59 protein-coding genes and 1 other annotated feature (1 of these 60 running past the window's edge) are annotated in these 57,671 nt (G+C 33.3%); of the genes, 50 read left to right on the top strand and 9 right to left on the bottom strand.

From position 1 onward, the window contains the following. From ruvA to yajC, 6 genes are all read left to right on the top strand, one after another. Positions 1-407, top strand: partial view of a Holliday junction branch migration protein RuvA gene (gene ruvA, locus ACFVRR_RS20840; RefSeq protein WP_387332335.1) — the 3' portion only. It extends 211 nt beyond the left edge of the window; the window shows 407 of its 618 coding nt (coding positions 212-618); its start codon lies beyond the left edge, outside the window; it ends in the stop codon at positions 405-407. A gap of 5 nt (positions 408-412) precedes the next feature. Beyond that, positions 413-1,414: a Holliday junction branch migration DNA helicase RuvB gene (gene ruvB, locus ACFVRR_RS20835; protein ID WP_387332333.1), complete on the top strand. Its 1,002-nt coding sequence runs from the start codon at positions 413-415 to the stop codon at positions 1,412-1,414. Further along, complete coding sequence (locus tag ACFVRR_RS20830; RefSeq protein ID WP_056472616.1) at positions 1,411-1,608, top strand: DUF2905 domain-containing protein; 198 nt, start codon at positions 1,411-1,413, stop codon at positions 1,606-1,608. The genes ruvB and ACFVRR_RS20830 overlap by 4 nt, the downstream gene beginning before the upstream one ends. 86 nt (positions 1,609-1,694) lie before the next feature. Further along, positions 1,695-2,723 carry a tRNA preQ1(34) S-adenosylmethionine ribosyltransferase-isomerase QueA gene (gene queA, locus ACFVRR_RS20825; protein ID WP_387332331.1) on the top strand — a complete coding sequence of 343 codons (1,029 nt, stop codon included), beginning with the start codon at positions 1,695-1,697 and terminating at the stop codon, positions 2,721-2,723. Between the two features lie 20 nt (positions 2,724-2,743). Then, on the top strand, positions 2,744-3,883 hold the full coding sequence (gene tgt, locus ACFVRR_RS20820) for a tRNA guanosine(34) transglycosylase Tgt (protein ID WP_097978898.1): 1,140 nt from the start codon (positions 2,744-2,746) through the stop codon (positions 3,881-3,883). 27 nt (positions 3,884-3,910) lie between these two features. Further along, positions 3,911-4,183, top strand: a complete 273-nt coding sequence (yajC, locus tag ACFVRR_RS20815) for a preprotein translocase subunit YajC (protein WP_387332328.1) — start codon at positions 3,911-3,913, stop codon at positions 4,181-4,183. A 121-nt stretch (positions 4,184-4,304) separates the two neighbouring features. Here yajC and ACFVRR_RS20810 read toward each other — a convergent pair whose 3' ends face one another. Further along, complete coding sequence (locus ACFVRR_RS20810) at positions 4,305-4,688, bottom strand: TIGR04086 family membrane protein (protein ID WP_069035161.1); 384 nt, start codon at positions 4,686-4,688, stop codon at positions 4,305-4,307. 223 nt (positions 4,689-4,911) lie between these two features. Between ACFVRR_RS20810 and ACFVRR_RS20805 the strand changes: the two genes are divergently transcribed. After that, positions 4,912-5,562, top strand: a complete 651-nt coding sequence (locus tag ACFVRR_RS20805) for a DUF421 domain-containing protein (protein WP_387332326.1) — start codon at positions 4,912-4,914, stop codon at positions 5,560-5,562. Positions 5,563-6,133: 571 nt separating this feature from the next. Here ACFVRR_RS20805 and spoVB read toward each other — a convergent pair. Then, a complete protein-coding gene (gene spoVB / locus ACFVRR_RS20800) occupies positions 6,134-7,690 on the bottom strand; it encodes a stage V sporulation protein B (RefSeq protein WP_097978428.1) in 1,557 nt (518 codons plus the stop codon). A 157-nt stretch (positions 7,691-7,847) separates the two neighbouring features. On the opposite strand from spoVB, the gene ACFVRR_RS20795 reads away from it, so the two are divergent. From ACFVRR_RS20795 to ACFVRR_RS20735, 13 genes are all read left to right on the top strand, one after another. Next, positions 7,848-8,126: a post-transcriptional regulator gene (locus ACFVRR_RS20795; RefSeq protein ID WP_387332324.1), complete on the top strand. Its 279-nt coding sequence runs from the start codon at positions 7,848-7,850 to the stop codon at positions 8,124-8,126. Positions 8,127-8,228: 102 nt separating this feature from the next. Beyond that, positions 8,229-10,466: a protein translocase subunit SecDF gene (gene secDF, locus ACFVRR_RS20790; RefSeq protein ID WP_387332322.1), complete on the top strand. Its 2,238-nt coding sequence runs from the start codon at positions 8,229-8,231 to the stop codon at positions 10,464-10,466. 330 nt (positions 10,467-10,796) lie between these two features. Continuing rightward, complete coding sequence (locus ACFVRR_RS20785; RefSeq protein ID WP_097978431.1) at positions 10,797-11,708, top strand: cation diffusion facilitator family transporter; 912 nt, start codon at positions 10,797-10,799, stop codon at positions 11,706-11,708. A 39-nt stretch (positions 11,709-11,747) separates the two neighbouring features. After that, entirely contained in the window at positions 11,748-14,099 is a 2,352-nt protein-coding gene (gene recJ, locus ACFVRR_RS20780) for a single-stranded-DNA-specific exonuclease RecJ (RefSeq protein ID WP_387332319.1), read from the top strand. Continuing rightward, the gene (locus ACFVRR_RS20775) at positions 14,099-14,611 is read left to right on the top strand and encodes an adenine phosphoribosyltransferase (RefSeq protein WP_387332317.1); all 513 of its coding nucleotides are present in this window, start codon (positions 14,099-14,101) and stop codon (positions 14,609-14,611) included. Before recJ ends, ACFVRR_RS20775 begins: the two co-directional genes overlap by 1 nt. Positions 14,612-14,773: 162 nt before the next feature. Continuing rightward, on the top strand, positions 14,774-16,969 hold the full coding sequence (locus ACFVRR_RS20770) for a RelA/SpoT family protein (RefSeq protein ID WP_097978433.1): 2,196 nt from the start codon (positions 14,774-14,776) through the stop codon (positions 16,967-16,969). Positions 16,970-16,984: 15 nt separating this feature from the next. After that, positions 16,985-17,425 carry a D-aminoacyl-tRNA deacylase gene (gene dtd / locus ACFVRR_RS20765; protein ID WP_097978434.1) on the top strand — a complete coding sequence of 147 codons (441 nt, stop codon included), beginning with the start codon at positions 16,985-16,987 and terminating at the stop codon, positions 17,423-17,425. Between the two features lie 131 nt (positions 17,426-17,556). Then, entirely contained in the window at positions 17,557-17,736 is a 180-nt protein-coding gene (locus tag ACFVRR_RS20760; protein WP_387332315.1) for a hypothetical protein, read from the top strand. Positions 17,737-18,190: 454 nt separating this feature from the next. After that, entirely contained in the window at positions 18,191-18,364 is a 174-nt protein-coding gene (locus tag ACFVRR_RS20755; RefSeq protein WP_088013656.1) for a hypothetical protein, read from the top strand. A 71-nt stretch (positions 18,365-18,435) separates the two neighbouring features. Beyond that, positions 18,436-18,663: a binding site (T-box leader), on the top strand. A gap of 66 nt (positions 18,664-18,729) precedes the next feature. After that, positions 18,730-19,995 (top strand): histidine--tRNA ligase, encoded by a 1,266-nt coding sequence (gene hisS, locus ACFVRR_RS20750; RefSeq protein ID WP_098233129.1) that lies wholly within the window; start codon positions 18,730-18,732, stop codon positions 19,993-19,995. 19 nt (positions 19,996-20,014) lie between these two features. After that, the gene (gene aspS / locus ACFVRR_RS20745; RefSeq protein ID WP_387332312.1) at positions 20,015-21,784 is read left to right on the top strand and encodes an aspartate--tRNA ligase; all 1,770 of its coding nucleotides are present in this window, start codon (positions 20,015-20,017) and stop codon (positions 21,782-21,784) included. Positions 21,785-21,949: 165 nt separating this feature from the next. After that, positions 21,950-22,717, top strand: coding sequence for a tRNA threonylcarbamoyladenosine dehydratase (locus ACFVRR_RS20740; protein ID WP_097978438.1), 768 nt, complete (start codon positions 21,950-21,952; stop codon positions 22,715-22,717). Positions 22,718-22,808: 91 nt separating this feature from the next. After that, positions 22,809-23,057, top strand: a complete 249-nt coding sequence (locus tag ACFVRR_RS20735) for a hypothetical protein (protein ID WP_097978439.1) — start codon at positions 22,809-22,811, stop codon at positions 23,055-23,057. Positions 23,058-23,226: 169 nt separating this feature from the next. On the opposite strand, the gene ACFVRR_RS20730 is transcribed toward ACFVRR_RS20735, so the two are convergent. Then, positions 23,227-23,445, bottom strand: coding sequence for a hypothetical protein (locus ACFVRR_RS20730; RefSeq protein WP_387332309.1), 219 nt, complete (start codon positions 23,443-23,445; stop codon positions 23,227-23,229). 99 nt (positions 23,446-23,544) lie between these two features. Beyond that, the gene (locus ACFVRR_RS20725) at positions 23,545-23,976 is read right to left on the bottom strand and encodes an SANT/Myb-like DNA-binding domain-containing protein (protein ID WP_387332307.1); all 432 of its coding nucleotides are present in this window, start codon (positions 23,974-23,976) and stop codon (positions 23,545-23,547) included. A 138-nt stretch (positions 23,977-24,114) separates the two neighbouring features. On the opposite strand from ACFVRR_RS20725, the gene ACFVRR_RS20720 reads away from it, so the two are divergent. Next, positions 24,115-25,404 (top strand): replication-associated recombination protein A, encoded by a 1,290-nt coding sequence (locus ACFVRR_RS20720; RefSeq protein ID WP_387332305.1) that lies wholly within the window; start codon positions 24,115-24,117, stop codon positions 25,402-25,404. A gap of 44 nt (positions 25,405-25,448) precedes the next feature. On the opposite strand, the gene ACFVRR_RS20715 is transcribed toward ACFVRR_RS20720, so the two are convergent. Further along, positions 25,449-26,081 carry a DUF2306 domain-containing protein gene (locus tag ACFVRR_RS20715; RefSeq protein WP_387332303.1) on the bottom strand — a complete coding sequence of 211 codons (633 nt, stop codon included), beginning with the start codon at positions 26,079-26,081 and terminating at the stop codon, positions 25,449-25,451. A gap of 127 nt (positions 26,082-26,208) precedes the next feature. Next, positions 26,209-27,969, bottom strand: a complete 1,761-nt coding sequence (locus ACFVRR_RS20710) for a hypothetical protein (protein WP_387332301.1) — start codon at positions 27,967-27,969, stop codon at positions 26,209-26,211. A 308-nt stretch (positions 27,970-28,277) separates the two neighbouring features. On the opposite strand from ACFVRR_RS20710, the gene ACFVRR_RS20705 reads away from it, so the two are divergent. From ACFVRR_RS20705 to mtnN, 24 genes are all read left to right on the top strand, one after another. Beyond that, positions 28,278-28,610, top strand: a complete 333-nt coding sequence (locus tag ACFVRR_RS20705; RefSeq protein ID WP_056472677.1) for a DUF4257 domain-containing protein — start codon at positions 28,278-28,280, stop codon at positions 28,608-28,610. Between the two features lie 43 nt (positions 28,611-28,653). Then, positions 28,654-28,866: a hypothetical protein gene (locus tag ACFVRR_RS20700; RefSeq protein WP_056472680.1), complete on the top strand. Its 213-nt coding sequence runs from the start codon at positions 28,654-28,656 to the stop codon at positions 28,864-28,866. 389 nt (positions 28,867-29,255) lie between these two features. Then, positions 29,256-29,672, top strand: a complete 417-nt coding sequence (cymR, locus tag ACFVRR_RS20695; RefSeq protein WP_056472685.1) for a cysteine metabolism transcriptional regulator CymR — start codon at positions 29,256-29,258, stop codon at positions 29,670-29,672. 52 nt (positions 29,673-29,724) lie between these two features. Further along, positions 29,725-30,870, top strand: coding sequence for a cysteine desulfurase family protein (locus ACFVRR_RS20690; protein ID WP_097979029.1), 1,146 nt, complete (start codon positions 29,725-29,727; stop codon positions 30,868-30,870). A gap of 28 nt (positions 30,871-30,898) precedes the next feature. Then, on the top strand, positions 30,899-32,017 hold the full coding sequence (mnmA, locus tag ACFVRR_RS20685) for a tRNA 2-thiouridine(34) synthase MnmA (RefSeq protein ID WP_097979028.1): 1,119 nt from the start codon (positions 30,899-30,901) through the stop codon (positions 32,015-32,017). Between the two features lie 207 nt (positions 32,018-32,224). Further along, positions 32,225-32,884: a tetratricopeptide repeat protein gene (locus ACFVRR_RS20680; RefSeq protein WP_387332297.1), complete on the top strand. Its 660-nt coding sequence runs from the start codon at positions 32,225-32,227 to the stop codon at positions 32,882-32,884. Positions 32,885-32,921: 37 nt separating this feature from the next. Beyond that, the gene (gene recD2, locus ACFVRR_RS20675; RefSeq protein WP_387332295.1) at positions 32,922-35,279 is read left to right on the top strand and encodes an SF1B family DNA helicase RecD2; all 2,358 of its coding nucleotides are present in this window, start codon (positions 32,922-32,924) and stop codon (positions 35,277-35,279) included. Positions 35,280-35,330: 51 nt separating this feature from the next. Then, the gene (locus ACFVRR_RS20670) at positions 35,331-35,579 is read left to right on the top strand and encodes a hypothetical protein (protein ID WP_097979025.1); all 249 of its coding nucleotides are present in this window, start codon (positions 35,331-35,333) and stop codon (positions 35,577-35,579) included. 13 nt (positions 35,580-35,592) lie between these two features. Beyond that, a complete protein-coding gene (locus ACFVRR_RS20665; protein WP_082459514.1) occupies positions 35,593-35,727 on the top strand; it encodes a DUF3918 family protein in 135 nt (44 codons plus the stop codon). Positions 35,728-36,330: 603 nt separating this feature from the next. Beyond that, positions 36,331-36,885 carry a GNAT family N-acetyltransferase gene (locus tag ACFVRR_RS20660; protein ID WP_387332292.1) on the top strand — a complete coding sequence of 185 codons (555 nt, stop codon included), beginning with the start codon at positions 36,331-36,333 and terminating at the stop codon, positions 36,883-36,885. A 39-nt stretch (positions 36,886-36,924) separates the two neighbouring features. Beyond that, positions 36,925-37,992, top strand: coding sequence for an AI-2E family transporter (locus tag ACFVRR_RS20655; RefSeq protein ID WP_387332290.1), 1,068 nt, complete (start codon positions 36,925-36,927; stop codon positions 37,990-37,992). Between the two features lie 356 nt (positions 37,993-38,348). After that, positions 38,349-41,000 carry an alanine--tRNA ligase gene (gene alaS / locus ACFVRR_RS20650; protein ID WP_387332288.1) on the top strand — a complete coding sequence of 884 codons (2,652 nt, stop codon included), beginning with the start codon at positions 38,349-38,351 and terminating at the stop codon, positions 40,998-41,000. Between the two features lie 114 nt (positions 41,001-41,114). Next, positions 41,115-41,381, top strand: coding sequence for an IreB family regulatory phosphoprotein (locus tag ACFVRR_RS20645; RefSeq protein ID WP_056472706.1), 267 nt, complete (start codon positions 41,115-41,117; stop codon positions 41,379-41,381). Between the two features lie 3 nt (positions 41,382-41,384). Then, on the top strand, positions 41,385-41,801 hold the full coding sequence (gene ruvX, locus ACFVRR_RS20640) for a Holliday junction resolvase RuvX (RefSeq protein WP_387332286.1): 417 nt from the start codon (positions 41,385-41,387) through the stop codon (positions 41,799-41,801). Between the two features lie 112 nt (positions 41,802-41,913). Then, positions 41,914-42,204 (top strand): DUF1292 domain-containing protein, encoded by a 291-nt coding sequence (locus ACFVRR_RS20635; RefSeq protein ID WP_248268347.1) that lies wholly within the window; start codon positions 41,914-41,916, stop codon positions 42,202-42,204. 120 nt (positions 42,205-42,324) lie between these two features. Next, positions 42,325-43,419: an endolytic transglycosylase MltG gene (gene mltG, locus ACFVRR_RS20630; protein ID WP_387332283.1), complete on the top strand. Its 1,095-nt coding sequence runs from the start codon at positions 42,325-42,327 to the stop codon at positions 43,417-43,419. Between the two features lie 367 nt (positions 43,420-43,786). Then, positions 43,787-44,446 carry an O-methyltransferase gene (locus ACFVRR_RS20625; protein WP_387332281.1) on the top strand — a complete coding sequence of 220 codons (660 nt, stop codon included), beginning with the start codon at positions 43,787-43,789 and terminating at the stop codon, positions 44,444-44,446. Then, positions 44,439-45,371, top strand: a complete 933-nt coding sequence (locus ACFVRR_RS20620) for a peptidase U32 family protein (RefSeq protein ID WP_387332279.1) — start codon at positions 44,439-44,441, stop codon at positions 45,369-45,371. The genes ACFVRR_RS20625 and ACFVRR_RS20620 overlap by 8 nt, the downstream gene beginning before the upstream one ends. 93 nt (positions 45,372-45,464) lie before the next feature. Then, entirely contained in the window at positions 45,465-46,742 is a 1,278-nt protein-coding gene (locus ACFVRR_RS20615) for a peptidase U32 family protein (RefSeq protein WP_387332277.1), read from the top strand. 20 nt (positions 46,743-46,762) lie between these two features. After that, complete coding sequence (gene udk, locus ACFVRR_RS20610) at positions 46,763-47,398, top strand: uridine kinase (RefSeq protein ID WP_056472723.1); 636 nt, start codon at positions 46,763-46,765, stop codon at positions 47,396-47,398. A gap of 211 nt (positions 47,399-47,609) precedes the next feature. Further along, the gene (gene greA / locus ACFVRR_RS20605) at positions 47,610-48,086 is read left to right on the top strand and encodes a transcription elongation factor GreA (protein ID WP_097979017.1); all 477 of its coding nucleotides are present in this window, start codon (positions 47,610-47,612) and stop codon (positions 48,084-48,086) included. Positions 48,087-48,159: 73 nt separating this feature from the next. Then, positions 48,160-49,920, top strand: coding sequence for a peptidoglycan D,D-transpeptidase FtsI family protein (locus ACFVRR_RS20600; RefSeq protein ID WP_387332275.1), 1,761 nt, complete (start codon positions 48,160-48,162; stop codon positions 49,918-49,920). 67 nt (positions 49,921-49,987) lie between these two features. After that, positions 49,988-50,584 (top strand): YrrS family protein, encoded by a 597-nt coding sequence (locus ACFVRR_RS20595; protein WP_387332273.1) that lies wholly within the window; start codon positions 49,988-49,990, stop codon positions 50,582-50,584. Between the two features lie 201 nt (positions 50,585-50,785). Continuing rightward, a complete protein-coding gene (mtnN, locus tag ACFVRR_RS20590) occupies positions 50,786-51,478 on the top strand; it encodes a 5'-methylthioadenosine/S-adenosylhomocysteine nucleosidase (RefSeq protein WP_097979014.1) in 693 nt (230 codons plus the stop codon). Between the two features lie 187 nt (positions 51,479-51,665). Here mtnN and ACFVRR_RS20585 read toward each other — a convergent pair whose 3' ends face one another. Both ACFVRR_RS20585 and ACFVRR_RS20580 read right to left on the bottom strand, forming a co-directional pair. Further along, positions 51,666-52,415 carry an SDR family oxidoreductase gene (locus tag ACFVRR_RS20585; protein ID WP_387332271.1) on the bottom strand — a complete coding sequence of 250 codons (750 nt, stop codon included), beginning with the start codon at positions 52,413-52,415 and terminating at the stop codon, positions 51,666-51,668. Positions 52,416-52,540: 125 nt separating this feature from the next. Beyond that, entirely contained in the window at positions 52,541-53,176 is a 636-nt protein-coding gene (locus ACFVRR_RS20580) for an FMN-dependent NADH-azoreductase (RefSeq protein ID WP_387332269.1), read from the bottom strand. Between the two features lie 182 nt (positions 53,177-53,358). Between ACFVRR_RS20580 and ACFVRR_RS20575 the strand changes: the two genes are divergently transcribed. The 5 genes from ACFVRR_RS20575 (at position 53,359) to ACFVRR_RS20555 (ending at position 56,528) form a co-directional block, all read left to right on the top strand. Continuing rightward, positions 53,359-53,490, top strand: a complete 132-nt coding sequence (locus ACFVRR_RS20575) for a hypothetical protein (RefSeq protein WP_483867349.1) — start codon at positions 53,359-53,361, stop codon at positions 53,488-53,490. A gap of 167 nt (positions 53,491-53,657) precedes the next feature. Next, positions 53,658-54,377 carry an ABC transporter ATP-binding protein gene (locus ACFVRR_RS20570; protein ID WP_387332267.1) on the top strand — a complete coding sequence of 240 codons (720 nt, stop codon included), beginning with the start codon at positions 53,658-53,660 and terminating at the stop codon, positions 54,375-54,377. Further along, a complete protein-coding gene (locus ACFVRR_RS20565) occupies positions 54,374-55,390 on the top strand; it encodes an ABC transporter permease (RefSeq protein WP_387332265.1) in 1,017 nt (338 codons plus the stop codon). The genes ACFVRR_RS20570 and ACFVRR_RS20565 overlap by 4 nt, the downstream gene beginning before the upstream one ends. A 3-nt stretch (positions 55,391-55,393) precedes the next feature. Further along, positions 55,394-56,038 (top strand): TetR/AcrR family transcriptional regulator, encoded by a 645-nt coding sequence (locus ACFVRR_RS20560; RefSeq protein ID WP_335475512.1) that lies wholly within the window; start codon positions 55,394-55,396, stop codon positions 56,036-56,038. Positions 56,039-56,294: 256 nt separating this feature from the next. Further along, positions 56,295-56,528 (top strand): YrhC family protein, encoded by a 234-nt coding sequence (locus ACFVRR_RS20555; protein WP_176522677.1) that lies wholly within the window; start codon positions 56,295-56,297, stop codon positions 56,526-56,528. A 72-nt stretch (positions 56,529-56,600) separates the two neighbouring features. Here ACFVRR_RS20555 and sigK read toward each other — a convergent pair whose 3' ends face one another. After that, positions 56,601-57,320 carry an RNA polymerase sporulation sigma factor SigK gene (gene sigK, locus ACFVRR_RS20550; protein ID WP_069035122.1) on the bottom strand — a complete coding sequence of 240 codons (720 nt, stop codon included), beginning with the start codon at positions 57,318-57,320 and terminating at the stop codon, positions 56,601-56,603. Between the last annotated feature and the right edge of the window lie 351 nt (positions 57,321-57,671).

Here is a 57,671-nt window from a genome sequence, read left to right as displayed (position 1 = left end):
AAAAATTGTTAAGTGTATCAGGAATCGGTCCTAAAGGTGCCTTGGCAATTGTTGCGACTGGAGAGCCAAATCAAATTGTTCATGCAATAGAAGAAGAGGACGAAGTATTTTTAACAAAGTTTCCTGGTGTTGGTAAAAAGACAGCAAGACAAATGATCCTTGATTTAAAAGGAAAACTTGAAAAAGTCTTTGGAGCAGTACAAGTTGATTTATTTACTGACCTAGATGCTATAGAAGAGAAAGAAAGTGCAGCATCTTCATTAGATGATGCAATTGAAGCTTTAAAAGCATTAGGTTATGCGGAAAAAGAAGTTAAAAAGATCGTACCGTTATTAAAGAATGAAAAACTTTCAACTGATGAATATATTAAAAAAGCACTTCAATTACTATTGCAAGCTAAGAGGTGATGAAAATGGATGACCGAATTTTATCAAGTGAAAGCAGTGGCGAGGAATTTGATCAAGAGCTTTCACTAAGGCCTCAATCATTAAGGGAATATATAGGGCAAGATAAAGTTAAAAAGAATTTGCAAGTTTTTATTGAAGCGGCAAAAATGCGAAATGAGTCTTTAGATCATGTTCTATTATACGGTCCTCCTGGATTAGGTAAAACCACTTTAGCAGCGATTATTGCCAATGAACTAGGTGTTGGATTCAAAACGACTTCAGGACCAGCGATTGAACGTCCTGGAGATCTAGCAGCTATTTTGACTTCACTTCAACCAGGTGATGTATTATTTATTGATGAAATTCACCGACTGCCTCGAACAGTGGAAGAAGTACTTTACCCAGCAATGGAAGACTTTTTCTTTGATATCGTAATTGGCAAGGATGCAACTGCAAGGTCGGTAAGAATTGATTTGCCACCATTTACATTAATAGGTGCAACAACTAGAGCAGGTCTCCTTTCTTCACCACTTAGAGATCGTTTTGGAGTATTAAATCGGTTAGAATTTTATACAGTTGAACAGCTAGCATTGATCGTAAAAAGAACAGCAGAGTTATTTGGAATGGAAATTGAAAATGACGCTGCTTTAGAGTTAGCTAGAAGGTCTCGAGGTACACCCCGAATTGCAAACCGTTTATTACGAAGGGTAAGAGATTTTGCTCAAGTTCAAGGGAGTGGAATTATTACCTTTTCCATTGCTAAAGACTCTTTAATTCAAATGCAGGTAGATGAAGCAGGTCTAGACCATATCGATCATAAATTGTTACTAGCTATTATTGAGCGATTTAAAGGCGGTCCTGTTGGGGTTGATACGATTGCAGCTTCGATCGGTGAAGAGTCACAAACGATTGAAGATGTATATGAGCCATATTTACTTCAAATTGGATTTCTTCAGCGGACTCCTAGGGGACGAATTGTTACTGATTTAACATACAAACATTTCGGGTTGCAGGTGCCGGAGCAATGATTGATTTGTCAAAGATTTTAATTACGTTAGGAATTATCTTATTAGTTGTTGGATTGTTTATTCGATTTGTAGGGAAACTTCCGGGCGATATTTTTATAAAAAAAGGAAATGTATCATTTTACTTTCCGATTGTAACATGTATTATCATAAGTATTTTACTTTCACTTATTTTTTCACTATTTGGGAGAAAATAAATGAGTAGGAATAAATAGAGTTTGGAAAAGGGAATTGTGGGTAACCTCCCTTGTCCTTACTCCTGAAATTTATGAGGTGTATAAAAATGGATGTAAATTTATTTGATTTTGATTTACCTGAAGAATTGATTGCTCAGACTCCTTTGTTGGACCGAGAAGCATCGAGACTTATGGTATTACATAAAGACTCTGGCAATGTAGAGCATAAACAGTTTCCAGATGTGTTAGATTATTTACAAGAGGGAGACTGTTTAGTTTTAAATGAAACAAAAGTCATGCCTGCTAGATTATTTGGTGTGAAAGAAGATACAGGTGCTCAAATTGAAGTATTATTACTTCAACAAGAAGAGCAGGATGTATGGGAAACATTAGTTAAGCCTGCTAAAAGAGTAAAAGAAGGTACAATCATTTTATTTGGAGATGGCAGATTAAAGGCAGAATGTGTAGGTTCTAGTGATCAAGGTGGAAGAAAATTAAAATTCCAATACGATGGAATTTTTTATGAGATCTTAGACCAGCTAGGTGAAATGCCGCTTCCTCCATATATTAAAGAAAAATTAGAAGATAAAGATCGTTATCAGACTGTATTCGCAAAAGAAATTGGTTCAGCGGCGGCACCTACGGCAGGTTTACATTTTACAAAAGAACTCTTAGCTAAAGTTCAAGAAAAAGGTGTAAAGTTAGCATTTATTACATTGCATGTAGGGTTAGGTACATTTAGACCGGTAAGTGTAGAGTCCATTGAAGAACATGATATGCATTCAGAATACTACTATATGTCTGATGAAACGGCTAAACTGTTAAATGAAACGAAATCAAACGGTGGTAGAATCATTACTGTTGGAACAACTTCTACACGAACAGTTGAAACGATTGCTACGGCAAATAACGGTAAGTTTGAAGGGTCTAGTGGTTGGACGTCTATCTTCATTTTCCCAGGATATAAATTTATGGGAATTGACGGGATGATTACGAACTTCCATTTACCAAAATCAACTCTAATTATGCTAATTAGTGCTTTAGCCGGAAGAGAACCAGTTTTATCTGCTTATAAAGAAGCAGTAGATCAAAAATATCGCTTTTTTAGCTTTGGCGATGCAATGTTAATACTTTAAGAATTGAAAGGAATCTAAAAATGACAGCAATTCGTTATGAACATATTAAAACTTGTAAGCAAACAGGTGCGAGATTAGGAATTGTCCATACTCCACATGGTTCATTTGAAACTCCAGCATTTATGCCTGTTGGAACTTTAGCCACTGTTAAAACAATGTCTCCTGAAGATTTAAAAGCAATGGGATCAGGTATTATTTTAAGTAATACTTACCATTTATGGTTAAGACCAGGACATGAGATTATTAAAAAAGCTGGTGGCTTACATAAATTTATGAACTGGGATCGTGCAATCTTAACAGATTCAGGTGGATTCCAAGTATTTAGCTTAAGTCAATTCCGAAAAATAGAAGAAGAAGGCGTACATTTCAGAAATCACTTAAATGGCGATAAATTATTCCTTTCACCTGAAAAGGCGATGGAAATTCAAAATGCATTAGGTTCTGATATCATGATGGCTTTTGATGAGTGTCCACCATACCCTGCTGAGTATGATTACATGAAACGTTCAGTTGAAAGAACAAGTAGATGGGCAGAGCGTTGTTTAAATTCACACCAAAGACCAGAGGATCAAGGATTATTTGGTATTGTACAAGGTGGAGAATACGAAGAACTTCGTAAACAATCCGCAAGAGACTTAGTATCTTTAGATTTCCCAGGTTATGCAATTGGTGGATTATCAGTTGGTGAACCAAAGGATGTAATGAATAGAGTTTTAGAATTTACGACTCCTTTACTACCAACGGATAAACCAAGGTATTTAATGGGGGTAGGTTCTCCTGACTCATTAATTGATGGTGCAATTCGTGGAGTGGATATGTTTGACTGCGTACTTCCAACGCGTATTGCTCGAAATGGTACATGTATGACGAGTGAAGGTCGATTAGTAATTAAGAATGCAAAATATGCAGAGGACTATTCTCCACTTGATCCTAATTGTGATTGTTATGCATGTAAAAACTACACACGAGCATATATCCGTCATTTAATAAGATGCGAAGAGACGTTTGGAATGCGTTTGACTACTTACCATAACTTACATTTTCTGTTACAATTAATGGAACAAGTTCGCCAAGCAATCCGCGAAGACCGTTTAGGTGATTTCCGAGAAGAGTTTTTTGAACAATACGGTTTTAATAAGCCGAACGCTAGGAACTTCTAAAATTTACATATTGAAAGGAAGATTAAGATGGGTAGTGGTTTAATGGGGATTTTACCTCTAATATTAATGTTCATAGTTTTCTACTTCTTACTAATTCGTCCACAACAAAAGCGTCAAAAGCAAACAGCTAATATGCAAGCTGGAATTAGCAAAGGCGATATGGTTGTAACAATCGGTGGATTACACGGTTTAGTTGATGCTGTTAACGAAGAAAATAATACAATTACTTTAAAAACTACTGATGGATCACGTATGGTATTTGAAAAAAGCGCAATTCGTGAAACAAGAACACAAGCTTAATTTTAATTAATTGTATCGTAAGAAACGCTAGTTCCATTTCGGAAACTAGCGTTTTGTTTATTTTGTAAGAAATTTAAATTAGTGTTCTAGACAAAACCCAAAAAAGTTGAGATCAGACTGATTATTTATTATAAGATTTATTACTTGCTGCATTCACTCCAAAAATTGACCCTAACATACAAACACCTAAGAAAATCCCATGATACATTATTTGTTCCTGTGAAAAAGTTCGGTCATAGCCAAGAAACTGTACAAAAAATACAAAAATAGAATACGCCCCACTCGTTAGCAATCCAAGAATCCAACCTTTTTCTTTCCCTTTTGCTCCTGTAACAAAACCACCAATTAACATAACGATAAATGATAAGATAAGAGTTGTTGTTGTGACACTTGCTTCTGTAAGTGAAGTTAGTTTAAGTAATAATGATAAAATCAAACTAATTGACAATACTAATAATAGAATAGTTAAAAAGCCAAAAGAGACAGCTACAGCTGTTTTTTTCATTCATATTCCCCCTTGTACACTCTTTTAATACAAGCATATTCATGAGATGAATTTTTAGAATACTTATAGGGCAATTACAATTAGTAAAATTATGAACAAAATTCTACTATTATTTTCTTTATGGAAAATTAGTTGTATTTTAACTCATATTTACAGATATTAAGTGCTAGCTAAAGAACATGTTTTTTAAAATCAACAAGTTTTGGATGTGAGGGTAAGTAAAATGGAATTAGGTTCTATGACGATTCGTACCATTTTAATTTATTTAATTATTGCATTTTTCTTTCGCTTAATGGGTAAGAGAGAAATAGGAGAGTTAAGTTTATTAGATTTAGTCGTTTATATATTGTTAACTGAAATAGCAGCCATCGGTATCGAAAACCATGATGATCCGATCATAAAAGTGATCTATCCAATGTTTTTAATTGTCGTTATCCAAATAATTTTTTCTTTAATTTCGCTAAAAAGTGTTAAATTTAGAAAAATATTAGATGGACATCCCGTATTAATCATTAGTAAAGGTAAAGTTTTAGAGAAAGAAATGAAAAAACAAAGATACACGTTTGACGACCTATTACTCCAACTTAGAGAGAAGGATATAGGAGACGTACGAGATGTTGATTATGCATTACTAGAGCCTACAGGGAAATTATCAATATTTAAAAAGGAAATAAACGGTGATATAAATTATAGTTCACTCACATTTCCATTAATATTAGATGGTATCGTACAAGAAGATAATTTAAATCAGTATCATAAAGATAAACAATGGTTATTAGAGCAGTTAAAAAAACATGGCTATGATGATTTTAAACAAGTATCTTATTGCAGCTTACGAGGCGGAGAAATATTTTTTGATAAGAAAGACGAATAACGAAGGATAAGTATAAAACGGTTAATGTTTAAAACGTACATTAAGTGAACATTTAATGATTAAATTATCAATTTTGGTGAGAAATTATTGATTTTAAATGTTAATATGTTTGAGCAGTTTTATAATATCAACGAACTCTAGTAATTGTTTATTATTAATAAGTTAAAAATAATTAAGAGTAACTTATAAAAAAACAATTTCAAATGATTATTATAATACGATGATGTTCGACCTTAATTGACCTACAAACTGATTAACAAGCTTTTATGCTACCCTTAGTAAAGGATATTAAATTAGGTTTTTTAGTGTAAACTTTTTTTGATGAAAAAGTTGATTGGAACGAAAGGATGCTCGACTCCTATGGGATTAGCGGGAAGGCTGAGACCCCACAGGCTTGCCGAGGAGGCTCAGGTCTCGCCCCATGGAAAGCGAGCATCCTGTAGTGGAAATCAACATCAATCAACTCCTTTACGAAAATTTGATAACTAGTTTACTAAGTGTTTTTCAACAGAGTGAAACCACAAAGTGTATTATTACTTTGTGGTTATGTTATGATCATTTCTATTGTCAATTATCTTGTAATTAGCTTTTTAAAGAATGGGATTCGGATGATCTCATCTTTCTTAACTAGGTTAAATAATAGAATTAATAAGATATACATTAATGTAACAACAGAAATACTCACTAAGGTTTGTACTAATAATGAAGGTGAAAAAACTACATATTCTTTGATGAATTTTCCGACATAAATACAAATTCCTAAAATGATTAGACAATAAACATAATCCTTAACAAAAATTGAAAAGTTGATGGCCTTTAATACAGTAAAATAGTGAAGAACTGTTATCGTTACAATGCTAATATTCATAGCTAAGGCAACACCGTTAATACCGAACTTTGGATTTGTAGCTAGTAATAAAATACTAGCTATTTTAACGACTGAACCAACAAAGCTATTTATCATAGCTGAATTTGCAAGATTAAGTGCCTGCAATACAGCTTGTAGTGGTCCTTGGAAATAGTAAAAAATAAAGCATGGTGCTAAAAGTAATATAAAATTCGTAGCTTGGTCACTTTTGTACATTAGTGTTAAAATCGGTGAAGCAAAGACGTATAAAATGACTACAGACCAACCACCAGCAATCATTGAGTAGCGTAATGCTTGCTGCAACCTTCTTTCAACAGTTACACGATCTTTTTTGGCCATTGCTTCACTAATCGCTGGCACAAGTGCAGTAGATAGTGCATAAGTAATAAACGCTGGTAAAAGTAATAGAGGTAAAGCGTATCCTGCAAGTAATCCATATTGTTTTGTTGCAACAGCTGCAGTTACCCCTGCAATCGCTAAACTTTGTGAGACAACGATTGGTTCTAAAAACATTGATATTGAACCAATTAAACGACTTCCAGTTGTTGGTAATGCTATGCTTAATAGGTCGCTAAGCGTTTTTCTTCCATCTTTAATATTGTTCTTAAATCCTGATATAAACTTTGCATTTTTTTCTTTCTTAAAAACATAAAGCATATAAATTAACGAAGCTAATTCTCCTAATACAGAAGAGATAATGGCGCCACTAGCGGCAAATTCAACTCCATATGGTAAAAAAGTTTTAGTACAAACTGCAACTAGGACAATTCGAACAACTTGTTCAATAACTTGGGAAAAGGAAGAAGGGCGCATATTCTGTACGCCTTGAAAATATCCGCGTAAAACTGATGAGATTGCGATAATTGGAACAACCGGAGCGATGGCAATTAATGGGTACATAGTCCTTGCATCCGTTAATAAGTTTTTAGCGATGAAAGGGGATAAAAAGATCATTGCAGTAGTAAAAATAATACTTAATATGCCAGTTATTGACATTGAAACAGCTAGAATCTTTTTTATCCGATCTTGTCTATTTTGAGCAACTGCTTCTGCAATTAATTTTGAAATGGCAATTGGTAGGCCGAGCTGTGTTAGCGTCATGACCAAAAATAGTGTTGGTACTGCCATCATAAATAATCCTACGCCTTCTTCACCCATAATTCTTGCTACAACAATACGATTAAAAAATCCTAATATTCTTGTGATGAGCCCTGCAATAAGTAAAAAAAACGTTCCTCTTAAAAACGTTTGCTTTGTCATTACTTTTACCACCTTCTCAAACAGCCTAGAATGATTTACAATTATATATATGCTAGAAATGTAGGCAAGCATGACAAGTTAGTTCAACATCTAGGAAATGAATGTGAAGGTCTAAAATCATTTTTCTAAAAATACAGAAAATTAGGGGGGGAAGAGTATGTCGACTTTTCATCAACAAGCTGCAGAATTTAAACCACAGCTACAGGTAGTAATAGAAAGTAAACTGGATGAATTTAGAATGCTTGGATTCGATACTGTCAGTGGGGATGACTTATGGGTATGCCTCGAAAGAACTTTATGGCGAAAGAAAGAGGATGAACCAAAACTTTTTCAAATGGTAGAAGACATACTCTCATTAACTGTAAACGATTATATGAATTATATTCGAATCGAAGCATTTAAATCACCTACTTGGCAGTTTGGGGAGTCAGTTTAACCATCAATTGACAATAAAAAAATTGCATTTGTATAATATAAGAATGAAAACATACCATTTTTGTACTAGAACTTGAACTAGTTAGAGGAGGAAATTCACAACATGGTGAAGCGTAATAGGATTGTTGCCTTCTTCTTAATTATTGCTGTATTAGCAGCAGTAATCGGCACAACTGTATTTGGTACCGCGAAAAATATTAAACTTGGTCTGGATTTACAGGGCGGGTTTGAGGTACTTTACAAAGTTAAGCCGATTAAGAAAGGCGATAAAATTAACAAAAATGTTTTAGTAAGTACAGCAAAAGCTCTTGAAAAACGTGTAAACGTATTAGGAGTAAGTGAACCAAACATTCAAATCGAAGGAAAAGATCGTATTCGTGTACAATTAGCTGGTGTAAAAGATCAAGCTAAAGCACGTGATATTCTTTCTACGGAAGCGAACTTAACAATTCGTGACGTAAATGATAAGGTTCTTATGACTGGAGCGGATTTAAAAGAAGGCGCTTCAAAGCAAACATTTGACCAAATGGGTAAACCTAGTGTATCAATCACATTTAAGGATGCTTCTAAGGTTAAAGATGTTACAAGTAAAGTGTTAAAAATGGGTGCTCCAAATAATATGATGGTTATTTGGTTAGATTTCAAAGAAGGAGAAGACTCTTTCAAAAAGGAATCTGCAAAAGCAAAGCCTAAATTCTTATCTGCAGCTAGTGTAAATCAAGTATTTACCGACGATTCACTTTCCATTGTTGGTTCTACTTTCACGGTTGAAAGTGCAAAAGAACTTTCAGATTTATTAAATGCAGGGGCTCTTCCAGTACACCTTGAAGAAATGTATTCAACATCAATCGGTGCAAAATTTGGTACAGATGCTCTACATGAAACAATTTTTGCTGGAATTATTGGTGTATCAGTCATTTTCTTATTTATGCTTTATTTCTATCGCTTACCAGGTTTAATCGCAAGCATCATGTTAATGGCTTATACTTACGTAACATTACTTGTATTTGACGGCATGAATGCGGTATTAACACTTCCAGGTATTGCGGCATTAATACTTGGTGTTGGTATTGCGGTTGATAACAATATTATCACTTTTGAGAGATTGAAGGACGAGCTTAAACTAGGAAAATCAGTTGCGTCAGCGTATCGTGCAGGTAATCAGCGTTCATTTGGAACGATTTTTGATGCTAATATTACAACTTTACTTGCTGCTGTAGTATTGTTCTCATTCGGTACAAGCTCAGTAAAAGGATTTGCAACAAGTTTAATTGTTAGTATTTTAGTAAGCTTTTTAACTGCAGTATTCGGTACTCGTTTATTACTTTCTTTATTAGTTCAAAGTCGTTACTTAAATAATAAGAAAACATGGTTTGGTATTAAACAAAGTGAAATTCTTGGTTTAAATCATAACTTAGCACACCCTCCTACAAAATATGATAAAATCGATTTTGTAAGCGTTGGTCGAAAATTTGTTTATTTTTCAATTGTTACTGTAGTAGTTGGGGTTATTTTACTTTCTATTTTCCGATTAAATTTAGGAATTGATTTTGCAAGTGGTACGCGTGTAACATTTGAATCAAAATCAGCAGTTACAAAACAAGTTGTTAATGATGAAATTTCAAAAATGAACTTGAAGCCTGAAAGTATTACTATTTCTACAAATGATGCAAAAACAGGATCAATCGTATTTAAAGGTGTATTAACAAAAGATCAGATTAATAATTTGAAAAAGGATTTTACAGCTAAATTTGGGGTAGAACCAAATGTAAGTACTGTTGATCCAGTTGTTGGTAGAGAATTAGCAGCTAATGCTATTAAAGCATTAATTATCGCATCAGCAGGTATCATTCTTTATGTAACATTACGTTTCCAATTCTCATATGCGATTGCTTCAGTAATTGCCCTACTACATGATGCATTCTTCATTGTTGTAGTATTTAGTATTTTTAGATTAGAAGTAGATATCACTTTCATCGCAGCGGTTCTAACGATTGTTGGTTATTCGATTAATGACTCGATCGTTACATTTGACCGAGTTCGTGAGAATATGAAGCTTAAGAAGAAAATTCGTTCTAGAGAAGAATTGAAACAAGTTGTAAATGAATCAATTCGTCAAACTTTAGGCCGATCTGTTAAAACAGTTCTTACTGTACTTTTAGCAGTACTTGCATTGCTTTTATTCGGAAGTCATGCAATTCTTAACTTCTCACTTGCATTATTAATCGGTTTGGTTGTTGGAACATATTCTTCAATCTTTATCGCTTCACAAATTTGGTTATTTATTAAAGGTCGCCAACTTGATAAAAACCAAGTAATTGATGTTGAAGAAGCTAAATAAACTTTAAAGAATAAAAAAGAGTATAGGCTCATGCTTATACTCTTTTTTTTGTGTATACAAAGACCAAAAAACTTGAGTTTCAGACTGATTGCAAGCGCTTGTCTTTCGAGGCGCGAAGTCTGGTGAGGAGCGGAGTTACCCTAGACGGTAATGAGCACCGCAGACAGGCGAAGCAACGAAGAAAGCGAGCGTTTGTCAACAGTCTGAAATAGGCTCATGCTTATACTCTTTTTTGTATTAAATTCATTATGATTTGAAGATACTAATATAATGTGTTAATAATGATAAGTGTGTTTTTTAGATTTAGAAAAAGGGAAGTAGGTAAAGTATATGGAACAGGAAGAGCGTTATAAGGAAGCCAGGAAAGGGGCTTATATCGGAATATATGGAAATTTACTTCTAGCAATTGTTAAAGCAGTTATAGGATATATTGGAAATAGTAAAGCGTTAATGGCCGATGCAGTACATTCTGCGTCAGATGTGGTCGGTTCGATAGCGGTTTTATTTGGTTTAAGAGCTGCGAAAATGCCTCCAGACGAGGATCATCCTTATGGACATGGTAAAGCTGAATCAATCGCTGCAATTATTGTTGCCGTACTTTTATTTATCGTTGGAATTGAAATAACTAAATCCTCTATAACCGCGTTTTTTAAACCAGTTCATCCACCAGAGTTAATCGCTTTATTAGCAGCTTTTATATCTATATTTTTAAAAGAATGGATGTTTCGCTATAAATATGCTTTAGGGAAAAGGTTAAATAGTGACGCAATCATCGCTAATGCATATGAACATCGCTCTGATGTATACTCATCTGCTGCAGCTATGGTTGGTATTGGTATTGCAATTTTAGGTACTAAATTTAATATGCCAGTACTTTTATATGCAGACCCTGCGGCTGGGCTTATTGTAGCAATTATGATTTTAAAAATGGCTTGGGATATAGGAGCAGAATCAATACATACAACAATGGATCATGTCCTTCATGAAGAAGATATTGAACCATATAAAGAAATCGTTAAAAACGTAGAAGGTGTTAAAGAGATAAATTCTCTCTATGCAAGGGAACATGGCTATTACGTCATAATCGATATAAAAGTCTCAGTAGATCCATATATAACGGTTGAAGAAGGACATAAGATTGGTAAAAATGTTAAAGCAAAGTTGATGGAACAAAAAGATGTGGAAAATGTTTTTGTCCATATTAATCCATATAATGATAAAAATAACTCTTTCATCCAATAAGTTTACTTTAGTATAATAGTACAGTTAGGGGTGAGAGTATTGTTAAAGTCAAAAGCAAGATGGAAACCGAAATTATCGAATCACCAAGAAGAGCAATTATTAAGTAAAGAATTACAGATTTCCCCTCTATTAGCTAAACTACTTGTTACTCGTGGATTTAATACAGTAGATGCAGCAAGTAAGTTTTTATATGAAGATCAAATGAGCTTTCATGACCCGTTTTTATTAGAGGGTATGGATATTGCAATTGACAGAGTATTTCAAGCGATTGAAGAAAATGAAAAAATATTAATTTTTGGCGATTATGATGCAGATGGAGTTAGCAGTACTTCAGTATTGTATTTAACATTAATCGAACTAGAAGCAAAAGTAGATTTTTATATACCTAATCGTTTTACTGAAGGGTATGGTCCAAATAAGAATGCATTTAAATGGGCGAACGAACAAGGTTATTCATTAATCATTACTGTAGATACAGGTATTTCAGCAGCTGAGGAAGTTAATTTTGCAAATGAACTAGGTATGGACGTAATTATTACGGATCATCATGAACCACCAGAGGAATTACCAAATGCTATTGCAATTATTCATCCAAAGCTAAGTCCTAGCTATCCTTTTAAAGAATTAGCAGGTGTAGGAGTTGTGTTTAAATTCGCTTCCGCATTATTAGGTAGGGAGCCAGAGGAATATTTGGAACTAGTTTCGATTGGGACGGTTGCTGATTTAGTACCTTTAGTTGATGAAAATCGTTTAATCGTAAAAAAAGGTGTAAGGCAACTGAAGCAAACAAAGCGTGAAGGACTAAGAGCTCTTTTAGAGATTAGTGGAACTACAACAGATTCAGTTACGGAAGAAACAATTGGATTTGCAATTGGTCCTAGAATTAACGCAGTTGGTAGACTCGGTGATGCTAAGCCTGCAGTAGACTTAGTTTTAGAAAATGATCGAGCACTTGCTAAAAAAAGAGCAGAGCAAATTGAAATTCTAAATAAGGAACGACAAGAATTAGTTTCACGTATGACAGAAGAGGCAATTAAGCAGGTTAACGAACTTGATTCATCTTGTTCAAATAAAGTAATTATTGTTGCAAAAGAAGGTTGGAATGCAGGGGTAGTTGGAATCGTTGCTTCGAAATTAGTTGATCGCTTTTACAAACCAGTAATTGTTCTAAGTATTGATCATGAAAAAGGAATAGCAAAAGGTTCAGCAAGAAGCATTGAAGGGTTTTCTCTATTTGAAAACTTAACAAAATGTAAAGATATTTTACCTCATTTTGGAGGACATACACTTGCTGCTGGTATGACATTGGCAATTGAAGATGTCGAGCTATTAAGACTTCGTTTAAATGAGTATGCAGATCAAATTATGACAGATGAAGATTTTATCCCATTAAAAGAAGTCGATTTAAAATGTCAGGCTAGTGAAGTTTCAATTTCATTTATTAATGAATTAAATATGCTGGCACCATTTGGTATGCATAATCCAAAACCTGTATTAGAAATAAACGAGGTTGATGCTCTAAATATTAAACAAATCGGTAATGGAGGTGCACATCTTAAAGTACAACTAAAAGATGATGTTACATTCCTTGATGCTGTAGGGTTTGGATTTGGACATGTTGCTAATGAAATTGCAACTGGATCAAAAATATCCTGCTTAGGAATGGCTTCTATTAACGAATGGAATGGTAAACGAAAGCCACAGTTAATGATTCATGATATTAAAGTAAATCATTGGCAGTTATTTGACTTAAGAGGTCAAGAGCCACATCGATTAACTTTACCTCATACCGAAGAAAAATTCATATTTTTACATCAATCATCAAATGAATATGAAAATTTAAAGACTAAATATCCTATTTCTACGTTTGTTGCATACGAAGATGTATTAAACTTAGATATTAATATACAAAATAATTATGTAATCCTACTTGATTTACCTAGTTCTGAAAATAATTTGAAAGAAGTTTTTCGAAATGGTTTATCAGAACGGATCTACTTAATTTTTAATCAAGAAGAATTACATTTCTTCTCACCAATTCCGAGTAGAGAAAGTTTTAAAAAATTCTATTCAATCTTAGCAAATACCAATCCATTTGACATGAACATGTATGAAGTGGCATTATGTCGTAAGATGGGATGGAAAAAAGAACAAGTCGATTTTATGACAAAGGTGTTTTTTGATTTAGAATTTGTTACAATAGAGGATGGAAAAATTCGTTTGTTGCCACAAACTGAGAAGAAAGATCTCTCTTTATCTAATACGTATGCAAAAAAATTAGCTAGTATTGAACTAGAACGTTTGTTTTTGTACTCAAAATGTGATGAATTAACTACATTTTTTCAAAATATGAAAAGTCATTTTTCCGAAAATGGGGAGGCACTTATTTAATGAATTTAAAAGATTATATAACGATCGTACCGGACTGGCCAAAAGAAGGCGTACAGTTTAAAGATATTTCATCATTAATGAATGATGGAAAAGCTTATAAGGAAGCAACTGATCAAATCGTAGCTTATGCGAAAGAAAAAGATGTTGATTTAATAGTTGGACCAGAAGCTCGTGGTTTTATCGTTGGTTGTCCAATTTCTTATGCTTTAGAAATTGGTTTTGCACCTGTTCGTAAACCAGGTAAATTACCTCGTGAAGTTATTAGCTACAATTACGATTTAGAATATGGTACAAATACGTTAACAATGCATAAAGATGCTATTAAACCAGGTCAACGTATTCTGATCACTGATGATTTATTAGCTACTGGTGGTACGATTGAAGCTACAATCAAACTAGTTGAAGAATTAGGTGGAATTGTAGTAGGAATTGCTTTCTTAATTGAGCTTTCTTACTTAGAAGGTCGTAAAAAATTAGAAGGCTATGATATATTTACACTAATGACATATTAATTTTTAACATATGATAATGTTATCCAAATAGGGTACTCTGATTAATCAGAGTGCTCTTTTTCTATCAAAGATCTGCAAAAAAAATTGAAATTTGACGACTCCTGCTTTACAAAAAACGAAATTTTCATGATAATAGAAGAAATAATGATTTAAGGTGATTAGATGGCTACTGAGCAAGTTTTGACAGCAGAACAGGTTTTAGAGCAAGCGACCCATTATTTAAAAGAAGATGATGTGGCGTTTATTAAACGTGCTTATGAATATGCTCGTGACGCACATAGTGAGCAATTTCGTAAGTCAGGTGAACCATATATTATACACCCGGTTCAAGTAGCAGGTATCCTTGTTGGCTTGGAGATGGATGCTACAACCATTAGTGCTGGGTTTCTTCATGATGTAGTAGAGGATACTGAAGTATCTAAAGAGGACTTAGAGAACCAATTTGGCAAAGAAGTATCTATGCTTGTAGATGGTGTAACAAAGTTAGGTAAAATCAAGTTTAAATCGAAGGAAGAACAGCAAGCTGAAAATCATCGCAAAATGTTTGTAGCGATGGCACAGGACTTGAGAGTAATATTAATTAAATTAGCCGATCGCCTTCACAATATGAGAACGTTAAAACACTTACCTCAAGAAAAACGTATGCGAATTGCGAATGAAACGTTAGAAATATTTGCACCGCTAGCTCATCGACTAGGGATTAGTAAAGTAAAGTGGGAGCTTGAAGATACGGCATTACGCTATTTAAATCCACAACAATACTATCGAATCGTTAACTTAATGAAGCGAAAAAGAGCAGAGCGCGAGCAATATTTAGAAGAGGTTATAAACGAAATCTCATCTCAACTTGAAGATGTGGAAATAAAAACAGAAATTTCTGGACGTCCTAAGCATATTTATAGCATTTATCATAAAATGGCTAAGCAGAATAAACAATTTAACGAGATCTATGACTTATTAGCCGTACGTGTGATTGTTAATAGTATTAAAGATTGCTACGCTGTTTTAGGCGTTATTCATACATGCTGGAAACCAATGCCAGGCCGTTTTAAAGATTATATTGCAATGCCTAAGGCAAATCTATATCAATCACTTCATACGACTGTAATCGGTCCAAAAGGTGAGCCATTAGAAGTACAAATTCGTACACAAGAAATGCACCAAATTGCTGAATATGGTGTTGCAGCACACTGGGCATATAAAGAAGATAATGCAAATCTTCCTTCACAAAAAACGTTAGAAAATAAATTAAGTTGGTTCCGTGAAATTATCGAATGGCAAGATAATTCTACAAATGCAGAAGAGTTCATGGAATCAGTAAAAATGGACTTATTCTCTGATATGGTTTTTGTATTTACTCCAAAAGGTGATGTTTTTGAATTACCACTAGGATCTGTTCCAATCGATTTTGCTTACCGAATTCACTCTGAAATCGGAAATAAAACAATTGGTTCAAAAGTAAATGGAAAAATGGTACCACTTGATTATAAACTTAAAACTGGTGATATCGTTGAGATTATGACATCGAAGCATTCGTATGGACCTAGCCAAGACTGGTTAAAGGTCGCTCAGTCTTCACATGCTAAAAATAAAATACGTCAATATTTTAAAAAGCAAAGAAGAGAAGAGAATGTTGAAAAAGGCAAGGAATTAGTTGAAAAAGAAATTAAAGCTCTAGAATGTGATTTAAAAGAAGTATTAACGTCTGAAAATTTAAAACGCGTCGCAGAAAAATTTAATTTCTCTAATGCAGAAGATATGTATGCAGCCGTTGGATACAATGGAATTACTGCAACACAGATTGCTCACCGTTTAACAGATAAATTCCGTAAACGTACTGAAATTGAGCTAGAAGACCGATTAAAAGAACTTTCTTCGGATCTTAAAAAAGCTCCATCACGTCGTAAAGATGCTGGTATTTCTGTAAAAGGTGTAGATAATTTATTAATCCGTTTATCAAAATGCTGTAATCCTGTTCCAGGTGATGATATTGTTGGATATATCACAAAAGGTAGAGGAATCTCAGTTCATAGAAGCGATTGTGTAAACATGTTAAATGATAGTGAAGAAGATCGTTTTATTGAAGTTGATTGGGAAGAAAGCCCTACATTTGAACGTGATTATAACGTCGATATAGAAATTTTCGGTTACGATCGTCGTGGTCTTTTAAATGAAGTTCTTTCAGTAGTAAATGAAACAAAAACTAATATCTCTTCAGTAACAGGAAAAAATGATCGAAATAAAATGGCAACTATTACAATGAGTTTGTCTATTCGTAATATAAACCACCTGCAAAAAGTAGTGGATAAGGTTAAACAAATTCCAGACATATACTCTGTGAGACGTATTTTCCACTAATAGGAGGTGCCACTGATGAAAGTATTATTACAGCGCACAAAAGAAGCAAAAGTCGTAGTGGACGGACAAGTAGTTGGTCAAATACCTAAAGGGTTATTATTACTAGTCGGAATAACGCATGAAGACACGATAGAAGATGTGAAATATTGTGCTGACAAAGCAGTTAACCTAAGAATTTTTGAAGATGAACTCGGAAAAATGAATTTATCATTAAATGATGTTGGTGGCCAGATTCTATCCGTTTCTCAATTCACCTTATATGGCGATACGAGAAAAGGAAGACGTCCAAGCTTCACAGATGCAGCTAAACCAGATATCGCAAATGAATTATACGAATATTTTAATTCATATTTACGTGAACAAGGATACGAAGTACAAACAGGCATTTTTGGTGCAGATATGGATGTAACCTTTACAAACTGGGGACCAATTACAATTATGATTGAAAGTAAATAAGCCAATCTTTTACCTCCTTTTCCAAAAGGAGGCATTTTTTTTTGCTAGAAATAATTATTAAAATAATAACTTCTTAGAGCGAATATACTTAATTACACGGTTTTTACAAAGAATTTAGAGGAGGCAACTATATGGACATAATTACAATTGTGTTAATCCTTATCGCTGGTGTAATTTTGTTTACAATCCTCAAAAGTTTCTTTAAAACACTTTTATTTGTTATTTTAATCATCCTAGTTTATTACGGATTAATGTATTTCATTGACGGATCAGTTGAAAGCATTCAATCTAGTTTAAGAATATTTCATTAGACCATGGTGTGTACCATGGTTTTTTTAGTTGAAATGAGAATGTCGGATGTAGTAAATAATAACTGTGATTGGCAAAATAAAACGTGGGATTCAATTAAAACCCAAGAATCGCAAATAACACCCTGGGATCGCAAATAAAAATTGAGAATCGCAATTAAAAATCAGAAATCGCAAATAAAAACTGATACTCACCATTAAACTTAATAGATTTATGAAATTATCAATAAAATCATCAAATTTTACTAATTAAAATCTACTTTCAATTAAATACACATAAATACTACTTAAATTTAATCAAATTCCACCACATTTTGTCTGAATCCAAAGAACTAATTTAAATTGCTTAATCCTCAAAAAACTTGCCTAAGTTTAGTTCACAACAGTATTTTAATTGTTTAATCCATTAATTATTTGGACATCCTATATAACAACATACTTGGAAGGAGACTGCAGCATGAGAATAAATAATCGTAATAGTCTAGGATCAGGTAGAAAAGGTGTCTTGAATATGGATTTTCATGAGTTTCAAAATAGGGGACAAGAATCTAATTCATTAGAGATGGCAAGTGAGTTTGGTTTAACTTTAAGAGAAGTGCGTGATTTGAAAAGACAGTTGGAGCGTTCGTAAAAATTTTTTAACTGTTCTTGACATTTGGTGTATCCGAACGTAAGATATTAAATAACATATTGATACATAGTAACATTCCATAGACGGAGAAAAGTAGGATAGAATCTCTTGTAGAGAGAGGAAATGCCGTGGCTGAGAGCATTTCCACAAGTAGACTATTTGAAAGACACTCCCGAGGCTTTATCCTGAACGATTTCTAGTAAGGATAAACGTAATCGGCGTTAACGATGAAAGTGGGAGAACAGTTTATTGTTCTTCAATTAGGGTGGCACCACGGGCTTTTAACTCTCGTCCCTACTGTTTTTATTTCAGTAGGCACGAGGGTTTTTTGTATTTATAAGGTTTATTATTTAGGAGGATTTAGAATGTCGATTAATATCCCAAGAGGAACTCAGGATCTTTTGCCTGGTACGATTGAAAAATGGCAGTATATTGAAAAGTTTGCACGTGACTTATGCAAACGATATAACTATAACGAAATTCGTACACCAATCTTTGAACATACTGAATTATTCCAACGTGGTGTTGGAGATACAACGGATATTGTTCAAAAAGAAATGTACACATTTACTGATCGTGGAGATCGTCAATTAACATTACGTCCAGAAGGAACTGCGTCAATCGCTCGTTCTTATGTTGAAAATAAAATGTACGGAAATAGCAATCAACCTACTAAGTTGTACTATATCGGTCCTATGTTCCGTTATGAACGTCCACAGGCTGGTCGCTATCGTCAGTTCGTACAATTTGGTATCGAAGCTTTAGGAAGTAATGATCCATCTATCGATGCAGAGGTATTAGCTTTATCAATGGATTTATATCGTGGTCTTGGATTGAAAAATGTTAAGTTAGTTCTTAATAGTTTAGGTGACTTAGAAAGCCGTAAAGCACACCGTGAAGCGCTTGTGAATCATTTTAAACCGGTAGCACATGAGCTATGTAGTGATTGTAATAATCGTTTAGAAACTAATCCATTACGTGTTTTAGATTGTAAAAAGGATCACGATCACCCTTCAATGAAGACAGCTCCATCGATATTAGAATATTTAAATGAAGAATCTATGAACTATTTCAAAGCTGTTCAATCTTACTTAACAGCTATGAAAATTCCGTTTGAGATTGATGCAAATTTAGTACGTGGTTTAGATTATTATAATCACACTGTATTTGAAATCATGTTAGAAGGTAAAGGATTCGGAACAATTTCAACTTTAAGTGGCGGTGGTCGCTATAACGGATTAGTTGAAGAAATCGGTGGTCCTAACACCCCTGGTATTGGTTTCGCATTAAGTATCGAACGTTTAATATTAGCTCTTGAGACAGAAGGAATCGAACTTCCAATTCAACAAGAAATGGATGTATTCCTAATTGGACTTGGAGAAGAAGTGAAAAAAGAAGCGACTGCTATTTTATATCAATTGCGTAAAGCTGGTCTTGTTTGTGAAAAAGATTACCAAGATCGTAAAATAAAAGCGCAATTCAAAGCAGCGGACCGTTATAAAGCAAAATATGTAGCGGTTCTTGGTGAAGAAGAATTATCTCGAGGTGTCATTAATCTAAAAGACCAAGAGACTGGTGTACAAGAAGAAGTTGCATTAGACATCTTTGTAAAATACGTAAGCTCTAAATAAACAAATGGGGGAATTGAAAATGGAACAACGAACGCATTTATGTGGAGAACTAAGAGAATCACATATTGGTCAAAGTGTAACACTTAAAGGATGGGTACAAAAAAGACGTGATTTAGGTGGATTAATTTTTATTGATTTACGTGACCGTTCTGGACTTGTACAAATCGTTTTTAATCCTGAAACTTCAGGTGAAGCTTTAGCTCTAGCTGAAACTGTACGTAATGAATTTATTCTTCACGTTCACGGGAAAGTAGTATCTCGTGGTGAAGGTACAGCTAATACAAATCTTGAAACGGGAGCAATTGAAGTTTCTGTTGAAAAGCTTGAGGTTATTAATAAAGCTAAGAATCCTCCATTTGCAATTGAAAATAAAACGGAAGTAGCAGAAGACCTTCGTTTAAAATATCGTTATTTAGATCTACGTCGTCCAGTTATGTATGACACATTTAAATTACGTTCAAAAATTACAAAATCAATTCGTGATTTCTTAGATGGTGAAGATTTCTTAGAAGTTGAAACGCCAATTTTAACGAAGAGTACACCAGAAGGAGCTCGTGACTATTTAGTTCCTAGCCGAGTACATCCAGGTGAGTTTTATGCTTTACCACAATCACCTCAAATTTTTAAACAATTATTAATGGTTTCAGGATTTGAACGCTATTTCCAAATTGCACGATGCTTCCGTGACGAAGATTTACGTGCTGACCGTCAACCAGAATTTACTCAAATAGACATTGAAACTAGCTTCCTTTCTCAAGAGGAAATAATGGAAATGTCTGAAAGAATGATGGTTAAAATGATGAAGGAAACAAAAGGTGTTGACCTAGTTACTCCACTTCCTCGTATTAGCTATGATGAAGCGATGAATCGCTACGGTTCTGATAAGCCTGATACTCGTTTCGGATTAGAGTTAATTGATGTTTCTTCATTTGCTAAAGAAAGTGGATTTAAAGTATTTACTTCAGCTGTTGAAAACGGTGGCCAAGTAAAATGTTTAAATGTAAAAGGTCAAGCTGCAAATTATTCTCGTAAAGACATCGATGGTCTACAAGAATATGCTGGTCGATATGGAGCAAAAGGTCTTGCTTGGTTAAAACTTGAAGAAGATGGTTTCAAAGGTCCAATCGCTAAATTCTTTAGTGAAGAAGAATTTGCTACATTAAAATTAGCTGTAGAAGCAGAAGCAGGAGACTTAATTTTATTCGTAGCTTCAGATGCTTCAGTAGTTGCAAATAGCTTAGGTGCACTTCGATTAAAACTAGGTAAAGACTTAGATTTAATTGATCAATCTAAATTCAATTTCTTATGGGTTACTGACTGGCCATTACTTGAGTATGATGCAGATTTAAATCGTTATTTTGCTGCTCATCATCCATTCACTTCACCTGTTCGTGAAGATATTGATAAATTAAATACAGATCCAGGTAGTGTAAAAGCTCAAGCTTATGACTTAGTACTAAATGGTTACGAGCTTGGTGGAGGATCAGTTCGTATTTACGAAAGAGACATACAAGAAAAAATGTTCAAATGCTTAGGATTTTCTGAAGAAGAAGCACAAGCGCAATTTGGTTTCTTAATGGAAGCATTTGAATACGGAACTCCACCACATGGCGGAATTGCGCTAGGTTTAGACCGTATTGTTATGTTACTTGCAGGTCGCTCAAATTTACGTGACACAATTGCTTTCCCTAAAACAGCATCAGCAAGTTGCTTATTAACAAATGCACCAAGTCCAGTTTCTTCTGCACAATTAGAAGAATTAGCGTTAAAAACAACTGTAGAAGAGTAAAATAAAAAGGAAGGGTGAAGGAATTAATATTCTTAATCCTTTCCTTTTTCTTGTTGAAGGATTAAGGAAAATTCTGTTTTTCTTTAATTCAAGCTTGAAGTAAATAGCTTGTATCATGTATATTTAAATCATTGTAATCTGATTAAGATAGTGGGAGTTGAATAAATGTTACACCAATTTTCTCGTAATGAGCTTGCTTTTGGTAAAGCAGGTTTAGAGCGATTACAAAACAGTACGGTAGCTATTTTAGGTATTGGAGGCGTTGGCTCATTTTCTGCAGAAGCATTAGCTCGTTCTGGAGTCGGACGTTTAATACTAGTGGATAAAGATGTTATTGATATTACAAACGTGAATAGGCAAATTCATGCATTATTATCAACAGTTGGAGAGCCTAAAGTAGAAATGATGAAGCAACGTATTCTTGAGATTAATCCTGAGTGCGAAGTAATTACACATAGAATGTTTTATACAGAAGAAACATTTGAAAAGTTTTTCGAAATTCCATTAGATTATGTAATTGATGCTTCTGATACAATTACATATAAAATTCATTTAATTAAAGAGTGTCGTCGTCGTGGAATTCCACTTATTTCAAGTATGGGTGCTGCAAATAAGATGGATCCGACTCGATTTAAAATTGCTGATATATCAAAAACAACTCACGATCCTATAGCAAAGGTTATTAGAACTAAACTTCGCAAAGAAGGTATTCAAAAAGGAGTAACAGTTGTATATTCAGATGAAAGTCCTATTGTTATTCGTGAAGATGTACGTAAAGAAATCGTACCAGATGAAAATACAAAAATTCGTAAAGCGAAAATGCCACCATCTTCAAACGCCTTTGTACCATCAGTTGCCGGCTTAATCGCAGCTAGTCATGCAGTTCGTGAATTAATAAAGGATATTGAAATTAAGCGTGTAGGTAAAGAATAACTAATGCTCAAACATTGCTGACTGTAGGAATTAATTTCCTACAGTTTTTTTGTTTATTAATGTAAAAACTACCTTCAATAGGAGGTGTTTGATGTTGAATAGAGCCTTAAAAGTATTTTGTACTTTCGGATTATCATTATCATTATTAACTGCTTGTAACAGTACAAGTGACGTGGAAAAAGATTCAAAACAGCATCATGTAGATAATTTATCCAATCGGATTAATGTTAAGTATAAAAAGAAAAATAATGTTGTCGAGAAAAATGGTAAGGTTGGCAAAGATGGCGTCGTTAACGATATGGAATCGATTGAAATGAATAAACGTAAGCCTAATAAATAAAAAAGACCCCCAAATTATTGGGGGTTTCAGTCTGCCCGAAAACAATCGCTTTCTTCGTTGGCTCATTACCGCGTAAGGGTAACTCCGCTCCTCACCAGGCTTCGCGCCTCGAAAGACAAGCGTTAGAAATCAGCTGATCAGACACATTACCATATAGTGTAAAAGGGGATTACATATTTAAATCCTTCTCATTTTTAGAACTATTTTTACGTCTTCTCACAAATTGGCGTCCAATTAGAGAAATAACTAATAGTCCAACTACAAGAAGTAGAATTTGAAGATAGGATAAGTTAAAGTATTTAGCACCGGTAACAATTAAAAGTGTAGATAACGTACCTTTAATAATAAAAAATATAATTATCCATAAACCGCCTTTTTTCCAATTCATTTCATTATACTCCTTACTATTGCTTGCATTTTGTTACTTCATTATACAATAGTACAAGTGATAATATACTGTGAATGTTTTACATTATTTTGTCCAAATTTATTCTGTTAGATTGATCAATACATTTTGTTTCTTTTGGATTAATGTTTTTAGATTAACAATTTTTTTGTTTAAATTTTCATTTTCAATTTTTAATTTAACTACTCTTTCTTTTAACTGCCTATTTTCCTCCGAAGCTTTATGCTTTTGTTCGAAATTCATTAAGAATTGGATGACCATTTCAATTTTCAGCGAAGGAGGATTTAAAGGATTATTTAATTTGGTAACTTCTTTAGGTTTGCTTAATTCTCTAAATTGATCTTTTGATAGTTTTCGGTATCTAGACGCACATGCTGTTTTTGTCCGATTAATAATATTTGCTACCATTTCAAATGCTTCTTGCTTTGATTTACCTTTGCTTTCGTATTTTTCAACTAGTTCAATTAATGTGTTTTCATCTTCCAGTGACCATTTTGTTTTTGGGGCATTCATTTTTTCACCTTCTTTATTTCAACTATTATTATCTTCACCAAATAAATGATTAGTAAAAAGAAATATTTGCGGGGTGCAGATGAAAAATGTTTCCAATTCAATTACAATAGTAAAAAGAGTTGTAAAGGAGGGAGAAAAATGAGTCATGAACCTCTAGCATACCGAATGAGACCAAGAACGATTGATGAATTAATTGGTCAGGAAAAAATTATCGGAAAAGAATCAGCGTTATATCGATTAATACATAACGGACGAGTTCCTTCAATGTTAATACACGGGGAACCTGGAATAGGTAAAACATCGTTTGCCCATGCAATTGCTGGTACGGTTGATAAACGTTTTGTAACTGTTAATGCGACTACTTCTGGTAAAAAAGAACTTGAGGATATCGTTCATGAGGCGAAAATGTTCGGTGAAATCATTCTATTTGCAGATGAAATTCATCGTTGGTCAAAGCTGCAACAGGATTATTTATTATCATATGTAGAAAGCGGATTTATTACGTTAATTGGGGCAACAACTGAGAATCCATACCACGATGTTAACAGTGCGATACGATCTCGCTGTAACCACATTTTAAAATTAGAACCGCTTTTACCAAAACATATTTATAAATTATTAGATAAAGCCTTGAGAGATGAGGATAGAGGATTAGGAAACTTGCAAATCCAAATTTCAGAGGAACAAATTTTAAAAATTGCTCATGGAGTAAACGGAGATGCAAGATCATCATTAAATATTTTGGAATCAATCGTATACGGTTCAACAAAGGAGTCAGACGGAACGATTGTAGTACAAGATGAAATTATTGATGAATTTCTTCGTTCAAAAGGTTTTAATCATGATAAAAATGGAGACTTTCATTATGACACATTGTCTGGTTTCCAAAAGAGTATTCGTGGAAGTGATGTAAATGCGGCACTATATTATTTGGCAAGGCTCATTGAAGCGGGTGATTTAACTAGCATTATTCGAAGATTATTAGTGATTGCTTATGAGGATATCGGATTAGCTGGCGATCCATGGAAGGTTGTCCTGGCTTGTGAAGCCGCAAAGCAAGTTGGATTCCCTGAAGCAAGAATTATTCTTTCAAATGCAGTAATTGAGCTCTGTTTGTCGTCCAAATCTAATTCTAGTGTCACATCAATTGATCGAGCATTAAATGATGTGAGAAGTGGGCTACATGATGATATCCCAGCACATTTAAAAGATGCGCACTATGCTGGAGCGAAGGATATGGGGCATGGGATAGGTTATATCTATCCGCATGATCATCCTTTAGGTAATTTTGGCGGCTGGGTAAATCAACAATATCTTCCAGATCGATTAGTAAATCAAGTTTACTATAAACCAAAAGAAGCAGGAAACGAAAAACGTTACGGGGCTATTTTTGAAAAACTACAGCAGTTTAAGAAAAATCGTAATTAAGTCATTAATTAAAGAGAAGGTAGATATAAAGCGAAATTGGTCGCTTAATCTACCTTCCTTTTTAATATGATCCACTCAATTATGATTAAATTTATTAATAAACCTACCCATATATTAACATTTAGGGCTTCCTCAACCATTCGTTCTCTTCCACCAGGTATATGCAATCCATTTAGCAAAAAGTAGGCTAATAATATTAATGGTACTAAAACCCTCCCACTAACTGCTACTAATGTGATTCCGAAACTTCGAGTCATCCAGATTTGGTGAGCTATGTAATTTTTCTTCTTTGCGCTATGAATACCTTGAATTGTAGTGAAAATCCAAAGTATAGCTAAAACAAGAAAAGACATTACTTTTGAAAAATTTTCAATATAAAATATTACGATCAATGACAAAATTCCGCTTATAAAAACGCTAGTATAGTATATAGTTCCGATCATTCGATGGATTCTTGGGTAACGAGTTCTAATGTTCTTAACAAACTGTAAGAACCCAGCAATTAAAGCAATAAATGCAAAAAAGATATGTGTAATTAAAGCAGGGTATTGAATTGAAGTTGAACTAATTTGGATACGACTTTTCTCTGGATCAATAAGAAAATAAGGAGCCATAAATGGAACAATGACACAAAGCGAAATAATAAATAAAATCCACCAACTTTTTTTAGAATTCATTAATAAACCTGTCCCCCAATATTTAGTTTGATATAAGTAATTTAGGATAAAAATCTTTAAATAATATCATAACAACCTAATATGAACCGAACATGAATAAAAAAAGTCGAGATTTTAGTCTCGACTTTTAAGCACTAATATCATTTTCAAAATCTTCAATAGTTGGAGAATCAACTAAATGACTAGTTAATAATTTTATCTCGAGGAAAAGTAAATCGGGTTTAATAAAAGTTGAAGGGATTGATAAAATCTCTTCGTCATCTTTATCATAGAAAACAATATAATTAACTTTTCGTTGATATGCTGCCATTTTACCTTCGTTTTTACCCCATTTTCGGAGTTCGATCGTCATCCGGTTTATCTTATGAAGCTCGATCGACTTCAATTCATTACCTTTTTTTAAGGTTAGCTGTCTACTTGTTAAAATTAATTTATATTCTTTTCGAAGTTGAATTGTTGCATACACTTTATATAAGAAAATAATCCATAGTAAAGCAAGTAATAAAAAATAAAAAGGATCGTGATTTCCAAAAGCAGTACCGGTTCTAATAGCAGTTAGAAAGCCTAGAAAATAAGTACCAAAATGCCAGCTTGGCTTTGATTCCAAAATGACTTCTTGACCTAATTTATCGTTTTCTTCTTTATTTAATAATTCAAGTTGGGCTTTATGTTGATCCTCAGTATATTTATCCCATTTTGTAAATGCCGTAATTGTTTCATCGTAAAATCGTGGGCTAGGAATTTGGTCAGAAATATAAGCCCCTACATATGCAGCCATCCAATCATTTTCTTCCCAATTTTCTTGATGACTACGAAATTTAGTTAAATAATAAGTTACTTCTTGTTCATAATAGTTTGAAGTATCATAACGCTTTATAATTTCGATCTCGTCGGGAATCACACCAAAATCTTCATGAGCAATTAAATAAAGAAACAGTCTGTTTTTTACAAAACTATGTTGATGCTCTTCCGTAAATGTGTAGATATTTTTCTTTGAAAATTCATTTAATTTTGTATAAAACCATACGGCAGATTCTATATTATGAGCACAATAATCAAGGATGTCTTTTTCAATTTGTATGCCATGTTCCATCAGTGATATAACAGCATCCACTTTTAGGTAAGGATCTTTATATTCAAGTGCTTCATTTAAATATTCATGCATGTGATCGTCAAAATAATATTGCATTAATTGAAGGCAAATACCCATTTCTGTTCGAACGATGAGATAAGATTCTTTCCAAGCTTGGTATACATATTTTAAATTGTAATCTTGATCATAATTTAAATATGATTCTCGTTTAAGCTTATATAAAACTTTAATTTGTTCGATTATATAATTTTTCTCATCGGATGAAAAAGGTAAAGAGATTGAATTTCTTTTACACAATAGAATCAGATGAAAAATTGAAACTGCAGTTTCTTCATTTTCGATTAAACGTAATAGTTTTTTTACAAGTTCTGGAGCCCAATTTGTCTCTTCGAAAATGAATTGAACATCGATATCAAGAGAGTACCGTTTACTATTTTTTTCAATGATTCGTATATAGGCATCTCTAGCTAACTCTGAGTTCAGACTTATTAATAAATAGAGAGCTTGATGTTTTGCTCGTTCACTATATGCTTCAAAATTCTTTTCGATTGGTGTTATTAATTCTTGGAGTGCAAACTCTGAACAAAATCCAACTAAGTGATAGCTTCCATCATCCCAATCTTCTATTGATTTCGGGAAATTGCTTCCCGCTTCTTCTAATAAATAAATTAATGATTTAATAGAAGCACCTGATCGAAGAGACTTTCTAAGTTGGTCTATGCCTTTTGCACGCTGATATAGATCTTGGTGGTGTAATTGTTTTACTATTTTCTTGAATTTTCTTTGTACAGCCAACTGAAAACCTCCTCTAGCTTCTTTTTAATTCCAATATATCATAATAAGGGTTATGAGAAATAGTTAAATAGTCTTGTAGTGTATTTGTTTAAATAAAAATTCAGGGCTTTTACCTCATTTTTTGTCACAATTGGATAAATTTTACAAAATGGTTTTGATAATTTATTTTTAAGCTTTTATAATAATAAGAACAAGCTGTTCATATTTTATATAGAACTTGTCCAATCCTAGCGATCATTTCGATTAACTTATTCTCGAAACGAAAGTAGGAATTTTTTTTGTACCTAAAAATTAGAAGGAGGATGAACATGGTTAAACTCTATGTCCTGGCGGTTGTCATTGGTGGAGTGACCGGATTTATTTTTCACATCCTGTTTAACAAAGGTACGATTATGCTCCCGGTGAGACGAAAGAAAGGCTTTTATTTAGGTTTTCTTGCAGATATTTTATTTGGAGCAACAGCCGCGACATTATTTGTTTCTTTATTTATACCAGAAAACATGTTAAAAGATATGCGAATGGTAATCGGATACTGTATATTAGCTGGCCTCTCATCTCAAAGCTTTCTTTTAAGCAGGGCACTTAACACTGAACGGGAAAGGGTAAGTTCACTGCATAATATTTCTAAGCAAATTGTGTAGTATTTTCAATAATTTAATTGGCATAAGATGAAGGAGGCATGTAATGAGGCTAGTGCTAACACCCGAAGAGAAAGCAATTTATTTAGATTTATTAGAGGATTTATTAAATGCCGATACTGAATACGAAATTAAAAGTATCGAATTCCAAGTCATAAGCTTTTTAAACAACATAAAAGAATCTAGAAAAAATGTTGAAGATTTCGATGAAAAAGCGGCAGCAGCTCAATTCGTACGTGCTGGTAAATTGAAAAGTTAAGCAAGCAAAAAACGAAAGCAAACAGACTAAAATAGAAAAAAACCCCTAATGTCGTATGGTTAAACTATATAACATTAGGGGTGTTTCTTTTTTGTAGATTTAGAGAAATATTAATCTTTGTCCCCAGTTTTGAGATTACTAGATAATTAGCGAGAATGATGGAGTAAAAATTTTTGAATTTATATAGCGATGAAGTTCAAGTTAGTAAACTTACCTGACTAGTTATTAACATAGATGGATATTGCACTTTTCCAATTGGTTTAGTGCATTTTTTTCATGTCATGTGAATTTATAGGATAAATAGTGTACAATAATTGTATTACTACAGTTTAAAAATAGGATAAATCTGATGAAAATAAGAGATATAGTTTATTGAACGGAGTGAATTAATGAAGATTTCAACTAAGGGAAGATACGGACTGACAGTTATGATTGAATTAGCTAAAAGATATTGTGATAAACCAATTTCACTCAAGAGTATTGCGAAAGCACAAAATCTTTCTGAGCATTATTTAGAACAAATTATTTCGTTATTACGTAATGCAGGATTAGTTAAGAGTATTCGTGGAGCATATGGTGGGTATATTTTAACAAAGGAACCGAATGAAATTTCTGCAGGTGAAGTAATAACTGCACTTGAAGGATCACTATCTCCAATCGAAAATCTTGAAGATGAAAATCCTGCACAAAGAGAGTTGTGGACTCGTGTTCAAAAAGCGATTAATGAAGTTTTAGACCATACAAGTCTTGAGGATTTAGCAAAATTAGAATCTGATGATTTAAATGGGTATATGTTTTATATTTAATTAGTGCGTTCAAAGATAGGTGAACGCTTCATAAAGAAAGGGTTTAATAAAAATGGAACGTATTTATGTAGATCATGCTGCGACTTCTCCAATGCATCCAGAAGTAATTGAAAAGATGGTTGTAGAAATGCAAGAGACTTTTGGAAATCCATCTAGTATTCATTCATTTGGCCGACAAGCTCGTCAAAAGATTGATACTGCACGCATGATTTGTGCAAATAGTATAGGATCAAAAGTTAACGAAATTATTTTTACAAGCGGTGGAACAGAAAGTGATAACCTTGCTGTTTTAGGCGCTGCTTATGCGAATCAAAAATATGGTAAGCACATTATTACCTCTAGCATCGAGCATCATGCTATATTACATACATGCCAAGCTCTTGAAAAGGAAGGCTTTGAGGTAACGTATTTACCTGTTGATCATACAGGTCGTGTGAATGTAGAAGATGTAAAGGCTGCACTGCGTGATGATACAATTTTAGTATCAATTATGATGGTTAATAATGAAATCGGAACTGTTCAACCAATTAAAGAAATTGGTGAACTTCTTAGTGACCATAAAGCTCATTTCCATACAGATGCAGTACAAGCTTACGGCTTAATTCCAATTAATGTTGAAGAACTTGGAGTCGACTTTTTATCCATTTCCTCACATAAAATTAATGGACCTAAAGGTGTAGGTTTTCTTTATGTAAGTGAAAATGCAATTTTTACACAATTACAATATGGTGGACAGCAAGAGCGAAAACGTCGTGCGGGTACAGAAAATGTTCCTGGTATTGTTGGATTAGCTAAAGCAGTAGAAGTAATTCACATCGAAAGAGATGAACGTATAGAAAGCTATTTGCGTTTCCATGAAATTTTAATGAATGTTCTAAAAGAAAATGGAATTCGTTTTGAAAAGAATGGAAATGAGTCATTTTTTGCACCACATGTGTTAAACTTATCATTTGAGGATATTTCAATTGAATCATTTTTGGTAAACCTTGATTTATCAGGCATAGCAGCTTCAAGCGGGTCTGCTTGTACAGCTGGTAGTATAGATCCATCACATGTGTTAGTTGAAATGTTTGGAATAGATTCACCTAAAATACGTTCTTCGGTACGGTTCAGCTTTGGTTATGGAAATACAGACGAACAAATCCGTATAGTCGGAGAACGTGTATCTTCAATTGTAAAACGATTAGTTAAAATATAAATTTTTATAGTGCGAGGGGATATTATTTATGAATAAAAAAGATCCAAAAGACACTCGCGTAGTAGTAGGAATGTCAGGTGGTGTAGATTCGTCTGTAACAGCATACTTATTGAAACAACAAGGATATGATGTCATCGGTATTTTTATGAAAAACTGGGATGACACAGATGAATTTGGCGTATGTACAGCAACTGAGGATTATGAAGATGTAATTGCAGTTTGTAATCAAATAGGAATTCCGTATTATGCAGTGAATTTTGAAAAGCAATATTGGGATAAAGTGTTTACCTATTTCTTAGATGAATATAAAAAAGGTAGAACACCAAACCCAGACGTAATGTGTAATAAAGAAATTAAGTTTAAAGCATTTCTTGAACATGCAATGGAGCTTGGAGCAGATTATGTAGCGACAGGTCATTATGCTGGAGTTGAGTTTCGTGACGATGAATATAAAATGTTACGAGGAATTGATAGCAATAAAGACCAAACTTATTTCCTAAATCAACTTGGTCAAGAACAACTATCGAAAGTTATGTTTCCACTTGGAGGCTATTTAAAGCCAGAAATCCGTAAAATTGCTGAAGAGGCAGATTTAGCGACAGCTAAGAAAAAAGACAGTACTGGAATTTGCTTCATAGGTGAACGTAACTTTAAAGAATTTCTAAGTAATTATTTACCTGCACAACCTGGTGAAATGAGAACGATGAACGGGGAAGTTAAAGGTAAACATGATGGGCTTATGTATTATACAATTGGTCAACGTCATGGACTTGGAATCGGTGGAAATGGAGACCCATGGTTCGTTGTAGGAAAAGACTTGAAAAATAATATTTTATTAGTTGAACAAGGTTTCCATAATGAGTTACTTTATAGTAATGAAGTACTTGCTTCTGATATTAGCTGGACATCAAATAAACCGAAAGAAGGTTCATTTACATGTACTGCTAAATTCCGTTATCGTTCTGAAGATAATGAAGTAACAGTTCACATTTTAGATGATAACTCAGTAAGAATTCTTTGCCACGAAAAAATTCGTGCAATCACTCCAGGACAAGCCGTTGTATTTTACGACGGGACAGACTGTCTAGGTGGAGGAACAATTGATCGTGCTTTTATCGATGGTAATGAATTAACTTATTTAAGATAAATCTATTTACCCCAATCATAATGGTTGGGGTTGTTTTTTTGAATGGAAATACATAATTTATCGTAGAAATTTTGAAGAAACGTTCCTTTGAAATGTATACTATGGTGTGATAGTGTTAAATAGGTATATTAAGTTTCTTAAACTGATTAGTACAGAAAATGGAGTCTATCAAAAATAATTGAAAGAAAATACATAGAGGTGTCATATATGAATAATTTTGAACGTGGAGTAGCAGCCCTACAAGAGGGAAACTTAGAGGATGCAGCTAATTTTTTAACGAAAGAAATTGAAGAAAATCCTTCTAATACATTAGCATATGTAAACTTTGGTCAGCTTTTACTATCAATGGGTGATGTCGAACGAGCTTGTCGTTTTTTTGAAAAGGCTTTAGAAATTGATCCGGAATTGGCTGCAGCGCATTATGCAGTTGGAACAGTATATTTTGAAGATGGAAAGTTTGAATTAGCTAAAAAACATTTTCAACATTGTGTGAAACTTGGCATGAATGATAGTGATGTCCATTTTATGATTGGATTATGCTGTGTTAATAATGGCGAAGATCGTTTTGCACTTCCATTTTTTCAACGAGCGATTGAGCTAGATGATCAAGATGTTGACGCATTATTTCAATATGGCCTTACTTTAGCTAAATTAGAAATGCTAGATGAAGCAAAAATTAATTTAGAAAAAGTTTTACAATTAGATGAACTTCATGCGGATGCACATTATAATCTAGGCATAATTGCGATGTTTAATCATCAGATTACAATTGCGAAAGACCATTTTAATAAAGCGATTAAAAGTCAAGATGATCATATGCTTGCTATGCACGCTTTAAAAGTGATTGAAAATAAAGAAGTAGAATGAAGCTAGTTTAGTTATGTAAGTTCGGGGAGGTGGAGAAATGCAAACCCAAAGTGAAATGGAATTGTTTGTTGATGAGACACCATATATTAAAGGGCATATCACAACAATCATCTTTTATAATGTAGAAAATTTTTATACTGTTGCAAAGGTAAAAGTAGTTGATACAAATTTATCAAATTGTGAACAGGAAATGACTATTACTGGGAATATTCCAAGGATGAATGAAGATGAAACATATACATTTAAAGGGATTGTAAAAGACCATCCGAGGTATGGTAAACAGTTTCAAATTTCATCATTTGAAAAAGAGCTTCCATCTACTAAAAAAGGTGTTATTCAATATTTATCATCAGATTTATTTAAAGGAATTGGAAAGAAAACAGCCGAGAAAATCGTTGATCATTTAGGTGAAGGTGCGATTAATAAAATTTTAGATAATGCAGATAGCCTAGAAGGTGTTCCCGGGCTGGCAAAATCTAAAGCTAAAGAAATTTATGAAACAATTTTATCTCATCAAGGTCTTGAAAAAGTAATCAGCTTTTTAAGTAGCTACGGTATTGGAACGGGTTTATCGATAAAAATTTATAAGACTTATAATGAATCAACTCTTGATGTTATCAGAACAAATCCATTTAAGTTAATTGAAGATGTGGATGGGATTGGGTTTGGAAGAGCAGATGAAATTGGTCGAGCTATCGGTATTACAGGAAATCATCCGGATCGGATACGAGCGGGTTGTATTTATATTTTAGAACATTTATCAATGCAAGAAGGACATGTTTATATAACGCAAGATCAGTTTATTGATGAAACTAGACAATTATTAATGAAACAGGACAAAGAGCTTGTCGAAGCAGTCGACATTTCTCGGGAAATGAAACGATTGGTAGCTGACGGAAAGCTAGTAATGGAAGATGAGAGAATCTATTTATCTGCGCTTTATTACGCTGAGAAAGGCATTGTAAATGCGATCCAAAAATTATTAAGTGATGCTCCAGATTTAGGAGAAATGACTGAAACTAGATTTGCAAAAGAGCTAGAAGACCTCGAATCAAAAATGAATGTAAAATATGCCCCTTCACAGGCACAAGCAATCAAAAAGGCTATGGAGTCAGCTATGATGGTCCTTACAGGTGGACCAGGGACAGGTAAAACGACAGTTATTAAAGGAATTGTTAATCTGTTTTCAACAATCCATGATTTATCATTAGATCAGCATTCTTACCCGAAAGATGATCCATTCCCTTATTTGCTTGCTGCACCTACAGGTAGAGCGGCAAAAAGAATGAGTGAAGCAACTGGATTACCGGCAGTAACAATCCATCGTTTACTCGGTTGGACAAGAGAAGGGGAGTTTAGCCATCATGAGGAAAATCCTTTAAATGGAAAGTTACTAATTATTGATGAGTTTTCAATGGTCGATGTTTGGTTAGGGAATCAATTACTCAAAAGCATTCCAGAAGGATGCCAAGTCATTTTTGTAGGGGATGAGGATCAATTACCTTCTGTTGGCCCAGGTCAAGTCTTAAAGGATTTATTAAACTCTGGCACAGTTCCAACAGTACGATTAAAAGATATTTACCGTCAATCAGAAGATTCTTCGATTATTACGCTTGCACATTATATAAAAGATGGAACAATATCCGAGGATTTATTTGAACAAAGAAAAGATCGTTCATTTATCGGTTGTTCAAGTCAACAAGTTGTTGAAGTCGTCAAAAAAGTGTGTGAAAACGCCAATAAAAAAGGTTTTCCTGTAAGAGATATCCAAGTATTAGCACCGATGTATCGTGGCCCAGCAGGAATTGATGCTCTAAATGAAGGGCTTCAAGAAGTGTTTAACCCCAAAAAAGAAAAGCAACGTGAAATGATTTTTGGTGATACAACTTTTCGGACAGGTGATAAAGTTCTCCAACTCGTAAATGTTCCTGAAAATAATGTTTTTAATGGAGATATGGGTGAAATTGTAAACATTTTTTTCGCCAAAGAAAATGTAGAACAACAAGACATTATAATCGTTTCATTTGATGGTAATGAAGTGACGTATACTAGACCAGACTTTTCTCAATTAACTCTTGCTTATTGTTGTTCAATTCATAAGTCTCAAGGAAGTGAATTTGATATTATTGTGCTTCCGATTGTCAAAAGTTATTATCGAATGCTTCGAAGAAATTTAATTTACACTGCAGTGACAAGAAGCAAAAAGTTCTTAATCATGTGCGGTGAACAAGATGCATTTATTCAAGGCATTGGCAGAACAGATGATGGTCAAAGACAGACTACTCTATGTATGAAACTAAAAGGAATTGAAAATGGAGAAGTACAACTAAACGAGGATTTACCATTTCAGCTTTCAGACGAATTACCAAATCTTTCACCTTATGATTTCATGTAAATGACTAAGAATATATAGTGCAAGACGATTCCTGTACTAACGTATATTTTTATGAAAATTTGGTCACAATGCTTAGAAACATTGCCTTTTTTGGCTAAGGGAGCGAGCGTTGTGATTTGTCCAAATTGTCATAGTAAAGACTTAGGGAAAATAGGTGTAAATCAATATTATTGTTGGGGATGTTATATTGAACTAACAATTAATAAAGGCATAATTTATACCCACCAAGTTGAGGAAGATGGTACGTTAAGTTCGTTGGATGATTTATTTGACGAAGAGGATCGAAAACTTAGTATGTAGGAGTGGGTAATTGATGGCTAGAAAAAGCTCTTTATTAGGTTTAGGTTTAGGTGCAGGTGCACTTGCGATGAAGTTAATGTACGATAACAAATGGCTTACTTCAAAGAATATGAAACGTATGAGAAAGTCATTGAAAAAAATGCTTTAATTTTTTTAAGCACATGTCTATAGAGGCATGTGCTTTTTTACTGTTGAAAAAGAGTTAGACAATAAAATTGTTGGATTGCCTTGATAAGGAAGTCGTGTCCTATTGATTTCCACTACAGGCTGCTCGCTTGCCATGGGGCGAGATTCTTTAGACTCCTCGGCTCCGCCTGTGGGGTCTCAGCCTTCCCGCTAATCCCATAGGAGTCGAGCACCCTTTCGTTCCAATCATGTTCTTTATAAAAAATAATAATCTTAAAAACAATAGATTAGTCAATTGAACGAATGGATTACCCCTAATTAATTAAATTGTAACTTATGATGACGCCTTACACATCTTTATAAATTTTAATCTTAATAGAAGATATCTTAATTTTTATCTTGTATAGAGGCGTTACATTAAAAATCAACGAACTTTATCAGTAAACTTTACTTCTTTACTTAGTTTTCTAATTAACTTATTTAAAACTGTGCTTTGTGCTTTTCAGATTTTTTTATTCAAAGTTTCAGCTAATTCTCAACTTGCTTTCAAATCTAAAAATTTTCCGTTGAAAAAATATTCAATCTCTTTTATTATTTATAAAAACATGGAAAAGAGATGGTAAATATGGGAGTGGGAGTTAAGCTTGTTAAGAATGATTTAAAATATGCTGAGCAGGTTTTTAAGTTATCATCAGATCCAGGTGTGAAAGATATATTAGGAATAAAAGTAGAACTTATTGATGATACAATTCGATTTATTAGCAATATTGTTCAGCAGGAATCAGAAGGTAAGGTAATTAATCGGATAATTTTGAATGAGCAAGATGAGGTTGTCGGTATAACTAGTTTAAAGCATATAGACCGAGGAGATGGAATTTGCCATATCGGTACTTGGATAGGAGTTCCATTTTGGGGGCAAGGGTATAATGAAGCTTCAAAAGTTGAAATCTTAAAAATTGCTTTTAACGAGTTGAAGATGGACTATGTTTTTGCTGGAGCAAAAGAGTCAAATACTAGGTCAAGGCGTGCTCAAGAGAAATTAGCTTATATGACAATTGGTGTAGAGAAGGAATTTCCAAATGAACTAACAATCATTGAAAAAGAAGCAAAAACCAAATGTGTATTGAATGTTGTTAAGAGAGAAGACTTCGCAAAATTTTTAACAAGTCACATAATTTAATTGAAATTCTCCATACTATTACCAGTATGGAGGTTTTTTATGGACGGTTTAAAGTTAAAATGGATATACCGATTATGTTTAATTTTGCTAATTGGATTAGTTGGAATCGTTTTTTATTATTTAAAACCGGTTTATTTACATATTGTAATTGGTGTTTTAAAATCGATGGTTCCATTTTTAATTGGTTTAATCATTGCCTATTTGTTACATCCTGCAATTGAATATATTCATAATAAAGGGATAAAACGAGTAATTGCGATTTTATTGATCTATTTATTATTTTTTGGAGGGTGTGTATTAGGACTTTATTTATTACTCCCTATTTTTAAACAACAGTGGCAAGATATTTTAACAGCTTTTCCTAAAGTAATGGCATTATATGATAATTTCTTATCAAAAATCGATCGAAAAACTTCGAGGATGCCAATTTTTCTTCATAATCGTATTGATTTAATGATTAATGGCGCTGAAAGATCAGGATTATCATTATTGAATAAATCTGGTGAATGGATGAAGCAATTAGTAAATAATATTATTTCACTCTTTATCATTCCGTTTATCGTTTTTTACTTTTTAAAAGACTATAAGGTCTTATCGAATATGTTTTGGAAAATTATCCCTTACAAATGGCGATATGAAGCAAAAGGTTTAGCAAAAGAACTTAATAATACATTTGGAAAATATATTCGTGGTCAAATATTAGTTTGTTTTTTACTGTTTGGATTAGCAACAATATTTCTATGGATTGTTCGAATGAAATATGCTCTCGTATTAGGAGTGATCATAGGAATAACAGATATCATTCCGTATTTCGGACCGGTTATTGGAGCTATACCAACCTTGTTTCTAGCTGCTTCGGAAGGGACCAGTTTATTAATTAGAGTAGGTATTACATTAATTGTATTACAATTGATTGAAGGGAACGTCCTTTCTCCGCTCATAATTGGAAAATCAATTCATACACATCCAGTTATTATTATGTTTTCATTATTAGTTGCAGGTGAAATAGCTGGTTTTATTGGTTTATTAATTGCGGTTCCATTATTAGTTGTTATTATTTCTGTTATTCGCTATTACAGTAATAGAAAAGAACGTCTCTCAACTTGACTTTCATTTTTGACAATGATACTATTTTTTCATACAATTTATATTTGCAAAATTTTGAAGGAACAAGTATGTCACTAAACCATTTAAGCTTATGCAAAAGAGAGAAGTTTCCAAGGCTGAAAGAAACTTTAATGAAGGGTGACAGAAAAGCTACTCCTGAATGCAGCTAATCACTGACGCGTCAGACCACGTTACGGTCTCTTGAGGTGATGAATAGACTTCGAGGCATTTTGCCTAAGCAATAAGCTTTCTATTCATAATCAGGGTGGTATCGCGAGTACATCTCGTCCCTGTTTTAGGGACGGGATTTTTTTGTTTTTATAACATTATAAATTTACTAAATGGAGGTTAATATAATGAAAAAGCTAACTGCTGCTCAAATTCGCCAAATGTACTTAGACTTCTTTAAAGAAAAAGGTCATTCGATTGAGCCAAGTGCATCTTTAGTACCAGTAGAAGATCCAACTTTATTATGGATTAATAGTGGTGTAGCGACATTAAAAAAATATTTTGATGGTCGAGTAATTCCAGAGAATCCAAGGATAACAAATTCACAAAAATCAATTCGAACAAATGATATTGAGAATGTTGGGAAAACAGCTCGTCACCATACATTTTTTGAAATGTTAGGTAATTTCTCAATCGGGGATTATTTCCGTGAAGAAGCTGTAACATGGGGTTGGGAGCTTTTAACTTCATCTGAATGGTTTGGTTTTGAAAAAGAAAAATTATACGTTACTGTATACCCTGAAGATAAAGAAACGTATGATTTATGGATTAAATTAGGATTAGATCCTGAGCATATTATCCTGTTAGAAGGTAACTTCTGGGAAATTGGAGAAGGACCATGTGGACCATGTACAGAGATTTTCTATGATCGTGGAACAAAATATGATCAAGAAAACATTGGAATTAAATTATTAAAAGAGGATTTAGAAAATGATCGATATTTAGAAATTTGGAATATTGTATTCTCTCAATTTAATTCAAAAGATGGTTTAGACCGCAAAGAATACCCTGAATTACCAAACAAAAACATTGATACAGGCATGGGCTTAGAGCGTATGGCAAGTGTACTACAAGAAGTAGACACAAACTTTGACACTGATTTATTTATGCCAATTATCAATGTTGTTGAAACAATTTCTGGTCAAAAATATCGAAATGGACAATTAGATCAAGATACTGCTTTTAAAGTAATTGCTGACCATATACGTACAGTATCTTTTGCTGTTGCAGATGGCGCTCTACCTTCAAATGAAGGTCGTGGATATGTATTACGTCGATTAATCCGTCGTGCAGTTCGTTTTGCTAAAAAACTAGGTATTGAACGTCCATTTATGTTTGAACTTGTTCCAGTTGTTGCTGAAATCATGGAAAGCTACTATCCAAATGTAAAAGAAAAGGTACCGTTCATTCAAAAAGTAATTAAAAATGAGGAAGAGCGTTTCCACGAAACATTACATGAAGGATTATCCCTTCTTACAAATGTAATGAAGGATGCAAAAGCAAAAGGAAGTACTGTTATTAAAGGCGAAGATGTTTTCCGTCTTTATGACACATATGGATTCCCGATTGAATTAACAGAAGAATATGCAGAAGAAGAAGGATTAACAGTTGATCATGACGGTTTCGAAGTTGAAATGGAAAAACAACGTGAGCGTGCTCGTTCTGCAAGACAAGATGTTGACTCAATGCAAGTACAAAGTGAAGCACTTCGTGAAATCAAGGAAACTTCAACTTTTGTCGGTTATAGCGAAGGTTCGATAGAATCTACAGTTCTTGTTCTAGTACAAGACGGAGAGCGAGTTGAAGATGTAGCAAATGGCGAAGAAGCTCATTTAATTCTTGATGTAACTCCTTTCTACGCTGAAAGTGGAGGTCAAATTGCAGACCGTGGAACGTTAACTGCTCCTGGTTTGAAAGTAGAAGTGCTTGATGTTCAAAAAGCTCCAAACGGGCAAAATTTACATCGAGTGAAGGTTGTTGAAGGTGCGTTATCAGTTGGTGCTAAAGTTGAATCAACAATTAATAAAGCTAACCGTTCGAGTATTGTAAAGAACCACACAGCTACTCATTTATTACACCAAGCATTAAAGGATGTACTTGGAACTCATGTAAATCAAGCTGGTTCATTAGTAAACCAAGAACGCTTACGTTTTGACTTCTCACATTTCGGTCAAGTAACGTCTGAAGAACTTGAAATAATTGAAAAAATTGTGAATGAAAAAATTTGGGAAAGCATTCCAGTTCAAATTTCTGAAAAAGCAATTGCTGAAGCAAAAGCAATGGGAGCAATGGCATTATTCGGTGAAAAATATGGTGATGTAGTACGAGTAGTACAAGTTGGAGATTATAGTCTTGAGCTATGTGGTGGATGTCATGTTGATAACACAGCATCAATCGGTACATTTAAAATAATTTCTGAGTCAGGTATTGGAGCTGGTACGCGCCGTATTGAAGCAGTAACTGGCAAATCAGCTTACGAATATATGCAAGAACAAATTGGTCAACTAAAAGAGGCAGCTAGCCTATTAAAATCAAATACGAAAGACGTTGTTGTTCGTATTGAAACTTTACAATCAGATTTAAAACAAGTACAAAAAGAGAATGAATCACTTTCTTCAAAATTAAGCAATATTGAAGCAGGAAATATTAGTAATAACGTGAAAGAAGTAAATGGAGTAAAATTCGTTGCTGCTAAAGTAAATGGAGCAGATATGAATAGTCTTCGCACAATGGTTGATGACCTTAAAAATAAAATTGGTTCTGTTGTTGTATTACTTGGTTCTGCTAATGAAGGTAAAGTAAACTTAATTGCTGGCGTTACAAAAGATTTAGTAGGGCAAGGATATCATGCAGGAAATCTTATAAAAGAAGCTGCTTCAATTTGTGGCGGAGGAGGCGGAGGCCGTCCTGATATGGCTCAAGCTGGAGGTAAAGATCCTTCGAAATTAGAAGAGGCTGTTGCTTTTGTTGAAAAATGGATGAACACGATTTCAAAATAATACAAAAATCGTGTACAATAACAGATATAAAAATTTTTAGCTGATTCGTAACTGCGTAATAAAAATGGTACAATGTAATTAGCTAAAAATATACGGATAAGTGGGGTGCTTTGTATGGATTCATTTGATAAAACGATGAAGTTTAGTTTGCAAGATGAAGGTCAAGATATACGAGTTAATGAAGTTTTGTTAAAGGTTCATGACGCGTTACAAGAAAAAGGCTATAATCCAATCAATCAAATAGTAGGATACTTATTATCAGGTGATCCTGCATACATTCCTCGTCACAATGACGCAAGAAGTATGATGAAAAAATTAGAACGTGATGAAATCATTGAGGAATTAGTAAAATCTTACTTACAACAACATCGTGGAGAATAATTAATGAGAGCACTTGGGCTAGATGTAGGTACTAAAACAATTGGTGTAGCTGTAAGTGATGCTCTTGGTTGGACAGCTCAAGGTATTGAGACAGTCAAAATTGATGAAGTACGTCAGAAATTTGGACTAGACCGACTAAAAGAAATCATCGACAGCTACGAAGTCGAAAAAATAGTTGTAGGCTTACCTAAAAATATGAACGGAAGTATTGGAGAACGCGGTGAAGCTTGTACGCGTTTTGGAAAAATGATTGAAGAAGAATTCAATCTTCCGGTTATACTATGGGATGAAAGACTTTCAACAATGGCTGCCGAACGTTTTCTAATCTCTGCTGACGTAAGTCGTAAGAAAAGAAAACAAGTTATCGATAAAATGGCAGCAGTAGTTATTTTACAAAACTACTTAGATAGTATAAAGTGATAAAGAAGAATGGAGACTGGCCTCTCAATAAGTGTATTTGCAATATAACTAATTGGGCGGCCCTCTAACTATTCACTTATACATAAAAGGATAAATAATTGAGGTGATATAAATGGAACACGGTGAAGACAGACAAATTACAATCATCGATGAGGAAGGTAATGAGATTCTTTGTAATATTATCATGACTTTTGAATCAGATGATTATGGTAAATCATACGTAATTTATAGTCCAGTTGGACAAGAGTTTGATGAAGATGGAGACCCAATCTACCATGCATCTAGCTTCATTCCTGCAGAAGATGGTGAAGATGGAGAGTTATATCCAATCGAATCTGACGAAGAGTGGGAAATGGTTGAAGAAGTATTAAACACTTTCTTTGACGAAGAAGAAGCAGAATAATATCTCCGGATTTAAAAATGCTAAGCGCTTATAAAAGTGTTTAGCATTTTTTATGTAGAAAATTGCCGATTTAGCACATATTTGTAGTATACTATAACGTGGAAAAGGAGGTAGATAAGTTTGTCATTTAATGATTTTGATAAAAATGGATACAAGAATACAAATAAAAAAAGCAGAGGTATGCTTATTTTTACATATTTACTTATTGCTTGTATTGTCATAGTTGGTGCGGGTTTTGCAACTTATAAATATATGTTAAAACCTGTTAATTCAGCAAATAAACAAATTAAATTGGTAACAATTCCTGAAGGAAGTTCTGTTGATAATATTGCAGCAATTTTTAAAAAGAAAAACTTAATAAAAAATACATCAATTTTTAAACTATATGTGAAGTTGCATAACAACGCTAGTCTAAAATCAGGGAATTATCATTTTAGCGAAAACCAAGGGGTTGCAACGATTGTAAACCATTTACAGGTAGGTGGTAAATATCAAGTTGCTGTAAAGGATTTAATGATTCCTGAAGGTTCTCAATTAAACGAAATCGCAGCGATTATCGCAAAAGAATTTAAATTAGATCAAGCAGCTGTACTAAAACAGTTGAATGATAAAGCATTTATTCAGGTGCTACAAAAAAAGTTTCCTCAATTAATAACGAATGATGTTTTTAAACCTGGAATTCGCTATCCCTTAGAAGGGTACTTATATCCTTCAACTTATATGTATGGGGATTTTACTCCGAGCTTAGAAGAAATTATCACTCCTATGCTAAATGAAACAGTGAAAATTTTGGACCAATATAAAGCAGAAATGAGTAACAAAAAACTTACGCCTCATCAGACATTAACAATGGCCTCGTTAATTGAGGAAGAAGCAACTGGTACAACCGATCGAAAGTTAATTTCAAGTGTATTTTATAATCGACTTAAAGTTGGAATGCCATTACAAACGGATCCAACAGTTTTGTATGCACTGGGTAAACATAAAGAACGTGTATTATATAAAGATTTAGAAGTTAAATCTCCTTATAATACTTATTATATTAAAGGGTTACCGGTAGGACCAATCGCAAGTGCTGGCGTTGATAGTATAGTAGCTGCTCTTGAGCCTGCCAAATCTGATTATTTATATTTCCTTGCTGATAAAACAGGAAAAGTAATCTTTACAAAATCGTTAGCAGAGCACAATACAGAAAAAGAAAAGCATATAAAATAAAAAGTTGGAAATACTTGTATATTATAGAAAACTCGTCGAGTGATAAGCCTTATAGGCGAAGACAGAGGCGTAGTTGAACTTATACTTTATTCCTAAAATTGGCAACCATGTCGAGTACTCTACCTTGCTGCCAATTTATAACTTTTTTTAAAGTGAAAATATTAAATTCCTCAGTAGTATAAATAGTCTACTGAGGAATTTTGTAAATTAAAAAATAGTGAAAGCGTTGCAACTATTCTTGGTACTAGCCAAGGGTCTTTTTTTTATGTTAGAATATTACGGGTCTAAAAAAATTCAGATACACAGAAATTTTACTTACACCTTGTTTTAAGACAAGGTTGTATTTCTATTGGAGGCTTTATAAGCAATGAATGACGTTTTAGTTCGTCAATACTTGGCGAATTTTTATAAACATAGAGAACCTTTTATAGAAGAAATGGAAACATATGCATTGGAGCATCATGTGCCGATAATGGATAAAGCAGGCATGGAATTTATGCTTGGTTTACTTTATTTAATACAGCCAACTTCCATTCTTGAAATTGGTAGTGCGATAGGTTATTCAAGTATTCGAATGGCAAAAGAGTTTCCAAATGTGAAGATTGTTACAATGGAGCGAAATGCAGAGAGAATTCGAAAAGCAAAAGAGTTTATTGAGCGAAGTGATTACAGTAATCGAATTTTACTTTTAGAAGGTGATGCTTTACTTTTAAAAGAAAAGTTGCCTGAGAACAGACAATTTGATGTTATTTTTATCGACGCAGCTAAAGCTCAGTATAAACGATTTTTTGAATTATTTGAGCCTTTGTTATCTGACAGAGGTGTTATCATTTCAGATAATGTTTTATTTAAAGGCCAAGTTGCTGAAAGTGCGGATTTAGTTGATGACCGACGAAAGAAAGCTTTAATAAAAAAGATTCAAAATTACAATGAATGGCTAATGAATCACCCTAAGTATGATTCGACAATTATACCAATTGGTGATGGAGTTGCTATTAGTAAGAAAAGGGGAGTTAATAATGATTAAGCCTGAATTATTAGTTACGCCAACTAACCTAAATGATATAGATAAATTAGCTGATGCTGGTGCAGACGCAGTTATTATTGGTGAACAACGTTTTGGATTACGCTTAGCGGGCGAATTTAGTCGTGAAGCTGTAAAAGAAGCAGTAGAAATTGCACATAAAAAAAATGTAAAAGTATATGTAGCGATGAATGGCGTTTACCATAATGAAATTCTTGATGAAATTGAAGATTATATTGCTTTTTTAAGAGATGCAAATGTGGATGCAATTGTATTCGGAGATCCTGCAGTTCTTATGTCAGTACGTGCGATTGCACCTAATATGCAATTACATTGGAATACAGAAACAACGGCTACAAACTGGTTTACTTGTAATTACTGGGGTAAACGTGGATCAAAACGTGCGGTATTAGCAAGAGAATTAAGCTTTGAAGCTGTCGCTGAAATTAAAGAAAATGCTAAATTAGAAATCGAAGTACAAGTACATGGAATGACTGCTATGTTCCAATCAAAACGTTCACTTGTTGGTAACTATTTTGAATACCAAGGAAAGAATTTAGAAATCGTTGAGCAAAAGAAATATGAAGAAAATATGTTCTTAGTTGACCACGAGCGTAATAATAAATATCCAATTTTTGAAGATCAAAATGGAACACATATTATGAGTCCAAATGATATTTGTATCGTTAACGAGTTAGAAGAATTAGTTGATGCAGGTATTGATTCATTCAAAATTGATGGTGTCTTAAAATCTTCAGAGTATATCATTGAAGTAACTAAACTATACAGACAAGCTATAGACCTATGTGTAGAAGACCGTGCAGCTTACGAAGAAATCAAAGACGAACTTTTCGACAAAATCGAAGCAATCCAACCTGTAAATAGACCACTGGACACAGGATTCTTCTTTAAAGAAACAGTTTATTAATAGAGGTAAGATTTATGATGGAAAAGTAGGAAAGCCAGGGGATTCTAGAACTAGAACCTTGTACCTTACCTGTATTAAAGAGGAGGACTAATAATGGCAATTGGACAATTAGATAAAATAGTTGATGGCAAACGTGTAATCGTGAAGAAACCTGAACTATTAGCACCAGCTGGTAATTTAGAAAAATTAAAAATTGCAGTAAGATATGGCGCAGATGCTGTATTTATTGGTGGTAGAGAGTTTGGTTTACGTTCGAATGCAGATAACTTCTCTATTGAAGAAATGGCTGAAGGTGTAGAGTTTGCAAACAAATTTAATGCGAAAATTTATGTAACAACAAATATATTTGCTCATAACGAAAACATGGACGGATTAGTTGAGTATTTACAAGGCATTGAAGCAGCAGGAGTTACAGGTATTATTGTAGCTGACCCATATATTATTGAAACATGTAAAGAAGCTGCACCTAAATTAGAGGTACATTTAAGTACACAACAATCGTTATCAAATTATCGTGCAGCACAGTACTGGAAAGAAGAAGGATTACATCGATTAGTATTAGCACGTGAGACGAGCTATGAAGAAATAAGAGAAATCAAAGAAAAAGTAGACGTTGAAATTGAAACATTTATTCATGGAGCAATGTGTATTGCTTATTCTGGCCGTTGTACGTTGAGTAATCATATGACTGCACGTGATTCAAACCGTGGTGGATGCTGTCAATCATGTCGTTGGGATTACGATTTAGTTCAAACTGAGTCTCAAAATCCGGATGCAACGGAAAATGCTTTATTTGCTGAAGAAGATGCTCCATTTGCAATGAGCCCGAAAGATTTAAATTTATTACGTTCAATTCCTAAATTTATTGAAATGGGTGTAGATAGTTTAAAAATTGAAGGACGTATGAAATCAATTCATTACGTAGCAACAGTTGTATCTGTTTATCGTAAAATAATTGATGCATATTGTGCTGACCCAGAAAACTTCGAATTTAAAGAAGAATGGGTTGAAGAACTAGATAAATGTGCGAATCGTGACACTGCATCTTCGTTCTTTGAAGGGTTCCCAGGAATGAAAGAGCAAATGTATGGAAATCATAGCAAAAAAACAACGTATGATTTTGCAGGTCTTGTATTAGACTATGATGATGAAACTGGTATCGCAACAATCCAACAACGTAACTACTTCAAACCAGGTGACCAAATTGAATTCTTTGGACCTGAAATGGACAACTTCAAACAAACAGTTGGTGTAATTGTTAATGAAGAAGGAACAGAAGTAGACGCTGCAAGACATCCATTAGAAATTGTAAAAATTAAAGTGGATCAAAAAGTTTATCCTTACAACATGATGAGAAAAAAGTTAGTTTGATAAGAAAGAGGGATTGAAGTATGGGGAATAAGCCCATTGTAATTGGAATTGCTGGAGGGACTGGCTCTGGTAAAACTTCTGTAACAAAAGCAATCTATGATCAATTTAAAGGTCATTCAATTTTAATGATTCAGCAAGATTCTTATTATAGAGATCAAACGCATTTACCAATGGAAGAAAGATTGAAAACAAATTATGACCATCCATTAGCATTTGATAATGATTTGTTTATTGAGCATATAAAAGATTTATTGCAATACAAAGCAATTGAAAAACCTGTATATGACTATACAATTCATACAAGATCTTCAGAAACAATCCCTGTAGAACCAAAAGAAGTAATTATTTTAGAAGGTATTCTAGTATTAGAAGACGAGCGTTTACGTGACTTAATGGATATAAAAATATTTGTAGATACGGATGCTGACTTACGAATTCTTCGTCGAATACAACGAGATATAAAAGAACGTGGAAGAACAGTCGATTCTGTGGTAGATCAATATGTAAATGTTGTACGCCCTATGCATAATCAATTCTGTGAACCATCTAAGAAATTCGCAGATATTATCATACCAGAAGGCGGTCAGAACTTTGTGGCTATTGATTTAATGGCTACAAAAATTCAGACTATACTTGAAAGAGTAAGTGTATTATAATACGTTCATATAAGAGAATAATTCCTAAATATAATTTTGGAAAGATGGAGAAGCACTTACTTCTTCATCTTTCTATATAAAAGAATGCGTTTTCATAAGGTGAATGTTTCATTAATTATTCTCATACACTGTTTGTACAACTACATTGTATAAACATATATTTAGAAGTTTTACATAAAAGAATCGGTGGATACTAAAAGGAGTGTACAAAATGGCTAACGAAAAAAAATTCCCTATGACTTTAGCTGGGAAACAAAAATTAGAACAAGAATTAGAAAATTTAAAAACAGTAAAGCGTGCTGAAGTAGTAGAGCGTATTAAAATTGCTCGTAGCTTTGGTGACCTTTCAGAGAACTCTGAATACGATGCAGCAAAAGATGAACAAGCATTTGTTGAAGGTCGTATTACAACTTTAGAAAATATGATCCGTAATGCTGAAATTATTACTGAAAATAATGATGCATCAGATACAGTAACTTTAGGTAAATCTGTAACTTTCTTAGAATTACCAGCTGGTGACGAAGAAACTTACACAATTGTAGGTAGTGCTGAGGCTGATCCATTTGAAGGTAAAATTTCAAATGATTCTCCAATCGCAAAAAGCTTATTAGGCAAAACTGTTGGTGAAGAAGTGACAGTTAATACTCCAGGTGGAGATATGCAAGTAAGAATTATTGCTGTTAAATAATTTGATTTGTTTAACAATTTAATTGTTTGAAAAAAGAACACCCCGTCTACACTGTAGATGAGGTGTTTTTTATATGCATAGACGGATAAAAGCCATATTAATTATTATTTCGTTACTATTTTCGTTAATCGTATACAGATGTTTAGATATTAGTGTACTTCATCAAAAGAATTTTGGCCCACAAAAGGTAAATTTAATCGAACGAAGTGTTGCTCAAAGAACATTTCAGTTTCGGATTGATAATGGACGTGGACAAATACTTGACCGAAATGGAAAATTATTAAGTGCAGCTTACACTCCAAAAGTTATTTTATTTCCATTTTTAAAAACAATTGATTGGCCGATTGATAAATTATCATCGATTACAGGAGTACCGGTTGCAAAAATTAAAAATCAGTTTATTGGTAAAAAAGAACCTTTTACATTAGAAGGAATGACAAAAACATTAACATCGGAAAAAATTGATGAAATAAATAATTTACATGTTTCTGGATTAATTTCCATGTTGTCTCAAGATAAAGACGATAAACAATTGGCAGAACACCTAATTGGAATAGCTAGAGAAAATAAAGAACAATATGAAAAACAGTATGAAAGTGATCGAGATTATAAGCCTAAAGAATTTGGAGTAATTGGTTTAGAAGCTCAGTTTGAAGATTTCTTAAAATCTGATGGTACATCTAATTTAATGCTTCACGTAGATAATTTAGGTAAACCGATGTTTGGAAATGAAGTAAAATACGCAAAACCTAGTAATCCATTTTATCCAGTTTCCCTTTCAACGACATTAGATAAAGATTTACAACAAATATTAGAACAAGCTGTAGACCAAGCTAAGCTTCAAAAAGGTGCAGCAGTGCTAATTGACGTCAAGACTAACAATTTATTAGCGATGGTTAGCCGGCCAAATATGAATTTCCAAAATTTATATTCTTCGAATGATAATACAGCGACTAATTATGCACTATTAGCTAGTACACCTGGTTCAGTCTTTAAAACAGTTGTAGCGGCTGCCGCAATAGATCAAGGAATTGTGAAAGAAAATCAAATGTATAATTGTAATAATAATCTAGTCGGTAAATACGAAGATGAAGAGAAAAAGCGAAAAGGTAATTTAAATTTTCAACAAAGTTTCTATGAAAGTTGTAATTACACATTTGGCCAATTAGGTAAGCAATTAACTTTAAAAAATAAAGATATGTTTCAAACATATGCCAAAAAGCTAGGATTAGATGGTCCAGTAGGATGGACAGGATCTGTTTATCATGAGTCTAATTTTAGTCAATTTCAAAATGAAGGGAAACCAACTTATTTTGTAGGAAACTATTTAAGTGATAAGCTCTTAAATACTTCCATTGGGCAACAGGATGTAAAAGTATCCCCTTTAGCCGTAGCTAATATGATGGCTACTATTGCACGAGGTGGTAGCCCAAAACAAGTAAAAGTAGTAGATTCTGTATTATATAAAAATGGTACAGAAATGTTTAAATTCCCAGAACAGACATTAGTAGATGATTATCTAGCTCCAGATTCAATGCAACAATTAAGAGAGTTACTTCGAGGTGTAGTGACAGATGCAAAAGGAACGGGAAATCGCTATACTAGTTTGCCTTATACTTTAGCAGGGAAAAGTGGTACAGCAGAAACAAAAGTAGTAGATGGTAAAATTGTTGAACAAAACAAATGGTTTGCAGGTTATTTTCCATATGATAAGCCAAGATATGCATTCGCAGTAGTTAGTTTAAATGTTTCGAACGAAGCTACATCTACCTCTGACACTGTGACAAGTTTAATAAAATCAATATATAATTTTGATAAAAACCACACAAAATAGCTATTTTTAATTAATTAACTCTATGTTAAAATAGGGAAAAATTAGTTGTTTTTGGAGGATTTTGTCAATGTCTTCGATTGAACCAAACAAAAGGGTCCAAAAATTAAGACGATTACGAAGAGGAAATTATTTTTACAGAATACTACTTATTCCACTTCTTTTTGGAATCATCTATTTAGGGATAAAAATAACTTTACCGATTGTCAACCAACAAAAGATCGAGCCTAATACTGCAAAAGCTAAGATTACTACGATTGCTCAAGAACCAAAGCAAATGACTGATATACCGAATCCGTATCAAGCGAAATATCGTGAAAAAGTAAATGAGATTATTAGAGATTCAATAAATGATGAAAATATTATAGAATCTACTGTAAAAGAATGGACACCGAACAAAACAAGACAAATTGAGCCTCATACAGTTCACTATAGTCATAGGTCTCAGGACTTTTATGAAATGGAAGAAGCAGTATCAAATGCGATTTCTTTAACAAAAGAAGATTATTCAGTTTGGCATATTGGTCAAGGATATGATCAGCAAAGTATAAAAATATACGTTGCCACAAACGACTTAAGCTATAAATATGTCGTATACTTACACTGGGTTGTAAAAGAGGGCTGGCTCCCTATTTTGGTACAAGAAGTAAACGAGTTAAAGTATTAAAACGCGAGAATAAAGTTTCAGTCCCTGCAGGAGCAACGGTATGCTTACGCCACATAGTAAGCGAGCTCCTATAAGGTAAAAAAAGGTCCTTCTTTTTAAGAATTAAAGTGTTTTTTGTTGTACGTATTCTTAAAGATGAATGATATGTCGCTATATGGTAAAATGATTAAAGTTTGAAAGAGAAAGTAGGGAATTGAAAGAATGAAAATAGCTATTATTGGAGCAATGGAAGAAGAAGTACATGTATTACGTGATAAATTAGACAACCTGAGAAAAGAAGAAGTTGCAGGCTCAGAATATAACATAGGTACATACGAAGGAAAAGAAGTAATTTTATTAAAGTCTGGCATTGGTAAAGTTAATGCAGCAATGGCAACAGCAATTCTTTTAGAAAAATATCAGCCAGATGTTGTTATTAACACAGGATCTGCAGGCGGACTTCATACTGACTTAAATGTTGGCGACGTTGTTATCTCAACTGAAGTGCGTCATCATGACGTAGACGTTACAGCATTCAATTATGAATACGGACAAGTTCCAGGTATGCCAGCTGCATTCCCTTCTGATGATAAATTAAAGTCTATCGCTAAAAAATGCGCTGAAAAAATTAATGGTATCCAAGTTGTTGAAGGATTAATCGTAACTGGCGATTCATTTATGAACGATCCAGTAAGAGTTGACTTCGTAAAAGAGAAATTTGGTGATCTGTATGCTGTAGAGATGGAAGCAGCTGCAATTGCTCAAGTTTGTTATGCTTTTAAAGTACCATTTGTTGTAACACGTGCGTTGTCAGATATTGCAGGTAAAGAATCAAATATTTCATTTGATCAATTCCTTCATACTGCGGCTGTTAATTCAACATTAATGGTTGAGGAAATGATTAAAGCGTTATAAATCTTTTAAAGAAAGATGTCTTATAGGATCTTTCTTTAGAAAATCTATTTTGTAATGTAGAAAAATAGATTGTGAATATTTTAAAATAAAAAATGTATGGTAGCAATTGCTCCATACATTTTTTTACTTTGTTATTGAAGTCTAAACTTTAAAAATAGGGATTTAAACTAAAGCAGATATTAATATCTTATTTTTCTTTAAGCCAATCTTTAAAATGTGTTGGGGCAGTATGCAGTGTTTCTTCTGAAGTAGGAACTAACGAAAACTCGCCAAGTTTTGCACCAAAGTATAGATTTTTTCCGTCTGCTTCAATTTTACGTATATCACTTTTACTTTCTAAGTAAGCCTTTACGTAATCAGCAAATTTCATTCGATCTGGTCCGGCTAAATTAACAATACCGTTTACTGGTGTACTTAGTGCAAAGTCGACTATACCATCTGCAGCATCTTCAGAGGATATTGCCTGATTATACGAATCAGGTAAACGAATAGTGTCTCCATCGGTAAATAAATCTGTAAGAGTCAGAATAAAATCAAAGAATTGTGTTGTACGAACAATCGTGTAAGGGATACTAAAATCTTTTATTAATTCTTCTTGAGCCATTTTACCACGGAAGTATGCACTCTCAAGAAGACCATCCGTACCTACAATTGATAAATGAACATGATGTTTTACTTTGGTAATTTTCTCAGCAGTAAGAATATTACGAGTAGAAGTTTCAAAAAAGTCCAATACGACGTTGTCTTCATATGAAGGGGAATTAGTTACATCAATTACAACATCAGTGCCCATAAGTACTTCAACAAGTCCTTCACCAGTAATTGTATTAACCCCTAAGGAAGGTGATGCTACAATAATTTCATGTTCAGTCTCACGAAGTTTGCTAACTATTTTAGTTCCAATAAATCCAGTACCACCAACTACTACAATTTTCATGTATGTTAACCTCACTTATTATGAATTTAATTATTTAATTTGATTGTTTTTATGCCGTTTTTGCTCATTGATACCATTTTTAAAATGACATATCCTTAATAGTTCTTAAGTCTAAATTTTTTCAATTATATGATAAAACGCATTGCAGCGTCTTCAGCTTCCTTATATGCATTAGCCAATATTTCTTCTCTTTTTAACAAAGCTGTGCCTTGTGCTCTTATAATTTGATAGTCTTCTACACCTAAGAAATTAAACATGGATTTTAAATACTTATGAGCGTACTCAACCTCTGTATACCAATCATCATTTGTATAAATTGCACCACTGGCTTGAATGACTAATAATTTTCGATCATCATAAAGTAAGCCAACTGAACCGTCTTCTGTATACTTAAAAGTTTCACGCGCAATTAAAATGTTATCCATATAATCTTTTAATTTAGATGGAATATTAAAATTATGAAGTGGTAAGGCGATTACATACTGCTTTATCTCTTTAAATTGCTTTAATATCTCATTCATTCTTTCTATTTTACGAGCTTCATCTGAGTTAAGTTGAATACCTTCACTTAATTTTCCCCAGGCAGATAAAACTGTTGAATCTACATTAGGTATAAATTCGTTATACAAGTTAATTTGCTCAATCTTTACAGAAGGATCCTTACTTTTAAGTGTTTTCTTAAAATGATTTAATACATTTACACTATATACCTCTTCAGAATTGAAATTTGGATGTGCATTTATTACAAGTATTCTGTTCATTAATTATGTCTCCTCATGTAGTATTGAATAATCGGCGACAAGTATAATCGACGATTAATCACATCAGTAATATAACCCTTGTTTTTGAATATGTCAATGGTATTTGTGAAGTTTTACACAAACGATAAATACTTCTAATATATTGTTTATACATTTTATTTTTTGTAATGGAGGCGTTTTGGGTGCAATATAATGTAGAGGTGGAATATTGTCTTCATTGCCTTGTTTATTTAATTGATATACCACCAAGTTCGAGTATTACGATTAAAGAACTTCCCGAGTTTCAAGGTGCAGATTTATTAGTGCTATTATAAAACCAAGCGGAAAACCATCCCTTGCAGCCTTTTTTTACAATATAATTGAGTGAGTACTCACTTTTTATTGACTGATCGTAAAGGATGAACTAAGATGAAAATATAGAGTGAGTACTCACTCATTATGAATGAGATAAATTGTAAATATACTTGAACGGAGGATTACGATGAGCGATGTAGTTCAAATCCAGAAAGTCGATCGTTTATTTGGAAAAAGAGCTGTATTAAAAAATATTTCAATGAACATTCAAGAAGGGGAGATATTTGGGATTTTAGGTCCATCAGGTTCTGGTAAAACAACTTTAATAAAATTGATTGCAGGGATCGATAAAAGTTCAAGAGGAGAAGTATTAGTTTATAATAACGAAATGCCTAATTTCACAGTCCTTCCGTCAATAGGCTATATGGGACAATCTGACGCTTTATACAGCGATTTAACGGGTGCTGATAATTTAAGTTTTTTTGGTGCCCTATATAATTTAAAAGGTAAAGAACTTAAGTCGAGAATTCAAGAAGTAGCCCAAATCGTTGGGTTAGAGGATTCATTAAACAAGCAAGTTAATCAATATTCAGGGGGAATGAAAAAACGACTTTCTCTTGCCATAGCAATCCTCCATAAACCTACTTTACTAATCCTTGATGAACCAACAGTTGGAATTGATCCAGTACTAAGAAAGCAAATTTGGAATCAATTTTTTGAAATGAAAAAACAAGGTACTACGATCATCATTACAACCCATATCATGGAAGAAGCTGAAAAATGTGAACGAATCGGATTAATTAGAGAAGGAGAATTAATCGCTTTAGATACTACTGAAAATTTAATCTCGCAATCTAAAACAGGCAAAATCGAAGACCTATATTTTAATACTGAGGTGAGCTCATGAGAGTCTTTGCTATTTCTAAACGAATAATAAAACAATTTTTAAAAGATAGAAGATCCCTTGCAATGATTTTTGTTGCTCCTATCGTATTATTGTTTTTATTTTCTTATATCTTAAAACAAGATGACACAAAACCAACTTTAGCCCTAGTAGGTGCCCCTCCAGCATTTGAGCAAATAGTAAAAGATTATGCGAAAGTAAAAAATGTAAATCCTTCAGACATTGAAGATAAATTGAAAAAGATGGATCTTGATGGTGCTGTCTTATTTAAATCAGGAGAAATAGTAGTACAGTTTGAAGGGACAGATAAAGCAAGAACAACTGCAGTAATGGATGCGATTCAATCAGCAGTTAAGGAAAATACACCTTCTAATTTTAAAATTGTAATGGACCCAATTTATGGTAGTAAAAATATGGAATCATTTGATTCAATTGGACCGATTTTTATTGGATTTTTCTCGTTCTTATTTGTATTTATCTTATCAGGTATTTCATTTGTAAGGGAAAGATTAACAACAACACTCGAAAGATTACTCGTCACGCCAGTTAAAAGATGGGAAATTGTTGTTGGTTATATTTTAGGCTTTGGATTTTTTGCTTTAATCCAATCGATCATTATAACTGTCTTTTCAATCAGTGTATTAGATATGTATAATGTAGGAAGTGCATGGGAAGTCTGCGTAGTTAATATTTTATTATCTCTAACTGCTCTTACACTTGGTATGCTGTTATCTGCATATGCAAATAATGAATTTCAGGTTGTACAATTTATTCCTGTTATTGCTGTTCCGCAAATACTTTTTTCAGGTATTTTCTCAACGGCGTTTTTACCAAATTGGTTTAAATTTATCGGGGGTATTTTACCTCTGACATATGGGGCAGAGGCTCTTAGAGGGATTATGATCAAAGGGCAATCGCTTGCCGATGTTATATTACAATTACTGATCCTACTTGGATTTTCAATCGTATTTATTTCTTTAAATATAGTTGCATTAAAGAAACAGCGTTCAATTTAAGGAGTGTTACCAATTAAATTAGAAGAGTTTTTTCCAGAAGAAAAATTACAAGAAATGAATGAAAAAGAAATAAAAATTCTTGAAGCTGCAATTGAAATTTTTGCAGAAAAAGGTTTCGTTAGTACATCTACCAATGAAATTGCCAAAAAAGCAAATGTTGCTGAAGGTACTATTTTTCGTTACTTTAAAACAAAAAAGGATTTATTAAAAAGTATTATCAAACCGACATTAGTAAAAACAATTGCTCCTTTTGAAATGGATCGTTTTTCTAAAGCAGTATTTCATTTAGAGTACGAAACATTTGAAGATTTTCTTAATGCGCTGATTAAAAATCGTATGGAATTTGCTAAGAAAAATAAGGCAGCCGTAAAAATAATCATACAAGAAATGCCATTCCAAGACGATATGCAAGAAGAGCTAAAAAGACTCTTTAAAGATAAAATGTACCCTAAAGTAGCCACTGTATTACAATCGTTTATCGATAAAGGACAAATAAAAGAACTACCGATACCGACAGTATTAAGATTAATTATCTCAACAGTAATTGGTCTAGTGATCTCTTCAATCGTCCTTGAAAATACACCTTTTTGGAACGAAGAACAGGAAACTGAACGTACAATTGAGTTTATTAAGAATGGTCTAAAATAACTTATAGCTGATATAAGTGAAAACATTCAAAGAAGAAAAGGATTATAAATAATTCCTTTCTTCTTTTTTACATTTTATGTTTTAGCAATACAGTTTTAGTAATAAATCAAAAAGTCTAAATCAGCAAGACAATACTTAATTCATTGACAAAATGTACTTACTAATCTCTACATGTACTACCTTTAATTACCTTCACTTTTTTTGTATAAAGTATGTTAAAGTTATTAAGTCAACAAGAAGGGAAGGTGTAGTATACGTGAATTTAAAAAAGCTACAGGCGAAGGTTAATGATTTTAAAACTTTTGGAGCAATAACAACAGCATTGGCTACTTTTTTCTATATCGGGACTCTCCTTCCAAAGGACGGATTAACCCAACATAAAATATTAATAGTCGAGAGTATCGTTTTTACAATGCTGATTATTGCATTAGGTTTCTTTCTGACATCCAATTATTTTAAACGCAAAATGCAAAAAGAAGAGCAAGCATAAAACCACTAAAAATGAATCACTCCAATTGTTAGTTCAGACTAACAATTGGAGGTCATATTCATCTTTAGTGGCTTATTTTTTATCTTTTTTCTTTTCTTTTTCAGCTCTTAAAAACTCGTGGTACATTTTCATTAAAGCACGTTTTTCAATTCTCGAAACATAACTTCTTGAGATTCCTAATTTCTTTGCGATTTCACGTTGAGTTAGTTCCTTATCCATATCAATACCAAAGCGCTGAATAATTACATCCTTTTCACGGTCATCTAGAATCTTAATATATTGCTTGATTTTTTCTAATTCCATATTAAGTTGAATTTGATCAACTACATCTTCTGTCTCAGTTTTTAATATGTCTAAAAGTGAAATTTCATTGCCCTCTTTATCCTGACCTATCGGATCATGAAGGGAGACATCTTTTTTTGTTTTCTTTAAAGCACGTAAATGCATAAGTATTTCGTTTTCAATACATCTAGCAGCATATGTGGCTAATTTTGTTCCTTTACCTTGAACAAAGCTCTCAATTGCCTTTATTAAACCTATTGTGCCAATCGAAATTAAATCTTCAGCATCTTCTCCGGTATTTTCAAATTTCTTAACAATGTGAGCAACAAGCCTTAAATTATGTTCAATTAATAAATTTCGTGCTTCTCCATCTCCATTTGCCATACGATTTAAATAGAGCGTCTCTTCGGCTTGAGAAAGAGGTTGTGGGAAGGCATTATTTTTAACATAGGAAACAAACACAAACACTTCTTTTAAGAAAAGACTTAAGGCGGTAAATAAACCAGGCATATAATCACTCCTAAGGAAGGTAAGGTTGGTTGTTATTTATATATTTATGTAATGTACAAATTCTGTGTGTCTGTACCATAAAAAAAATGTAAGCTGTGTAAAAAAAATGTTGAAAATAGTAAGCGCTACCATTCTGATAACGATGTATCTTTTTTAAAATCGATACATATTCTAGAAAAAAAATGCATTGACAGTCTATTTAAAAGTGCTTTATAATCCTCATTAATAACTTTTTTAATGAATCTTTTGACAATTTAATATATTGCGTTGATAAGGGCACAGTAGGCATAACTTCCCTGTTTAAGAGAGCTGACGGAAGCTGCGAGTCAGTACATAAGGTATGCTGAATTA

Source organism: Gottfriedia sp. NPDC057948 (assembly GCF_042887255.1).
In the GTDB taxonomy this organism is placed as follows: domain Bacteria; phylum Bacillota; class Bacilli; order Bacillales; family Bacillaceae_G; genus Gottfriedia.
This window is presented reverse-complemented; position numbering and strand designations above follow the sequence as displayed.

Coding starts and splice junctions, on each gene's coding strand:
- ACFVRR_RS20795 (WP_387332324.1), top strand. CDS start 7,848: ATGTCGACTTTTCATCAACAAGCTGCAGAATTTAAACCACAGCTACAG.
- ACFVRR_RS20720 (WP_387332305.1), top strand. CDS start 24,115: ATGAGTCATGAACCTCTAGCATACCGAATGAGACCAAGAACGATTGAT.
- recD2 (WP_387332295.1), top strand. CDS start 32,922: ATGCAAACCCAAAGTGAAATGGAATTGTTTGTTGATGAGACACCATAT.
- ACFVRR_RS20565 (WP_387332265.1), top strand. CDS start 54,374: ATGAGAGTCTTTGCTATTTCTAAACGAATAATAAAACAATTTTTAAAA.
- alaS (WP_387332288.1), top strand. CDS start 38,349: ATGAAAAAGCTAACTGCTGCTCAAATTCGCCAAATGTACTTAGACTTC.
- ACFVRR_RS20600 (WP_387332275.1), top strand. CDS start 48,160: ATGCATAGACGGATAAAAGCCATATTAATTATTATTTCGTTACTATTT.
- hisS (WP_098233129.1), top strand. CDS start 18,730: ATGTCGATTAATATCCCAAGAGGAACTCAGGATCTTTTGCCTGGTACG.
- ACFVRR_RS20655 (WP_387332290.1), top strand. CDS start 36,925: ATGGACGGTTTAAAGTTAAAATGGATATACCGATTATGTTTAATTTTG.
- ACFVRR_RS20620 (WP_387332279.1), top strand. CDS start 44,439: ATGATTAAGCCTGAATTATTAGTTACGCCAACTAACCTAAATGATATA.
- ACFVRR_RS20715 (WP_387332303.1), bottom strand. CDS start 26,081: ATGAATTCTAAAAAAAGTTGGTGGATTTTATTTATTATTTCGCTTTGT.
- ACFVRR_RS20645 (WP_056472706.1), top strand. CDS start 41,115: ATGGATTCATTTGATAAAACGATGAAGTTTAGTTTGCAAGATGAAGGT.
- ACFVRR_RS20810 (WP_069035161.1), bottom strand. CDS start 4,688: ATGAAAAAAACAGCTGTAGCTGTCTCTTTTGGCTTTTTAACTATTCTA.
- ruvX (WP_387332286.1), top strand. CDS start 41,385: ATGAGAGCACTTGGGCTAGATGTAGGTACTAAAACAATTGGTGTAGCT.
- ACFVRR_RS20635 (WP_248268347.1), top strand. CDS start 41,914: ATGGAACACGGTGAAGACAGACAAATTACAATCATCGATGAGGAAGGT.
- ACFVRR_RS20585 (WP_387332271.1), bottom strand. CDS start 52,415: ATGAAAATTGTAGTAGTTGGTGGTACTGGATTTATTGGAACTAAAATA.
- udk (WP_056472723.1), top strand. CDS start 46,763: ATGGGGAATAAGCCCATTGTAATTGGAATTGCTGGAGGGACTGGCTCT.
- greA (WP_097979017.1), top strand. CDS start 47,610: ATGGCTAACGAAAAAAAATTCCCTATGACTTTAGCTGGGAAACAAAAA.
- ACFVRR_RS20775 (WP_387332317.1), top strand. CDS start 14,099: ATGAATTTAAAAGATTATATAACGATCGTACCGGACTGGCCAAAAGAA.
- ACFVRR_RS20700 (WP_056472680.1), top strand. CDS start 28,654: ATGAGGCTAGTGCTAACACCCGAAGAGAAAGCAATTTATTTAGATTTA.
- cymR (WP_056472685.1), top strand. CDS start 29,256: ATGAAGATTTCAACTAAGGGAAGATACGGACTGACAGTTATGATTGAA.
- queA (WP_387332331.1), top strand. CDS start 1,695: ATGGATGTAAATTTATTTGATTTTGATTTACCTGAAGAATTGATTGCT.
- aspS (WP_387332312.1), top strand. CDS start 20,015: ATGGAACAACGAACGCATTTATGTGGAGAACTAAGAGAATCACATATT.
- mtnN (WP_097979014.1), top strand. CDS start 50,786: ATGAAAATAGCTATTATTGGAGCAATGGAAGAAGAAGTACATGTATTA.
- ACFVRR_RS20740 (WP_097978438.1), top strand. CDS start 21,950: ATGTTACACCAATTTTCTCGTAATGAGCTTGCTTTTGGTAAAGCAGGT.
- ACFVRR_RS20690 (WP_097979029.1), top strand. CDS start 29,725: ATGGAACGTATTTATGTAGATCATGCTGCGACTTCTCCAATGCATCCA.
- ACFVRR_RS20735 (WP_097978439.1), top strand. CDS start 22,809: ATGTTGAATAGAGCCTTAAAAGTATTTTGTACTTTCGGATTATCATTA.
- ACFVRR_RS20580 (WP_387332269.1), bottom strand. CDS start 53,176: ATGAACAGAATACTTGTAATAAATGCACATCCAAATTTCAATTCTGAA.
- ACFVRR_RS20680 (WP_387332297.1), top strand. CDS start 32,225: ATGAATAATTTTGAACGTGGAGTAGCAGCCCTACAAGAGGGAAACTTA.
- ruvB (WP_387332333.1), top strand. CDS start 413: ATGGATGACCGAATTTTATCAAGTGAAAGCAGTGGCGAGGAATTTGAT.
- ACFVRR_RS20665 (WP_082459514.1), top strand. CDS start 35,593: ATGGCTAGAAAAAGCTCTTTATTAGGTTTAGGTTTAGGTGCAGGTGCA.
- ACFVRR_RS20660 (WP_387332292.1), top strand. CDS start 36,331: ATGGGAGTGGGAGTTAAGCTTGTTAAGAATGATTTAAAATATGCTGAG.
- sigK (WP_069035122.1), bottom strand. CDS start 57,320: ATGCCTGGTTTATTTACCGCCTTAAGTCTTTTCTTAAAAGAAGTGTTT.
- ACFVRR_RS20725 (WP_387332307.1), bottom strand. CDS start 23,976: ATGAATGCCCCAAAAACAAAATGGTCACTGGAAGATGAAAACACATTA.
- spoVB (WP_097978428.1), bottom strand. CDS start 7,690: ATGACAAAGCAAACGTTTTTAAGAGGAACGTTTTTTTTACTTATTGCA.
- ACFVRR_RS20785 (WP_097978431.1), top strand. CDS start 10,797: ATGGAACAGGAAGAGCGTTATAAGGAAGCCAGGAAAGGGGCTTATATC.
- secDF (WP_387332322.1), top strand. CDS start 8,229: ATGGTGAAGCGTAATAGGATTGTTGCCTTCTTCTTAATTATTGCTGTA.
- ACFVRR_RS20760 (WP_387332315.1), top strand. CDS start 17,557: ATGGACATAATTACAATTGTGTTAATCCTTATCGCTGGTGTAATTTTG.
- tgt (WP_097978898.1), top strand. CDS start 2,744: ATGACAGCAATTCGTTATGAACATATTAAAACTTGTAAGCAAACAGGT.
- ACFVRR_RS20615 (WP_387332277.1), top strand. CDS start 45,465: ATGGCAATTGGACAATTAGATAAAATAGTTGATGGCAAACGTGTAATC.
- ACFVRR_RS20670 (WP_097979025.1), top strand. CDS start 35,331: ATGAAAATTTGGTCACAATGCTTAGAAACATTGCCTTTTTTGGCTAAG.
- yajC (WP_387332328.1), top strand. CDS start 3,911: ATGGGTAGTGGTTTAATGGGGATTTTACCTCTAATATTAATGTTCATA.
- ACFVRR_RS20625 (WP_387332281.1), top strand. CDS start 43,787: ATGAATGACGTTTTAGTTCGTCAATACTTGGCGAATTTTTATAAACAT.
- ACFVRR_RS20570 (WP_387332267.1), top strand. CDS start 53,658: ATGAGCGATGTAGTTCAAATCCAGAAAGTCGATCGTTTATTTGGAAAA.
- ACFVRR_RS20705 (WP_056472677.1), top strand. CDS start 28,278: ATGGTTAAACTCTATGTCCTGGCGGTTGTCATTGGTGGAGTGACCGGA.
- ACFVRR_RS20755 (WP_088013656.1), top strand. CDS start 18,191: ATGAGAATAAATAATCGTAATAGTCTAGGATCAGGTAGAAAAGGTGTC.
- ACFVRR_RS20830 (WP_056472616.1), top strand. CDS start 1,411: ATGATTGATTTGTCAAAGATTTTAATTACGTTAGGAATTATCTTATTA.
- ACFVRR_RS20770 (WP_097978433.1), top strand. CDS start 14,774: ATGGCTACTGAGCAAGTTTTGACAGCAGAACAGGTTTTAGAGCAAGCG.
- mnmA (WP_097979028.1), top strand. CDS start 30,899: ATGAATAAAAAAGATCCAAAAGACACTCGCGTAGTAGTAGGAATGTCA.
- ACFVRR_RS20730 (WP_387332309.1), bottom strand. CDS start 23,445: ATGAATTGGAAAAAAGGCGGTTTATGGATAATTATATTTTTTATTATT.
- ACFVRR_RS20805 (WP_387332326.1), top strand. CDS start 4,912: ATGGAATTAGGTTCTATGACGATTCGTACCATTTTAATTTATTTAATT.
- ACFVRR_RS20595 (WP_387332273.1), top strand. CDS start 49,988: ATGTCTTCGATTGAACCAAACAAAAGGGTCCAAAAATTAAGACGATTA.
- dtd (WP_097978434.1), top strand. CDS start 16,985: ATGAAAGTATTATTACAGCGCACAAAAGAAGCAAAAGTCGTAGTGGAC.